At 57.0% G+C, this 57,671-nt stretch carries 46 protein-coding genes, 2 tRNA genes, 3 rRNA genes and 1 pseudogene (2 of these 52 running past the window's edge); 21 read left to right on the plus strand and 31 right to left on the minus strand.

The window, feature by feature from the left end; translation table 11 throughout:
* Positions 1–1,079, minus strand: partial view of a CoA-acylating methylmalonate-semialdehyde dehydrogenase gene (locus tag QOL84_RS15700; RefSeq protein WP_283437788.1) — the 5' portion only. 448 nt of this gene lie to the left of the window's left edge; the window shows 1,079 of its 1,527 coding nt (coding positions 1–1,079); the start codon lies at positions 1,077–1,079; the stop codon falls past the left edge of the window.
* A gap of 149 nt (positions 1,080–1,228) precedes the next feature.
* Between QOL84_RS15700 and QOL84_RS15705 the strand changes: the two genes are divergently transcribed.
* Entirely contained in the window at positions 1,229–2,176 is a 948-nt protein-coding gene (locus tag QOL84_RS15705) for a LysR family transcriptional regulator (RefSeq protein WP_283437789.1), read from the plus strand.
* A gap of 257 nt (positions 2,177–2,433) precedes the next feature.
* Here the strand turns inward: QOL84_RS15705 and QOL84_RS15710 are convergent, their stop codons facing one another.
* Together QOL84_RS15710 and QOL84_RS29530 are read right to left on the minus strand one after the other, a co-directional pair.
* Entirely contained in the window at positions 2,434–3,375 is a 942-nt protein-coding gene (locus tag QOL84_RS15710; RefSeq protein ID WP_283437790.1) for an abortive infection family protein, read from the minus strand.
* Between the two features lie 93 nt (positions 3,376–3,468).
* The gene (locus QOL84_RS29530; RefSeq protein ID WP_430458719.1) at positions 3,469–3,642 is read right to left on the minus strand and encodes a gp19.5 family protein; all 174 of its coding nucleotides are present in this window, start codon (positions 3,640–3,642) and stop codon (positions 3,469–3,471) included.
* A gap of 467 nt (positions 3,643–4,109) precedes the next feature.
* Between QOL84_RS29530 and QOL84_RS15715 the strand changes: the two genes are divergently transcribed.
* The gene (locus QOL84_RS15715; protein WP_283437791.1) at positions 4,110–5,246 is read left to right on the plus strand and encodes a polymorphic toxin type 44 domain-containing protein; all 1,137 of its coding nucleotides are present in this window, start codon (positions 4,110–4,112) and stop codon (positions 5,244–5,246) included.
* 7 nt (positions 5,247–5,253) lie between these two features.
* Positions 5,254–5,634, plus strand: coding sequence for a hypothetical protein (locus QOL84_RS15720; RefSeq protein WP_283438660.1), 381 nt, complete (start codon positions 5,254–5,256; stop codon positions 5,632–5,634).
* Between the two features lie 26 nt (positions 5,635–5,660).
* On the opposite strand, the gene QOL84_RS29535 is transcribed toward QOL84_RS15720, so the two are convergent.
* Entirely contained in the window at positions 5,661–5,834 is a 174-nt protein-coding gene (locus QOL84_RS29535) for a gp19.5 family protein (protein WP_430458720.1), read from the minus strand.
* 425 nt (positions 5,835–6,259) lie between these two features.
* On the opposite strand from QOL84_RS29535, the gene QOL84_RS15725 reads away from it, so the two are divergent.
* Positions 6,260–8,044 carry an ATP-dependent nuclease gene (locus QOL84_RS15725; protein ID WP_283437792.1) on the plus strand — a complete coding sequence of 595 codons (1,785 nt, stop codon included), beginning with the start codon at positions 6,260–6,262 and terminating at the stop codon, positions 8,042–8,044.
* Between the two features lie 61 nt (positions 8,045–8,105).
* Here QOL84_RS15725 and QOL84_RS15730 read toward each other — a convergent pair whose 3' ends face one another.
* The 8 genes from QOL84_RS15730 to QOL84_RS15765 form a co-directional block, all read right to left on the minus strand.
* Positions 8,106–8,654, minus strand: coding sequence for a Rha family transcriptional regulator (locus QOL84_RS15730; RefSeq protein WP_283437793.1), 549 nt, complete (start codon positions 8,652–8,654; stop codon positions 8,106–8,108).
* Positions 8,655–8,995: 341 nt separating this feature from the next.
* Entirely contained in the window at positions 8,996–9,574 is a 579-nt protein-coding gene (locus QOL84_RS15735; RefSeq protein ID WP_283437794.1) for a virion core protein, T7 gp14 family, read from the minus strand.
* A gap of 12 nt (positions 9,575–9,586) precedes the next feature.
* Positions 9,587–10,033 (minus strand): phage protein Gp13 family protein, encoded by a 447-nt coding sequence (locus QOL84_RS15740; RefSeq protein ID WP_283437795.1) that lies wholly within the window; start codon positions 10,031–10,033, stop codon positions 9,587–9,589.
* Between the two features lie 511 nt (positions 10,034–10,544).
* Positions 10,545–11,660 (minus strand): AlbA family DNA-binding domain-containing protein, encoded by a 1,116-nt coding sequence (locus QOL84_RS15745; protein WP_283437796.1) that lies wholly within the window; start codon positions 11,658–11,660, stop codon positions 10,545–10,547.
* Between the two features lie 51 nt (positions 11,661–11,711).
* Positions 11,712–12,041 (minus strand): hypothetical protein, encoded by a 330-nt coding sequence (locus tag QOL84_RS15750; protein WP_283437797.1) that lies wholly within the window; start codon positions 12,039–12,041, stop codon positions 11,712–11,714.
* Between the two features lie 104 nt (positions 12,042–12,145).
* The gene (locus QOL84_RS15755) at positions 12,146–12,475 is read right to left on the minus strand and encodes a hypothetical protein (RefSeq protein ID WP_283437798.1); all 330 of its coding nucleotides are present in this window, start codon (positions 12,473–12,475) and stop codon (positions 12,146–12,148) included.
* A 118-nt stretch (positions 12,476–12,593) separates the two neighbouring features.
* Positions 12,594–13,541: a hypothetical protein gene (locus tag QOL84_RS15760; RefSeq protein ID WP_283437799.1), complete on the minus strand. Its 948-nt coding sequence runs from the start codon at positions 13,539–13,541 to the stop codon at positions 12,594–12,596.
* On the minus strand, positions 13,538–14,881 hold the full coding sequence (locus tag QOL84_RS15765; protein WP_283437800.1) for a tyrosine-type recombinase/integrase: 1,344 nt from the start codon (positions 14,879–14,881) through the stop codon (positions 13,538–13,540). Before QOL84_RS15765 ends, QOL84_RS15760 begins: the two co-directional genes overlap by 4 nt.
* Before the next feature lie 43 nt (positions 14,882–14,924).
* Between QOL84_RS15765 and QOL84_RS15770 the strand changes: the two are divergent.
* Positions 14,925–15,062 (plus strand): annotated as a pseudogene (locus QOL84_RS15770) (LysR family transcriptional regulator); the annotation flags it as partial.
* Here QOL84_RS15770 and yfiB read toward each other — a convergent pair.
* The 13 genes from yfiB to aptA form a co-directional block, all read right to left on the minus strand.
* Positions 15,059–15,553 (minus strand): outer membrane lipoprotein YfiB, encoded by a 495-nt coding sequence (gene yfiB, locus QOL84_RS15775; RefSeq protein ID WP_488168964.1) that lies wholly within the window; start codon positions 15,551–15,553, stop codon positions 15,059–15,061. The pseudogene QOL84_RS15770 and the gene yfiB sit on opposite strands and share 4 nt — an antisense overlap.
* A gap of 4 nt (positions 15,554–15,557) precedes the next feature.
* Positions 15,558–16,826: a diguanylate cyclase DgcN/YfiN gene (dgcN, locus tag QOL84_RS15780; RefSeq protein WP_129388724.1), complete on the minus strand. Its 1,269-nt coding sequence runs from the start codon at positions 16,824–16,826 to the stop codon at positions 15,558–15,560.
* Complete coding sequence (gene yfiR / locus QOL84_RS15785) at positions 16,823–17,398, minus strand: regulatory sequestration protein YfiR (RefSeq protein WP_283437801.1); 576 nt, start codon at positions 17,396–17,398, stop codon at positions 16,823–16,825. The genes dgcN and yfiR overlap by 4 nt, the downstream gene beginning before the upstream one ends.
* A gap of 119 nt (positions 17,399–17,517) precedes the next feature.
* Positions 17,518–19,635 carry an exodeoxyribonuclease V subunit alpha gene (gene recD, locus QOL84_RS15790; RefSeq protein WP_283437802.1) on the minus strand — a complete coding sequence of 706 codons (2,118 nt, stop codon included), beginning with the start codon at positions 19,633–19,635 and terminating at the stop codon, positions 17,518–17,520.
* Complete coding sequence (gene recB, locus QOL84_RS15795; RefSeq protein WP_283437803.1) at positions 19,632–23,321, minus strand: exodeoxyribonuclease V subunit beta; 3,690 nt, start codon at positions 23,319–23,321, stop codon at positions 19,632–19,634. The genes recD and recB overlap by 4 nt, the downstream gene beginning before the upstream one ends.
* The gene (gene recC / locus QOL84_RS15800) at positions 23,318–26,770 is read right to left on the minus strand and encodes an exodeoxyribonuclease V subunit gamma (protein WP_283437804.1); all 3,453 of its coding nucleotides are present in this window, start codon (positions 26,768–26,770) and stop codon (positions 23,318–23,320) included. The genes recB and recC overlap by 4 nt, the downstream gene beginning before the upstream one ends.
* A gap of 154 nt (positions 26,771–26,924) precedes the next feature.
* Positions 26,925–27,040 (minus strand): 5S ribosomal RNA (rrf, locus tag QOL84_RS15805).
* A gap of 168 nt (positions 27,041–27,208) precedes the next feature.
* A 23S ribosomal RNA gene (locus QOL84_RS15810) occupies positions 27,209–30,102 on the minus strand.
* Positions 30,103–30,336: 234 nt separating this feature from the next.
* Positions 30,337–30,412, minus strand: a tRNA-Ala gene (locus tag QOL84_RS15815).
* 10 nt (positions 30,413–30,422) lie between these two features.
* A tRNA-Ile gene (locus tag QOL84_RS15820) sits at positions 30,423–30,499 on the minus strand.
* Between the two features lie 123 nt (positions 30,500–30,622).
* A 16S ribosomal RNA gene (locus QOL84_RS15825) occupies positions 30,623–32,159 on the minus strand.
* Together the 16S, 23S and 5S rRNA genes with 2 tRNA genes alongside form the textbook arrangement of a ribosomal RNA operon.
* Positions 32,160–32,733: 574 nt before the next feature.
* Complete coding sequence (locus QOL84_RS15830) at positions 32,734–34,227, minus strand: CoA-acylating methylmalonate-semialdehyde dehydrogenase (RefSeq protein WP_053116963.1); 1,494 nt, start codon at positions 34,225–34,227, stop codon at positions 32,734–32,736.
* A 77-nt stretch (positions 34,228–34,304) separates the two neighbouring features.
* Complete coding sequence (gene aptA, locus QOL84_RS15835) at positions 34,305–35,654, minus strand: omega-aminotransferase AptA (RefSeq protein WP_283437805.1); 1,350 nt, start codon at positions 35,652–35,654, stop codon at positions 34,305–34,307.
* Between the two features lie 138 nt (positions 35,655–35,792).
* Here aptA and QOL84_RS15840 point away from each other — a divergent pair, with 138 nt between their 5' ends.
* From QOL84_RS15840 to QOL84_RS15870, 7 genes are all read left to right on the plus strand, one after another.
* On the plus strand, positions 35,793–36,713 hold the full coding sequence (locus QOL84_RS15840) for a LysR family transcriptional regulator (protein ID WP_053116962.1): 921 nt from the start codon (positions 35,793–35,795) through the stop codon (positions 36,711–36,713).
* 143 nt (positions 36,714–36,856) lie between these two features.
* Entirely contained in the window at positions 36,857–38,245 is a 1,389-nt protein-coding gene (locus QOL84_RS15845; RefSeq protein ID WP_283437806.1) for a uracil-xanthine permease family protein, read from the plus strand.
* An 88-nt stretch (positions 38,246–38,333) separates the two neighbouring features.
* Positions 38,334–38,984, plus strand: a complete 651-nt coding sequence (locus QOL84_RS15850) for a TetR/AcrR family transcriptional regulator (protein ID WP_283437807.1) — start codon at positions 38,334–38,336, stop codon at positions 38,982–38,984.
* A 7-nt stretch (positions 38,985–38,991) separates the two neighbouring features.
* Entirely contained in the window at positions 38,992–39,573 is a 582-nt protein-coding gene (locus tag QOL84_RS15855) for an IMPACT family protein (RefSeq protein ID WP_283437808.1), read from the plus strand.
* Positions 39,574–40,150: 577 nt separating this feature from the next.
* A complete protein-coding gene (locus QOL84_RS15860) occupies positions 40,151–41,698 on the plus strand; it encodes an ABC transporter ATP-binding protein (RefSeq protein ID WP_283437809.1) in 1,548 nt (515 codons plus the stop codon).
* Between the two features lie 13 nt (positions 41,699–41,711).
* Entirely contained in the window at positions 41,712–42,818 is a 1,107-nt protein-coding gene (locus QOL84_RS15865) for an ABC transporter permease (RefSeq protein WP_283437810.1), read from the plus strand.
* Positions 42,818–43,744, plus strand: coding sequence for an ABC transporter permease (locus tag QOL84_RS15870; protein ID WP_283437811.1), 927 nt, complete (start codon positions 42,818–42,820; stop codon positions 43,742–43,744). Before QOL84_RS15865 ends, QOL84_RS15870 begins: the two co-directional genes overlap by 1 nt.
* Here QOL84_RS15870 and QOL84_RS15875 read toward each other — a convergent pair.
* Positions 43,741–44,211, minus strand: coding sequence for a hypothetical protein (locus QOL84_RS15875; protein WP_283437812.1), 471 nt, complete (start codon positions 44,209–44,211; stop codon positions 43,741–43,743). The genes QOL84_RS15870 and QOL84_RS15875 overlap by 4 nt on opposite strands.
* 83 nt (positions 44,212–44,294) lie before the next feature.
* Here QOL84_RS15875 and QOL84_RS15880 point away from each other — a divergent pair, with 83 nt between their 5' ends.
* The 3 genes from QOL84_RS15880 to QOL84_RS15890 all read left to right on the plus strand — a co-directional run bounded on the left by QOL84_RS15880 (position 44,295) and on the right by QOL84_RS15890 (position 47,000).
* Positions 44,295–44,645, plus strand: coding sequence for a MerR family transcriptional regulator (locus QOL84_RS15880; protein WP_150795725.1), 351 nt, complete (start codon positions 44,295–44,297; stop codon positions 44,643–44,645).
* 22 nt (positions 44,646–44,667) lie between these two features.
* Positions 44,668–45,354: an SDR family oxidoreductase gene (locus tag QOL84_RS15885; protein ID WP_129388683.1), complete on the plus strand. Its 687-nt coding sequence runs from the start codon at positions 44,668–44,670 to the stop codon at positions 45,352–45,354.
* 287 nt (positions 45,355–45,641) lie between these two features.
* Positions 45,642–47,000 carry an 8-oxoguanine deaminase gene (locus QOL84_RS15890; RefSeq protein ID WP_283437813.1) on the plus strand — a complete coding sequence of 453 codons (1,359 nt, stop codon included), beginning with the start codon at positions 45,642–45,644 and terminating at the stop codon, positions 46,998–47,000.
* A gap of 118 nt (positions 47,001–47,118) precedes the next feature.
* On the opposite strand, the gene QOL84_RS15895 is transcribed toward QOL84_RS15890, so the two are convergent.
* Positions 47,119–48,210 (minus strand): calcium:cation antiporter, encoded by a 1,092-nt coding sequence (locus QOL84_RS15895; RefSeq protein ID WP_283437814.1) that lies wholly within the window; start codon positions 48,208–48,210, stop codon positions 47,119–47,121.
* A 275-nt stretch (positions 48,211–48,485) separates the two neighbouring features.
* On the opposite strand from QOL84_RS15895, the gene QOL84_RS15900 reads away from it, so the two are divergent.
* The 3 genes from QOL84_RS15900 to QOL84_RS15910 all read left to right on the plus strand — a co-directional run bounded on the left by QOL84_RS15900 (position 48,486) and on the right by QOL84_RS15910 (position 51,707).
* The gene (locus tag QOL84_RS15900; RefSeq protein WP_283437815.1) at positions 48,486–49,559 is read left to right on the plus strand and encodes a BMP family ABC transporter substrate-binding protein; all 1,074 of its coding nucleotides are present in this window, start codon (positions 48,486–48,488) and stop codon (positions 49,557–49,559) included.
* A 148-nt stretch (positions 49,560–49,707) separates the two neighbouring features.
* Positions 49,708–50,673, plus strand: a complete 966-nt coding sequence (locus QOL84_RS15905) for a 2-oxoglutarate and iron-dependent oxygenase domain-containing protein (RefSeq protein WP_283437816.1) — start codon at positions 49,708–49,710, stop codon at positions 50,671–50,673.
* A gap of 80 nt (positions 50,674–50,753) precedes the next feature.
* Positions 50,754–51,707 (plus strand): adenosine deaminase, encoded by a 954-nt coding sequence (locus tag QOL84_RS15910; RefSeq protein WP_283437817.1) that lies wholly within the window; start codon positions 50,754–50,756, stop codon positions 51,705–51,707.
* Positions 51,708–51,786: 79 nt separating this feature from the next.
* Here the strand turns inward: QOL84_RS15910 and QOL84_RS15915 are convergent, their stop codons facing one another.
* From QOL84_RS15915 to QOL84_RS15925, 3 genes are all read right to left on the minus strand, one after another.
* Positions 51,787–53,160: an MFS transporter gene (locus QOL84_RS15915; RefSeq protein WP_283437818.1), complete on the minus strand. Its 1,374-nt coding sequence runs from the start codon at positions 53,158–53,160 to the stop codon at positions 51,787–51,789.
* A gap of 142 nt (positions 53,161–53,302) precedes the next feature.
* A complete protein-coding gene (locus tag QOL84_RS15920) occupies positions 53,303–54,034 on the minus strand; it encodes an ArsR/SmtB family transcription factor (RefSeq protein ID WP_129388668.1) in 732 nt (243 codons plus the stop codon).
* Positions 54,035–54,350: 316 nt separating this feature from the next.
* Entirely contained in the window at positions 54,351–55,280 is a 930-nt protein-coding gene (locus tag QOL84_RS15925) for a LysR family transcriptional regulator (protein WP_283437819.1), read from the minus strand.
* Between the two features lie 119 nt (positions 55,281–55,399).
* Here QOL84_RS15925 and QOL84_RS15930 point away from each other — a divergent pair, with 119 nt between their 5' ends.
* The 3 genes from QOL84_RS15930 (at position 55,400) to QOL84_RS15940 (ending at position 57,110) form a co-directional block, all read left to right on the plus strand.
* Positions 55,400–55,693: a putative quinol monooxygenase gene (locus QOL84_RS15930; protein WP_283437820.1), complete on the plus strand. Its 294-nt coding sequence runs from the start codon at positions 55,400–55,402 to the stop codon at positions 55,691–55,693.
* A 32-nt stretch (positions 55,694–55,725) separates the two neighbouring features.
* A complete protein-coding gene (locus QOL84_RS15935; protein ID WP_283437821.1) occupies positions 55,726–56,739 on the plus strand; it encodes a zinc-binding alcohol dehydrogenase family protein in 1,014 nt (337 codons plus the stop codon).
* A gap of 197 nt (positions 56,740–56,936) precedes the next feature.
* Positions 56,937–57,110 (plus strand): hypothetical protein, encoded by a 174-nt coding sequence (locus QOL84_RS15940; protein ID WP_007914687.1) that lies wholly within the window; start codon positions 56,937–56,939, stop codon positions 57,108–57,110.
* Positions 57,111–57,115: 5 nt separating this feature from the next.
* Here the strand turns inward: QOL84_RS15940 and QOL84_RS15945 are convergent, their stop codons facing one another.
* Positions 57,116–57,671, minus strand: the final stretch of a protein-coding gene (locus tag QOL84_RS15945) for a multidrug effflux MFS transporter (protein WP_129388656.1). Its footprint extends 647 nt past the window's final position; 556 of the gene's 1,203 nt are visible here — the last part of the coding sequence; its start codon lies beyond the right edge, outside the window; the stop codon is at positions 57,116–57,118.

Raw genomic sequence — 57,671 nt, forward strand, 5'->3', positions numbered from 1 at the left:
CCATCCAGTTCCAGCTTGGCGCCTTCCTTGATGCCGCTTTCGATCAGATCGAGAATTCGCGCCTTGGCTTTCTTCGAAATCACCGGGCCAACATCGGTGCCCGGCTCGCTGCCGGCGTTGACGGTGAGTTTCTGTGCCAGCGCTTTCAGGTCCGGCAACCATTGTTTCGCCGCGCCCACCAGCACCACCACCGAGGTGGCCATGCAACGTTGCCCGGCCGCACCGAAACCGGCGCCGACCAGCGCATTCAGCGTTTGCTCACGATTGGCGTCGGCCAAGACAACGGCATGGTTCTTCGCGCCCATCATCGATTGCACGCGTTTGCCGTGCTTGCCGGCCAGGTCGTAAACGTGGGTGCCGACCGCCGTCGAACCGACGAACGACACTGCTTTGATGTCCTTGTGCGTGCACAAGCCATCGACCACGTCTTTGCCGCCGTGAACCACGTTCAACACGCCGGCCGGAACGCCCGCCTCGACTGCCAGTTCCACCAGCAACATGGTCGACAGCGGATCCTGTTCCGAAGGTTTCAAGACGAAGGTGTTGCCGCAGGCGATGGCCATCGGGAACATCCACAGCGGAATCATCGCCGGGAAGTTGAACGGGGTGATGCCGGCGCACACACCGATTGGCTGGCGCAGCGTGTAAGTATCAACACCGCCGGCGACGTTCTCGGCGAACTCGCCCATTTGCAGAGTGCCGATCGAGCAAGCGTGTTCGACCACTTCCAGGCCACGGAAAATATCGCCCTCGGCGTCGGCAATGGTTTTGCCCTGCTCGGCGCTCAGGACGACGGCGATGCGTTTGGAGTGTTCGCGGATCAGCGCTTGCAGCTTGAGCATGATGCGCATGCGCGCGCCGATCGGGGTCAGTTTCCAGGTCTGGAACGCACGCTGGGCGGCGCTGACGGCGGCATCGACTTCAGCGGCGGTGGCAAACGGTACTCTCGCCAGCACTTGCTGAGTCGCCGGGTTGACGATGTCGTGCCATTCGGTGGTCTGCGATTCGACCCATTCGCCGTCGATCAGCAGCTTGACCTTCTGCAGCGTGGTTTCGTTGGGCGTAAGCGATGCGTTCATGCTGGTCTCCGAAACTTGTTTTTATCGTAGGAGCCAAGGCGAAGGGTTCGCCTTGAGATGAGGCGTGTGTCACGAATTGGTGGTCGGACTGTTTTTGGAGTATAGATGTGCAAACTTCTAATAAGAACGCACATATAAGCCAGTCCATCATGCAAAAAAACATCACCTCTTTAGGCTCGCTGAACTGGGACGACCTCAAGTTTTTCCTCGAAGTCGCCCGTACCCGCAAGGCCAGCACTGCCGCCAAACGCCTGGCCGTCGACTACACCACGGTGTCGCGACGGATCAGTTCGCTGGAAGCGGCGCTCGGCACTTTGCTGTTCGAAAAGTCGCGCACCAGCGGCTTTGTCCTGACCACCGAAGGTCAGCGCTTGCTCGGTTACGCCGAGTCAATCGAAAGCACCCTGCACATGGCCTGCGAGCAGGTCTCCGGTTCCGGCGTGGCGCTGTCCGGGCATGTGCGCATGGGCTGCACCGAAGGTTTCGGCAGTTTTTTCATCACGCCGCAGTTGAGCCATTTCGTCGACGCCTACCCGGCCATCTCGGTGGACATCCTGCCGCTGCCGCATTTCATCAGCCTGTCCAAGCGCGAGGCCGACATCGTCATTGCGCTGGAGCGGCCGGAGCATGGGCCGTACGTCTGCTGCAAGCTCTGCGACTATCGGTTGCAGCTCTACGCGACCCAGGACTATCTCGACAAACACCCACCGATCCGCCGCCCGGCAGACTTGGGCAAGCATCAATTCATCAGTTATGTGGATGATCTGGCGTTCAGCTCGGAGCTGCTTTATCTGGCCAACGTGCTGCCCGGCGCCAGCGCGAATTTGCGCAGCACCAGCGTGATCGCGCAATTCGTCGCGGCGCAGCAAGGGCGCTCGCTGGCGATTCTGCCGTGCTTCCTCGCCGCGCAGGATCCGCGCCTGCTGCCAGTGTTGCCGGAGGAGATCGACATCACCCGACAGTTCTGGATGTACTGCCGGGAGGATCTGCGCAAGCTCAAGCGGATTACCCTGTTGTGGGATTACATCCGCGAGGTGACCGAACGCAATCAGGCGCTGCTGATGGGGCAGACCGGCGAAATGCAGTTCGCTGACTGACAGAGTTTCAAGGAATCAGGTGGCCGCATCGTAACGAGGTCAGCAGGCCTTTGCCAAGGTTTTGTGTCAGGGGTTGATACGTGACTTGTAACACCTGAGAGAGCCTCAAAGTCCCCCATCCAGAGGCGCGCATGGGCACGCGATAAGGACCCACGCAGGCGCGATAAGGCTCAGGCGAGGGCACCCACGGGGGGATGCGCGGGCACGCTCGTAGTGAGGTGGTCATTCAGATTTTTCTGTCAGATTCTCAAAGGCGTTCATCTTCGTTTCGATTCAAGTCCTGCCAGCATCACAACTGCGGAGGCTGTCAGATGTAGCCCGTAAGCGACGATTTCAGGCTCGACGGTTCTAACCGCTTCCCCTTGGCCGTGTCCTCCATTTTTATTCCTAATGGTCGGAATCCCGCTGGTTAGCACGTTGACCAATGCCGATAGTTGCGCCTCGTTATAAGCAGGCATCAACCCTGCATCTTTACAGGCCACTATGAGTTTCGAAGCGGTATCGCCCGGTCCGTAGACTTTTTTATTGGCGGTTAAAATGACCTTCATGGTGCTTTCGAAAGCTTTGAGAGCATCGACAAGTGCTTCCTCGTGATTCCCATGACGATAATGCTCATACGCACCTAAAAACTCATCACGAGCCCCTTCAAAGCCCGCTGAATTAAGGAATCCAATGGCCGGCTTTACGACGTCTGAATGGAGAAGCTGAGAGTCTACTCGGATAATTTTCCCGTCAATCAACTCATAGCCTCGGCCCGCTTCTCTGAACCGTATGTTGAGTTCCTTTATGCAATCGTCAACGTGGTCATTCGCATCGCTACGGTGCATGTACGACGGCGATCTGCCCATTGTGTCGCCTACCGCGTAGCAAAGCTCAACTGCGTCGAGACACTTTTCAACGTTGAGCTCTCTAAGAAGAAAGTTATGCAAATCCAGATATTCATTTCCGGTATAAATCGACGCAGCCCCGACGCACAGCGTTTGTCGTCCATACTCCTTTCTTAGGATCTTTACGATGTCGTTGTAAGCCCTTTTGGGTTGAGGCATCCCGTAGTAGTGGGATTCGTCACCTATCAAGTCCTTAATCATGTACCCCAATTGGACCCGTAATTCGCTTGTGAAAGTGTCATAAACGTAGACATCACTGACCTCCCCGCGCAGTCGCTGCTGACGCTTAGAGTACAAGTCAAAAACCGGCATATCGTGGCCCGCCTACGTGAAGAAACTGGGATCATTCATCCGATCTTAGCCGATAGCGCTGGAAAGTTTAATTGCACTACGGTTTTCCAAACCTCACTCAGCACAGCCACCAAGCAGAACACAGACGACATATCCAGAGGCTTCGCCAAACGGACCACCTTGAGCAACTCCAAAAGCGACAAGGAGTAGACCAAGAAATCGGTAGGTGACACGGTGGGTAGCCAGATTGCGGATTGCTGCTATAGAGGTCTTCCACCGAGTAGTCATCGCTTAGCCCTCCCGTATGGGTGAGGTGGTTATTGGTCAATTGATATTCATCACCAGAGAGGAAGCCAGTGAGAGGTCTAAAGGAGCAAGGGCTGTTTGAGTAACCTTAAGTCCCCTCTGGTTATAGTGAGGGGTTTTGGCTTGACCATTGAGTACTCGGATGGATACCGAGAGAGATACCTTTAAGTCCCCCCCTGCTTATAGTGGGTGTTTTTAAATGAGTGCTGGCAGTGACCAGACACCCTGTCCAGTCACATCCATACCAGCGCAGATAGAAGACGTAGTAGCTACCGTGAACCCCATTACGGTTTCAACTATGGCCTCGCTCAATGAGATTTTTTGCGGCTCCCACTGTTAAAGATTGAGACTTTTCCTACAGACCCTCCTCCGTGTTTCCGGTAGCCTCCCACGCGCCCGTCTGAGGACTGGTTATTGGCTATGGACGAAAGACGCAAGGACGATGCTCGATGATTTCTTCTGCTCGACTGGGTGACAAACACGTCTGCCCTTTACCCGGACACGGGACTACCCCAATTGCTTCAGCCAGCGGCGACGTCAATATCAACTTGATGGGCTCCGCCCGTGTTGGTGATACCTGTGGGTGTGGGGCGGTAATCACTACAGGCTTTCCTTCTATACAAGTGAATGGCCGTCCCATGGCCCACTTAGGGAGCCCTACCAGTCACGGCGGGACAATCATTACGGGCTCAGGCGATGTCGGTGGTGGCTTCTTCATGGGTGACGCTGGTGGTGCAACCATTATTAACTTCATGGCGCTGGGAGCCTTCCGACCAGACGGTTCTGTGGACGATGAGAAGATGGCGACCTTGTTGGCCGACCCGAATCTCAAGGAGAAAGCCTTAGCGGCGAACGCTTTGGTAGATCCTAAGACAGCCGCTGGGAAGCCTGAAGAGAAAGCGGCACCTGCCGTCTGCAAAGACCCTGACATGATGGAAGAACTGGCGAGTTACATTGCTGGCGAGATAAACACCAACATCAGCCACCCCTCCGTCCTTAAGATGAAAGAACTGCTCAGCTATGACGTTGCGGAAAAAACTCGTAAGCAAATGGAGCTGCCTTGGTATGCCCAAGTAGGTACGACCAGCCCGCAAGCGATTGGCGCTGCAAACGTTGCGGCTGCTATGGCGCTTTGGACTGAACGGGTTGGTCAGGGCCGTAAATGGGACCACAAAGTGGCACTGGCAGAGATGTACGACGGCGTCGTTTACCACAAGCAGGGTGACTACGATTACTTCTATGACATTTGGTCGAACATTCACTACGGTTACGTGGGGCGAGCTGGTGGCCTTTCAGAAAGCGCCCTTGCCGACGGCGCAGGTCTTGAGCAGATAGCTTCTGAATCTGTCAGAAAAGTATTTAATTGGAAGAAACGGCAATGGCCTGACGCGGCTGAAGGCATCGATGGCTTGCGGGCTTACGACGACGATCAGGATCGGATATCTATCGATATCGGGATTAAACTATTCGCCGAGCATCCTAACGGTGGCATCACCGCCCAGATGGTAATGGACAAAGTTCTTGCAGTTAAACCGAAGGATTGGGGGGATGGCGTTCGTGCACACGTTTGCAAGAAAACTGAGTAAAGGAAAAATGATAACTCTGCTCCTGCTCGCCACGTTCTTGTTTTGGTACTTGACGCTGCCACGAGTAGTCGTCAATTACCCCAAGACTGGAAAGGATGAGCTGCGATATATCTGGAACACCCAGCACCGTATTGACAAAGGAGGCATCCTCCCCGGTGAAGGGACAGCAGACATTGGACACATCTTCCCCGATGGGAAGTTCTTCATGATGTTCGATTGGTGGTCCAAAAATGGCCTTCGGAGATGCATTTCCATAACGCCAAAATGGGGGGCAACCACAGAAATCAACCTTGATGAAACAGGTAGGATCGACACTGTTAATACTTCCATTGACGTTATTTCTCGTTTGAAACCATGCAAGGGGGAGCTTGATCCTTTCCGGCCTTGAACTGCCCTTTCAGCAACACAGCAAGGTCACCCGTCACAGCCAACGAGTAGAACGCAGACGACATATCCAAAGGCTTCGCCAAACGGACCACCTTGAGCAACTCCAAAAGCGACAAGGAGTAGACCAAGAAATCGGTAGGTGACACGGTGGGTAGCCAGATTGCGGATTGCTGCTACAAAGGCTATCCACCGAGTAGTCATCGCTCAGCCCTCCCGTGTGTTAGGTGGTGGCTGCTGGTCATGGATATTCATCCGATATAGAAAGTAAGAGAAATCTACGGCATAGGGTAGCTCTGCCGGCTAACCTGTAGAGTCCTCGTTCTTTTAATGGGAGTTCTTGAAAACCTTGTAGGTCGGGCTCCATGACATCTTAGCCATCTCTTAACCTACGCAGCGACAATATCTTTACCGCCGACAAAGGGTCTTGCCTTTAAACCTCACCTCAGTGACTACATAAACGATGCATGTGGTCATAGGCAAGCGGCACCCAAAAAAATGGGAAAACGCCTGATGTTAAGCAACGCCCTCTAAGGTTTCTGCTACGCTAAATTTTTCACGCGCCAAATTCAGAAACCCTAAAAACAAAAGTATAAGCACACCACTAAAAATCAGAATTCGGAACCTCTATGAAATTAGTCGAAAGAGTGGAAGTTGCATACTTTAGATCAATATATAAAGAAAGCCTTAACGGTTGCAACGACACGAACATTATCTTCGGCAGAAATGACTCTGGAAAAAGCAACATTCTACGAGCACTAAATCTTTTCTTTAATAACAATACAAGCCCTGATTTAGACTTCAACTTCCTCCAAGACTTTAATCACTCACGCAGGGCCGAAGCAGGTGGCGAGGGGGATATACGGAAATTTGTTTACGTGAAAATATGGTTTAACACCCCAACTACTTGGAGGCCGTCATTAGGGGATCAATTCTGGGTCAAAAAACAATGGAGCATATCATTCGACTCAGACGCTCAAATCACAACAAACGTTTTGGAAAACAAACGTCACTACCTAACTCGATTCTTAAACAAAATAAGGCTTTATTACATACCAGCGATAAAGGACCGCAAAATATTCGAAAGCCTACAGGCAAACATTTACAAAGTTATCGCTCTTAATGCGGAATTCTCAGGCTCACTTATCAATTTCACCAATGCACTACGCGAAAGAACTCAAGATCTAAGCTTACAACTACTCAACGATTTAAAAGTTGCAAGCGTAGTAACCACACCAAAAGACCTAACAGACCTCTTCCGCTCCCTTGACTTCGAGACTACATCTGAGGCGGGAGACTCATATAGCCTTACATTGCAACGCGGAGATGGCGTACAAGTCCGACATATTGCCCCGATACTTTCATTTCTCGCAAACCATAGCTCCGAGGACTTTCATATCTGGGCATTCGAGGAGCCTGAGAACTCTTTAGAATTAGCAAATGCAATTGATGAAGCGGAAAGATTTCGGTCTTATGGTCAGCAATCCAACAAACAAGTTTTTTTGACAAGCCACAGCCCAGCCTTCTTTTCTCTGGATCATGAAGACATATCCCGTTACTTTGTTTCCCGTTCTCAAAAAATCCAAGACCGAATTAACTCTTCAATTGTTAAGATTGGCGCCTCACCTGAACTATTACCGAGCGAACTTATGGGTGAGACACCGCACCTCCCAGTTATTAGTGCGTACCTCAGAGACGCACATAATAAAATCACACAACAGAATGAGGATCAACGTGCTCTACTTGAGATATTGGACGCGCACAACCAATCCATAGTATTCGTCGAAGGTGCTTCTGATGCCCTTATTTTCACCAAAGCATGGCAGATTCTAATCGGCGGAGTAATGCCACTGAGGTTCGAAGCAGCGGGAGGAACATCGAAAATGGAAGCGCTCACGAGAGACGGTAAGATATTGACTGGAGTTGCTCCTGGAAGAAATATATTTGCTCTTGTTGATAACGACTCCGCTGGTAGAGCGCTATATTCTCATGGCCGTTTGAACAAAGGCAAATGGGTCCAGCACAACTCAAATAAAGTGTATTGGTGCAGGCTTCCTTACAACCAAGAATTTGAGCATTTTATGCTGGAGATTGCATTACCAAAGGATTGCTGGCCGGGATCTTTAGAAAACTTTTTCTCTCCAGCGTTACGACGACGTGCGCAAGATGCCGGCGCGCTACAGCTAACAGAATTTCCACACTCCGAAATCGTAACTTCTGAAAACCTACGTAAGTTTCAGGCATATCTGACACCCCGAGAAGACCTCAAACACTTTCATATCCTTACCACTCACGAGGACTTCAAAATCTCATTCGCAGAATGGATTATAAATATGGCAGACGCAGAGCCAGATATATTTGAACCTCTTAGACCAATTTTTGTACAGATAGTTGAGCTTTTAACCCCAAACTGAGTCCAATGCATCCCTCGTTTGACCCATTACGAGGGCGTACGCACCCTATGGGAGTTTTTGGTTAACGCATGGGATTCATCTTTTCGTATCTCTGAGCTGCCCGATAGAGACGCTGCAATTCCTTTTCCTGCGCGGTGAGCTGCGGGGAGGGTTTACCTCGATTGACTACCCTTAAGGCCGCTTGCCGATTGACCTTCTCGCGCTCGACCAAATGGACGACCGCGTCCTGAATCGACACACGCTTAAAGCCAGATCCCTCCAGTTCAAGCCAGCGTCGATTGACGAGCAAGCGTAAAGTTGCGTTGTAACCAGTCAGAACTGTAAAGGTCAGTTCCTTGTCGAGGATGATTATTGGCTGAAGACGGCCATAGCCATCGGGGGCGAGAGTCTTGATGTACTGACATTGGCCCAAAAGTGGACCGATCTCTTTAATCATCTTCGTGATGTCGCGGAGAACATGCTTATGGCTCTTGCCAGTGGCTTGCGCGATCTCCAAAGAAGACATTCCGGGGAGGCCATTTAAAGTCGATGGTGCGACTGACCCAGCGTTAGCAATCTTCTCGAACACAGAGATTGGTGTGTTTGGATTGGTGATATTGGTCAAATGCATTGTCATGGTTCCTTTTGATTGCTCCCTGAGTTCGCTCCCACGGACCAGTACAGAGACCCATGACAAGGGTTCTGGCACATGGCACAGGGAGCAATCAGAAAGACTCTGTTGGTTTGGCTTGTCGGCCCAGCGACGGGCAAGAGGGGTGGCGACGGGGAGGAATATATGAACCGGGCTAAGCGTGGATGGCATTGAAATCCATCACCTGACAGGAAGCCGCTGAGATGTCTTAAAGAGGAAGGGCTGCTTGAGTAACCTTAAGCCCCCTCTGCTTATAGTGGGTGTTTTTAACCAAGCCCAGAATGTGAGCACATGTCCATACCCAGTCACGCGGTTCTCTTTCACCCGGCAGGAGTACCGCTTGGCGTATTGTTCTTAGCGTTACGTGATGCCGTCATGCTTTCACCCTGCGCATAACCAGCTCCGCCCGCTGAAACAATGTTCAGGGCATTGGCGATGTTGTTGACCTTGTACTTGTTGCCGCCCAGACCACGGACAGCGGCCTTAGCGTTCTCAGAGCTGCCCACACGATTCGCGAAGATCGCTTGATAATCACGGGTGTAGTTGTCTGTGATGTTCATTCGTTGGGCGCTCGCGTCATTGGCGACGGAGTTCTTCAAGCGATCCATGGATCTGCCCGAAAGGCCGGACTCCCCGATTGCCGCGTTGATGGTCCCTTGATTGCGGATGGCTTGAAGGTTCACCTCAGTGAGCTGCCTACGGGCTTCGTCCTGTTTGTCCACGGTGGCAAGCTTTTGGTCGTTCTCTGCGAAGTTGGCTTGCTTGACCACTTCGTTTTGCTGCTTGCGCTCGTTGTCGGTCATTTGGCCTTTGGCCTTGGCGCCTTCCGATGCGCTCATAGCGGCTGAAGAGGCAGCAAGACCTGCCATTGCGATGGATATGGATACTGGTTCACACATACTGATTCCTCCTTAAAATGAAAATTGCTTGAGAAGCATACCCGAGGGTGACTTAAAGAGACCCTCACTCAGAACGGCCCCGAGCTTTGTCAGCAAGCGAACGTGCGCATGATTTTGTACCGCTACGTAATTCGTCAGAGCCACATTACCGGGCGTCAGGCTTTTGATCTGGGCTAAATGGGCTTTGAGAATCCGATAGAACTTGAACCGTTCTGCTGTGGATAACTCAGCGACCTGCGTTGTGGTAATTAGCCAGACTCCCCCTTCAGAATGCCCTCCAGCAGCCAAGACCTTCCCTCCTCCAGACTTAATAACATGAGTGGTTTCGTCGAGGGCCTTCGTGAAGACTTCAGCAGGGTTTCGACCTGCCTGCATACCGTTGAAGTCGGCGAGGTCGCTCGGGGAAAGTTTTTCCGAAGCTTCTAAAAGATCACCAAGAGTTGCTTTGGTCTTTTGCATATTGATTTACCTCCCTTCAGATGAGTGAAAGCAGGACCCGAGGTGGCATCCTGCTTTTAGTGAGGGCTTTTATCGAATCTCTACGCCTTCGGATCCCATGAGAATCAGCAAGAAACTCTGACTTACAGGATCGTACGGTACGAGTCCATGCAGGCCCTTGAAATCGCCTGACTGTCCTCTATCGCCATGAAGCCACTGAAGGCCATTCCTATCGAAAGTACGGCCTACATGGCTTGGTCGATCTGCCGACCTTCCGCTGAGGCCTCAAGTCGAACGGATAAGTCGGTGGCGTTATAGTGGGTAGTTTTAATCGACAACGCGCAGAATCAATATGGTTCGCAGAGGTGTTTGCATTGACGCAAATCAGCAAGCGGGCACTGAGTGGGTGTACTGAGGGGTAGAAGCTACCGCCTTATTAGGAGCGAGGGCTTCACGAACACCTCCCTCTAATAATTTCAGAAAACAGATTATCAACCCTACGAAAGTTAACGCAAAGTCATTCAAAATTATACTATGCCATATTCCTTAAACGCTCAGTGGTTAATTCCTCGCCCTCAAACTCTATATCAACGGGTATCGATATTTTCACCGAGGACCGTAATTGATCAGAAAACACTGAGACACTAAAACCCTTAAGAACCGGAAGCGCGTTTAACAGATAGACTTTTGGCGTACGCCGTGTCTCTCCCGATTGAAGTTTCCCCAATGAAAAAGTCAAAATATGCTCACCTGCAACTGTCTTTATTGTAAATCCAGGTAACGCCCTACGACCCACCGCTTTCCCAGTTTCATTTGGATCGACTTTACGTTTAGGTCGCGAAAGCAAATCAAAACCCTCTTTAAAATAAGCACCGGTTTCGACAGGCACAGCTATTCTGAGTTTGACATCTTCGGCGTAGGAACTTCCGCTATTATTAACCTCAAAAGACAGATGAAACTTCCCGCAAGACTCCTGCAAATATGCAGCCATCTGCTTATTAAACTGCGCATTTAGATATCTATCACTATAATTATTGGGACCAGATATCATTGGATATTTTTCAGCCGGAAGTAACGTCCATCCTTTATATGAATGAGTTAATCTTTCATGACCTAAATCGTCCGAACCGACTACTTTCACAGAAAATTCAGGGAGTAGAACTTCTTCGACTTTCGCTTGAGAAGCAGCAGCACCCATTTGAGCAATTTCTGAAGGGGCTGCGATTACTGTTGCCGACCCTCGCCGTACATAGACCGTGTTAGGCATTACCCTACCAAACTGCTTTCTCACGTAAACCGGACGATCTTGCACAGGAATAACATAGAGCCCGAGCTTAGTACCGTTGTAATCCAAAGATCTGTATGCGAAATTTACAGGATGATTTGTCTTTGAGTTAATAAACTCTTGCAAACGGGAGTCATCAATGTCTTCGTCGAGCTCGACAAGCTCTAATGTATCGTTCTTTACTCCGACAAGAATATAAGCTGTTTCAGAACGCCAGGCATTTGCAAATGCCAGAATATCTTTCAGCAACTCTGCCTTTTGAGCTTCCTCAGCACCAGCAAAAGGGTATTGCTTAACTTTGTAATCTAAAGTACTGCTTTCCCCTCGAAATAGTAATTCTTGAATTAACGCTTTATCTTCCATGGATACTCCAGCTTTTGCTGTTTTGCGTAGACTTTCTAAAAATATTTATGATTAAGCTCTTTGTATACAACCAACCAGTGCGGCTCGATCGCCAGCATGTCTTGCTCGCAAAACCACTCCCAGAACAGCATCGCGAGTCAACTGAGTGAGGACAAATTTCCGCTTGAACGTATCCTCATAGAATGCTTCTTGGGCGACTACGGGACCGTCTACCAACCTCCAAATGGTCAAGCCTTCGGCGCCTTTCTCGACCTCAAAAAGCCCCAACTCAACGAACTCATTTAGAGCAGCAGTGAGGCTCACTTTCAGGTCTACGTGGCGTCTCTTGGGCGTAGCCTTTGCGATGGAGAGACTGTCGGTCACAAAGTGCAAAGCAGGCATAAAAATAATCCTTAGGTAGCATGAAGCCTCATAAGGTATACGATCCTTGCTCACAGATATAAGAATTTCCTTCGTAGCCAGTAGCACCAGTCAACTCAATAATCCTATTCGACTCGAATCGCTACATACCTTGGCTCCTCATCCGCCCGAGAAATCATATATTTTGCACCAGTCCCATCAGGGGTACGGGTCAGGGCCTGTATCACACTGATGACATCTTCTTTTTCCGCATCTTCGGCATCATGAGGAATCTCAAACATTTCAGTACGGGTAGAACCGTGCGACGTCCAAGAACGTTTCGCGACCCATTTCCAAGTCCCTTTACCGCACATGTCATAGTCATCGCTGAACTCCATAGACACGTAAATAGGCGGCTCAGAGGTGTGTGTCGCGATTACAGCAGGAACAATCGGAACGTCGCGGGAAGGAGCCATGGTGTATATCTCGGATCATTGTGGAGGCGCGAAATATACGAACACAAATCACACATGTCAACGAGCAGCATTCACACACCTAACCCCACTGGAAGTAAACCTATTCAAGCTGGTTCAATCATGGACTCACGTACACGTAGCTTCCCTCCACAGTTTCGTCTTTCCAAACGTCTTCACTTCTGGATTCGATCAGTTTTATCAGCATTACGGAATCCAGATGGAGCTTCATAGATGCGCCTGCCACATTGGTCCAGCCGTAAGGAAACATGGAAAAGCGCACCTTCAAAACCGAGCCGCCAGCGATGGCCGGAACGTTCGCGATGGATGTCCCTTTGGAGTCCACCACTTTTAAAGGCAGCGGCTTGGCCTCTCGGGTGTTTTGGTCCACATACGAGGCGTAACGCTTGAATTTGAAAGTCACGGTGCCGTCACCATTCTCGAAGAATGGCAAGTCGCCCTCATAGGGTTCCAGAACTTTCTTACCATGTCGTACGGGCGGTGGGCTCTTCTTGAACTCTGCGACCAGTGCCCTGTAGTTGGCTTCATGAACCTCAACGATTTGTTTGATGAGGGGCCGAGCAGCACGCGGAGGTATGGTCAGGTAGACAACGTATTCACCGCGTGGGTTGCTGAACCCTTTTTCAGGATTACCGTAATCGGGAATTTGGAGAACACAGCCAGGCTCGGCAACGCCTTGAGGAGTGATATAGAACGCTTTTTTGAGAGGCGCCTGACTGACGCCGTTCGCGCCACGAAGTTTAGAACGACCAGCCCCGTAAGCTGCGAGCGACGGGGCGCCGTGAGCATTGACCAAACAACCTTGGGCAATGTCATGCAGATTTTCCTTGAGTCGCTTCCATGTCGCGGAGGGTTCTCCAAGGTGGAATTCCTCAAGTCGCTTCAAGATGTCAGCAGTGATTTTCGTAGCTACCGCTTTATCGAAAGTGCGCAACGAAATAGTGGTGCTATCTGACGCTACTCCCCGAGTCCGCAATCGGAGGTAAAAGACTTCTTTCCGTCTGTACAGGTAGGGAACCGCCAGAACAGTCGTCAACAATCCAGTCATTGCCCATCACCCACGAACAACCCAACAAGCATCTCCGCAACTGTCTCCACAGGCACTCCAGAACCGTAAACGTCAAAAGTAATCGTACCCGATGCATGGCCCATTACGGCCTGTGCATAAGCCGTAGGAACGCCCTTGGCCTGCATCAAGGACGCCAACGAGTGCCGCAGTGAGTGGAATGTTAAGCCGGGTCCAAATGACTCTTTTAGAGCAGCTGGGATTGCTTGCTGGTTCACCCACTCACCGGCTGTCTTGTAGCCGATCTGAGCTAAAGGGCCTGTCCTACACTCATCGACGTACCGCAAGAACGCTGCGAGGTCGAATCCGTAGGCACCGTCAGTCAGAGGCACCAGACGCTCACTGCGCTTGTTCTTGATTGACTTCCCTTCACCCAACTCGTTGATATGAATGACCGTGATGCCAGATGAGAGGGTCTGAATATCACCTACCGTCAATTGAGAGATTTCGTTTAGACGCCCGCCTGTGATTGCGCCAAGGCTAAGCAGCCAGCGCTTCCACGAGGTTTCAGGAAGAGTGTTGGAGTAAGCAACGAGCTTGCACACCTGATCCTGAGTGAACGCCCTACGGCTCGACTCAGTGCCCTTTGTGAGCTTCAGTTTCTTATCGTATGACTTGGATATGTGACCGTTTTCAACTGCCCATGCAAGGACTGCTGAAAGCTTAACGAGCAGCTTGTTGACCGTTGAAGGCATACGACCATCTGCAAGACGATCACGCAGCGCAACGAGGTCAGCCCGTGAATGAGTTCGCATGTCCAGCGCCCCAAGAGCCGTAGAGATCGTCCCATGGCAAATCTTGGTTTCCTTCAAGGTAGAGGCTTTCTGGTCCTGCCCTCTGTCAACCAAATAGAGCGCTGAAAGGGCCTCAAAGGTCACTGCTGGAGCGATTACAGATAGGGATACCGAAGCGCCCTTTGCAGATTTGAAAGGACTGAACGAGCTGCCCACGGAATCAGAGTGGCTATCGTGCAATGCTCCCCACACCTGCGTAACGCCTTCACGTCCAGACTCAAACACCTCCTCTGAGACCAAGCGGAAATATTCCTTCAACTTGCTCCAAGAAGCGTCCGGGTTCTCCAAATGAAACGCCCTGACAAGCCCTGTTAGCTGCTCTGAAGCGTCCAGTGCATCACGCCTGTTGCTGGTCTGAAGAGAAACCGCAGCAGCCTCAGTGGTGCTACCCGTAGCCCTGAGACGCATGTAGTAAATACCGTTGCGTCGGTAGTGATAGGGCTTAGCGAGCCTTGTGGTCGGCTTCGAGGGAAAAGCGAGGGTTGTAACGGTGCTTGTAACAGCAGGTCGAACTTCAAGGATACTCATGGCGGTTAGCCCCCGTAATCATTGGGTTAACCTGAATTCCTTGAAGTTCTGGATGTACTGCCGGGAGGATCTGCGCAAGCTCAAGCGGATTACCCTGTTGTGGGATTACATCCGCGAGGTGACCGAACGCAATCAGGCGCTGCTGATGGGCACAACTGGCGAGATGCAGTTTGCCGATTAGTCGTTGCTGACCACGATCGCCACCCGGCGGTTCTCGGTGCGGCCCGCTGCCGTGCTGTTGGAGGCCACCGGTTCCTTGCTGCCGAGGCCCTGCAACTGGATGTTTTCCTGCTTCATGCCCACCGTGCCGAGTACGTTGGCAACGCTCTTGGCCCGGCGCAGGGACAGTTGCTGGTTGTAGGTTTCCTTGCCCGAGGCGTCGGTGTGGCCATCGACCCGCACGCGCTCGATGCCGACACCGAGCAACGCTTTGCCGATACGTTCGACGATCTCGGTACTTTCCTTGTTCAGGCTTTCGACATCGCTGCCAAACAGCACCTTGCCCGACAGGCCAAATTCCCAGCCCTCGTCGGTCAGTTCGAAACCTTGTTGTTTGAGCACCGCGACTTGCGCCGGGGTCAGGCCTTTTTGCGGCGCAGTCTGGCAACCGGTCAGGGTCAGTGCGGCCATCAGCAGCAGCGCGAAAAACAGTCGGATAGGCAGTGTGAACACGGGATTAGCTCCTGGTTTGAACGGGATCGACCGGGTGCTCCGCCCCAGCCGTGAATTGAGCGCCGCGCGACAAACGCTTGGCTTGGTACATCGCCGCATCGGCGGCATTGAGCAGCGCACCGGGGGTGGCACCATGATCGGGAAAAACCGCGATGCCGATACTGAGCGAGGTCACGACACTGGTGTCGCCCGGCAGCGCGATGGGCATGTCCATGCTGGCGAGGATCTTGTCGGCAATGCGCTCGGCGTCTTCGACCTTGTGCAGGGGCGTAAGCAACACGGCGAACTCATCGCCGCCCAGGCGTGCCACCAGATCTTCTTCGCGCAACTGCGCGCGAACACGATTGGCGATGGCCACCAACACCGCGTCGCCGGCAGCATGGCCGAAGTTGTCGTTGATGCCCTTGAAGCGATCGCTGTCGAGAAACAGCACGGCAACGCGCTCATTGAGTTTGCCGCCGTTGCGCAAGGCACGAATCAAGCGGCCCTCGAAAAAGGCCCGATTCGGCAAACCGGTGAGGCTGTCATGGCTGGCCTGGTGCGCGAGGGTTTCGTTTTCGCTTTGCAGGTGGCTTTGCCACGACTCCAGTTCGTCAAGCAAAGCATTGAAGTCGTTGCCGAGGTTGTCGAGTTCGGCGATCTGCGCCGGCGGCACCCGGCGATCCAGTGCGCGCTCGCTGCGGGCGGCGTGGGCCACGGTCGCAAGGCTGCGTAGCGGGCCGATGATTTCGCGTAATTGCCGGCGCGCCAGGTAGATTGCCACGCAGGCGCTGATCGCCGTGCAGAGGATGATCCCGGCCAGACCGCTGAGCAGAAACCGCATCAGGCTGCCGCCATGACCGGTGAGCAGGATATGACCGATCTGACGATCCTGATGCACGATCGGCAGGCTGATCGGTTTCTCCAGAACGGCGCGGGTGATCTGCATCTCCAGGTCGGAAAACAAGCCATTTTCCGGGCGTTGCCAGCGTGCGAGCAGCTGACCTTGGGCATCGAACACCTGCGCATCCGCGACTTCTTCGGTGGAGGCGATCAGCGCCAGGGCTTCGGTGGCGGCGGTCTTGTCGTTGAACACCACCGCCGCTTCCACGGTGTAGCTGATCGAACGGGCAATCAGGTGCAGGTTGTGATCGGCGTACACCCGCAGCGCCAGAACGCCGAGCAAAGTCAGCGAGATACTGGCCATCGACACCGCCACCAGAGCAACCGTCAAATGCCCACGGCCAAGAACCGAGCCCAGCGTTGGGCGGGTATTGGATCTGAACAGTTTCATGGTGCCGCCGGTTTGCGACGCGACAATTGCAGCACGCTTGGATGAATGCGTACGCCGCTGCGGGCCACGGAGTCGAGGTTGACCTCGAAGGACACCTGCTCATCGCCGACGCGCAGGCAGAACAGACTGCCCACCGTGCACTGATCGCCACCTTCACTGATGCTCAGTACCGGATGACCCATCAACGATTCGAAAAGCCGGCTGCGCTCATCCGCTGTCAGTTTGCCGATATAGACCGCATCGCATTCATTGACGATGGCTGGGTTATCGGCCAGCAAGCGCCGCACCAAGACTGGCCGGCCGGTGGCCTGCGTGGTGCCTTTGACCAGATCGTCGGTGTATTCGGTGGGGCCGACGATGCACAGGCGCAACTGCGCAGGTTCTACCGGCCAGCGTGCGTAACTGAGGATGCCGAGAACCACTTGGGTGACCGATTGCGCGCGATGCTCAGCCATGCCCGTCGGCGGTTGCGCTTGCGCGACGGCCACGCCCGTCAATAGCCAGAGCAGACCGACAAGCAACGCGAGTTTGCCGCCAACCGCGCGCGCTGTCGCCCAGACAGACACCTTCATGCAGGGATTCTCTTGGATCGTAGCGAAATGATGCCGCAACGATAGCACAGCGGTGAAACACCAGCGAGGCGGCGCCCTCTGACCGGTTGGTCAGTAAACGCCGTTCAACGCCTGGATTTTCACCCGCGAGGCGCGCTGCCCTCTTCCAGTTCCAGCATCAGTCCGCTGAGACGCTTGACCTTGCGCTGTACGGCTTCTTCAAACACCTCGGTACGCGATTCGATCAGGGTGAACCAGTGTTTGGCGCGGGTAATGCCGGTGTAGATCAGCTCCTTGGTCAGCACCGGGTTCAAGGCATCCGGAAGGATCAGCGCGGTGTGGGCGAACTCCGAGCCCTGCGACTTGTGCACCGTCATCGCGTAGACGGTTTCCACGTCGTTGAGCCGGCTCGGTAATACGAAACGCACACCGCCCTGGCCATCGTTACGCGGAAAGGCCACGCGCAGCAGCGGTTTGCCGGCATCCGGCCCTTCACGCTCGGGCAGCTTGAGGGCGATGCCGATGTCGCCGTTCATCAGACCCAGACCGTAGTCATTGCGGGTCATCAGTACCGGGCGACCTTCGTACCATTGCTGATCGTTGTCGATCAGACGTGCCTTGAGCAACGCGGCGGTGATGCGCAGGTTCAGGCCTTCAACACCCCACGGCCCTTTGCGCACGGCACACAATAGCTGGAAGGTATCGAAGGCCTGCAAGACGTCACGCGCCCAGTGGGTCCAGTCTGGATGTTCCAGCGGTCTGTCGGGCGACGGACGCTGATTGCGCAGCACGCTCAGATAGTGCCGATAGCCTTGCGGTCCGTTGCCATCGCCGTGGCCGTCAAGCGCCAGTCGTTCGAGCTTGGGATCGTGTTCAGCCTTGGGCAGTTTTAACGAAAACACATCTTCATAGTGGCCGCTGTCCAGTAACTGACGCGCCTCTAGCGGTAGCTGCTGATTGACCCGCCGCGCGAGCTGACCGATGCCGCTGCCCTCGCCGAAACGTCGGGAGTGGCGCAGCATCACCACTTGTTGCGCCAGTGGATGGCCGCCGTCGACATCCTCGTGCAGGCCACTGCCTTGCAACGATTCACCGCTGACAGATTCCAGCCAGTGCCGGGTTTGCGGGTTGTACCAACCCTGTTCGGCGTCACGACACAGATCACCAAGTACCGCGCCGGCCTCCACGGAAGCGAGTTGATCCTTGTCTCCGAGCAGCACCAGTCGCGCATGGGCCGGTAACGCGTCGAGCAGGTTGGCCATCATTTCCAGGTCGATCATCGAAGCTTCGTCGACCACCAGCACGTCCAGCGGCAAGCGGTTGCCGGCGTGGTGACGGAAGTGTCGCGTCCCGGGACGACTGCCGAGCAAACGGTGCACGGTGGTCACGTCGCAGGGGATTTTCGCGCGCACCTCTTCGGCGACTTTCAGCGATTGCACTTGCTGACTGATGGACTCGGTCAGTCGCGCCGCCGCTTTGCCTGTCGGCGCCGCGAGACGAATGCGCAGCGGGTGACCGGCCTCCACTGCCGGCGCTTGAAGCAGCGCGAGGAGGCGTACCACCGTCGTCGTTTTACCGGTGCCCGGGCCGCCAGTAACAATGCTGAAAGCGCTGCGGGTGGCAAGGGCGCAGGCGAGTTTCTGCCAGTCGATCACTTCAGCGGAGCCGGCCGATCCGAACAATTCGTCCAACCGCTGCGGCAGATCCTCCGGGGTTGCCTCGGTTTGGGCCAGACGCTGGCGCAACGCCGCATCGATGCGCCGTTCGTAAGCCCAGTAACGTCGCAGGTACAGACGTTTCCCGGCCAACACCAACGGCCGCTGTTGCGCCACTTCACGGGTATCGGCCGCCAACGCGACCAGACCACTGGCGGCCAGCGCCTTGCACCAATGCACGCCGTCGAGCGCCTCAAGCAATTGCGAGGGCAGCAGCAACACGCCGCCTTGCACGTCGCCTTCGGGCGGCAACGACAGGGCAAAATCCGGGGCTTTGAGCGTTTCGAACAGATCCAGGCACACGTGGCCGTGACCCAGCTGGTGACTGGTCAGTGCGGCGGCGAGCAACACCAACGGATCGGTGCCCGGCTCAAGCTCGTGCAAAAATGCGACGAATGCCTTGTCCAGTGCACGCAGCCAGCCCCGCTCGACCCAGCGGGTGAGCAACAGCAGCAAATCGTCGGCGCTGGTCAGCGGCGCAAGTCTCGACAGGCTGTCGGCCGCCAACGGTGTCGGCAACAGATCAGCAAAAGTGCGGCTCATAGCAGGACTCCCTGTTCCCATGCGGGTTCGGCCTTGGGTTCGGGTTTGCCCTGGAACATCCGGTCCAGCCGTTCGATCAACTCGCGCGGCGGGCGGGCAAAATAAACGCCGCGACTGTCTGCACGGGTGCCCCGCAGGAACATATACAGCGCGCCACCGATGTGCCGGTCGTAATCATAATCCGGCAATCGTGCCTTGAGCTGGCGATGCAATGCCAACAGATACAACACGTATTGCAGGTCGTAGCGATTGTCGAGGATCGACTGTTCCATGGCTTGCTCGGTGTACGCCAGATCATCCACGCCCAGCCAGTTGGATTTATAGTCGGCCACGTAATAACGGCCGTTGTGTTCAAAGGTCAGGTCGATGAAACCTTTGAACATACCGTTGAGTTGCACCGGTTCTGCCGCCACCCGAGCGACGCCATTGTGCGTGTATTGGCGCACCAGTTCGTCGAGTTTGAGTACATCGACTTTATGGCTGGCGAACCAGAATTCCATCTCGACGCGGTATTGCTTGAGCTGCTCGAGAATCACCGGCGGCTGCCCGCCAGCAATCGGCAATGGCGACTTGAGCAGATGCTGCAGCCAGTCACTGAGGGTGACGATCCAGCCTTCCCAGCCACGCAAATTGCAGCGGCGACCAATCGCATCTTCCAGCGCCGCGCGAGAAACCGCGAAGCCATCGTCGCCGGCCCACTCCAGTAAACCGTGGAGAAACGTGCCCGGATTGGGGCCTCGGGGGAAGCGGTGGATATCGGCGCCACCGGCAATGATTTCCCGTGGCGCGTCCGGGTCAAGGCGCTCGTCATCGAACAGCTTTTGCGCTTGCGGACTGTCCGGTGCTTCATCGCTGCCAACACTCAACACATCGCTGATGCGCAGCGCGCTGTAGGACGCGATCCACCAGTTTTCGCTGGCCTTGCGCTTGGGCAATAGCGTGGCGCTGAGGATGGCTTCGTTACGCGGCGGCTGGTAATGCTCAGCCGTGGGCTGCGGCATTTCTGCGATGCTGATTGCCGGGCAGTCCTGCTGCAGGTCTCGCAGCCAACGGTCGAGCCCGCTGGATTCGCCCAGAGACGCACCACCGCCGAGCAAATAACCCAGCGCAGCAAGGTGCAGCACCGAGCTGTTATTATTGCCGCGCTTGAGATCCGTCACGCCCAACCAGCAGGCATGTTGCGCGCGGGTCAGGGCGACATACAGCAAGCGCAGATCCTCGGCGAGGCGCTCTTCATCCGCTTGCGCAATCAATTCGGCGGTTGGCTTGAGGCTCACCTGGGCCTTGCCCGAAGCGTCGTGGTAATGCAGCGGCAACCGGCTGCCATCGACCGGTTTTGCCGAGCAGATGAATGGCAGGAACACCAGTGGATACTCAAGCCCTTTCGACTTGTGGATGGTCACCACCTTGACCAGTTGCTCGTCGCTTTCCAGGCGCAGGATCTGCTCCTCACCCGCCTGCCCCGACAATGCCAGAAGCTCGGCCAGGTGGCGGATCAGCGCTTGTTCGCCATCGAGTTCCGCGGCGGCTTGCTGCATCAGTTCCGAGAGGTGCAAAAGATTGGTCAGCACCCGCTCGCCATCGCTGCGCGTCATCAAGGTCTGCGGCAAATGGAAGTCGTGCAACAGACGTCGGAGCATCGGCAACACGCCTTGCTTGCGCCACAGTTCGCGATAGCCGCGAAATTGCATGACGCGGGTTTCCCAGACCAGTTCGTCCTGGTTCAGCCGCTCCAGTTCAACCAGTGGCAGGTTCAGGGTGATGCAGGCCAGCGCGGCTTTCAGCGAACGTTCGACATCCGGTTCGGCGCAGGCCTTTAGCCACGCCAACAGGTCATGGGCCTCCTGAGCGGCGAACACCGAGTCCTTGTCCGACAGATACACGCTGCGCACACCACGACTGGCGAGTTCACCGCGCACGGCCTGGGCTTCTTTACCGTCGCGCACGAGGATCGCGATGTCCGAGGGGCGCAGGCCTCTGAAGTCCTTACCGTCCTGAGTGAATCCCGCACTGGCGCTTTGTCCGCCATTGAGCAGCGCAGTGATTTCGCTGGCACAGGCCGCCGCCAATTGTTGGCGATAGACTGCGCCTGACAAAGGCTGATCACTGGGCAATAACCAGACATTCAGTGCTGCGACGTCTTGCCCGGCAACCTGCAGTTTCTCCTTGCGGCCCTGAGACTCGACAGGGAGAAACGGCACCGGGTTATCACCATTTTTTTCCCGGAACAAAAACGCGCCGCGTCCCTGCTCGCGGGATTCGGCGCGTTCGAATACATGGTTGACCGCATTGACCATGCCGTGACTGGAGCGGAAGTTGGTGCCGAGCGTATGCAAGCGGCCGCTGGTGGCCTGACGCGCGCGCAAATAGGTGTAAATGTCCGCACCGCGAAAGGCATAGATCGCCTGTTTGGGATCGCCGATCAGAAACAGCCCGGTGTCTGGATTGTTGTCTTCGATCCGATAGATCGTCTCGAAAATCCGGTACTGCACCGGATCGGTGTCCTGGAATTCGTCGATCAGCGCGACCGGGAATTGCTCGCGAATCAGAATCGCAAGACGCTCGCCCCCCTCCGATTGCAGGGCAGCATCCAGCCGCAAAAGCATGTCGTCGAAGCCCATTTCGGCGCGCCGGCGTTTTTCTTCTTCAAAGCGCGCACCGACCCATTTGGCGGCATGTTGCAAGACCGCGGCGTCGGGGGTCGGCAATGCATCGAGACTGGATTTCAGCCCGGGCATGGCGTCCAGCCCGGGATGACTCGGCGCCTGGCCCTTCCAGGCTTCAGCCATGCCGTCGGGAGTCAGTCGAGTGAAGCCGGTGCCGATGTCCAGTTGCTCCATGGCCTCGTCTTCGGCCCAGGCCTTGAGCTTCTCGAACCACGGTTCAAAGTAGCGGGCCTGCATCTTGCGACCATCGACGCTTTTGCTGGCAACTCCTTGATGACAGATGACGAGCAACTCGTCTGCCCACTGGCGCCACGGCATTTTCAGTTCGATCAATGCCGCGCGGCGCTCTTGCAGGCACTCTTCGATGAGCTCAGCGGGCGCCTTGCCTTCATCGCTGTCGCGCTCACTGGCGAACAAGCCGCGGACACGCGGCAACAATGCTGCTGGACCGCCCCAGTTGCTGCGCACCCAATTGAGCGCATCACCCTGCATCGGGTAGCAGAACAGCCGCCAGTAATCGCGTAACACTTCGCCAAGCAGATCGCTGTGATCGGTTTCCAGCGATTGGGTGAACAGGCTGCCGCTGTCGAACGCATGCTCGCGCAGCATGCGCTGACACCAACTGTGGATAGTCGAAACGGCCGCTTCGTCCATCCATTGCGCGGCGATATCGAGACGGTTGGCGCAACCGGGCCATTGCTGCGGATCGAATTGATCGCGCAGTTCGGCGATCAGCCCGTCAGGGGCCGGCATCTCGTCACGAAAGAATCGCGCGGCCTCGGCCAGTCGCGTACGAATCCGCTCGCGCAGCTCTTTGGTCGCAGCGTCGGTGAACGTCACCACGAGAATTTGCGGCGGCAAAAGCTCGCGACCGAAGCTGCTGGCTTCACCGCCGTGCCCAAGAATCAGGCGCAGATAAAGTGCAGAAATAGTAAAGGTCTTGCCGGTACCGGCACTGGCTTCGATCAACTGGCTGCCACGTAGCGGGAATGCCAGGGCGAGGGGTGTTTTCGTACTCATGCGCGCGCCCCTTCACTGGATAATGAGCGCCACGGGGCTTCCTGCAATGGTCGGTACAAGGCGTCGCACCAACCGGAGAATGTTTCGTCCTCGAGCAATGCATCGAAGTCGGCATATTGTCGGGACAACGCCGGACTTTCGCGGCGCTCGCCCTCACTGGTCTGGCCATCACCTTCATAGGCTTTACGTGCGGCCGCTTCGGCCTTGAGCGGGTCGGTCTGCGACAGCCAGGCGAAGGCGGTTTTGACGGCGATCGGTAACGGCTGGCGCATGCCGGCCTGCCAGGCGAGCAGCAGATCGCCAAGGAAACGCAACGCTCGGTCCTGCTCCATCGGTTCAAGCAGCAAGGTGTCGTCACTGGCGACCAACGCTGTGGTCAGTGACAACCCGCTGGCGCAGGCAACAAGATGATTGACCCAGGGTTTGCTCAGTCGATGCCATTTGCGGCTTTTGATCGAGCCGATGCTGTTGGGAATGGTCGTGACCGACAACACCCCACCATCGCTGCGCTGATGCAGACCCGAGAGCCAGCCTTCCAGGCGCAAACCCTGCAAATCGAGGCTGATCGGGATCGCACTGGTCAGCGGTGTCGGCCACAACGTCAGGAGTTGTTGATAACGCTGCAACAGGTCCGGCAGCGGTTCGATCAGTTCTCGCTGCAAACATTCGCCGAAGCCAGCCATCGGCAACAGTCCACTGTTTTGCAGACGGCGGGCTTGAACCTCGAGGGCTTGATCGATGTTGTCCGGTTGCCTCAGCGCAGCTTCGAGCAGGCTGTCGCTGAGCATGTAACGCTGCAACGCGTCGAGCACGAAAGGCTCTTCATCGGCCAACGGCGCTTCGGCGGCTTCGAAATACACCTTGAGTCGCTGCGTGAAGAAGTGCCGCACCGGGTTACGCAGAAAGTCCTGCAGGAGAGCGAGGCTCAGCGGTTCTTCCTGAATGAAAGGCGGGAGCAATTGCGCGCTGTTTGGTGGCGCAGGATGTTGATGCAGCACCTGCCATTCACTGGCGTAGCTGAACAGTTGATCGCCTTCATGGAAATAGCGCGCACTGAACGGCTGCAACGGATGCTCCTCGGTCATGGCGCTCAACAAATCCTGAGTTTCATCGAGCAGCCGCCAGCCGCTGGCAAGGTGATCGCGCAACTGGCCGATCAACACCGACGCAGGGCGCTCGCTGTTGTCACGAATGCTGCGGCCGACCCAACTGATATAGAGCTGATGGCGCGCAGACAGTAGCGCCTCGAGCAGCAGATAACGGTCATCTTCACGCCGGGAACGGTCGCCCGGTCGGTAATCGCTGCCCATCAGATCGAAGTCCAATGGTGGTTGCGCACGGGGGTAGTCGCCGTCATTCATACCCAGCAGGCACACCAGTTTGAAAGGGATGGCGCGCATCGGCATCAACGTGCAGAAGTTCACCGCCCCGGCGAGAAAGCGTTGCGACAAACGGCCCTGATCGAGGCCCGCGAGCCAGGCTTCACGCACCACAGTCAGTGGCAGCTCATCGACCAGAGCCACTGCATCGCAGGTCTCCAGCCAGGTTTCGCGAAGCTCTTCCAGTTGGGTCAGCAAATAATCGTCGTGTTCATTGCTGGCCTTGAAGAACAGCTGCATGAGCGCTTGCAATCGCCGGCCCCACTCTTTCGGTTGCGCCGATTGCATGAGCTCCTGATGGGCGAGTTCCAGTGCATCAAGCAAGGCCACCAGCGGCCCGATCAATACGGCATCCAGGCCACCGATTTCATCATACGGTTCGATACCCGCGCAGGCATTTGCGCTGCCAACGGCGTAACCGAGCAACATCCGCCGCAAACCGAAATGCCAGCTGTTCTGCTCCAGCTCATCAGGCAAGCCGAGCCCTGCGCGTTGCTCGGCGTTCATGCCCCAACGGACACCTGCGCCTTCGATCCAGCGGTGCAGTGTCGGCAAGTCGCGTTCTTCGACGCCGAAGCGCGCACGCAAAGCAGGAACATCGAGCAGGTCGAGAATCTCACTGACCGGAAAACGGCTGTCCGGCAGTTTCAGCAGATGCTCGACCGCGATCAGCAGCGGATCGCGGCCACGTTGGCCCTGGTCTGCCAAAGTGAAGGGAATGAAACGCGGATCATACCGGTCGAGTTGGCCGAATACTGCGCGGATATGCGGCGCATAGCTGTCGATGTCCGGCACCATCACGATGACATCACGAGGACGCAAATCGGGGTTGGCACTGAAGCGGGCCAAGAGCTGGTCGTGAAGGATTTCAACTTCACGCTGAGCGCTGTGGGCAATGTGAAAACGGATCGAATCATCTTTTGTCAGATCAACCGCAGGCCAGTGCTCGCGAGTTTCGTTGAGCGGGCGCAGTTCGAGGATGTCGTCCTGTAGTTGATTGAGCAGATTGTGCGGACGGGTTTCGCTGAACAGGTCGATGCGACCGTCGCGGAACGCTGCACGGTAGCTGTTGGGATCGTCGTAGCTGTCGAGCAGGTTGATGTAGTCGCGACCTTGTTTACCCCATGCAGCCAATAGCGGGTGGGCATGTTGGTGCAATGTGTCAGGGTCGAGGACAACAGGCATTCCGCTCTTGCGCGACTGCCGCTTGTATTGGTGACGCAGCAAGTCCTTGTCGGCGACGATATCGGCCCAGTGGTGACGGCAAGGGTTGTGCACGCAAAGCAGAACCTGGCTGAAACGTGCGAGCCCGGCCAGCGCTTCAAGGACTTGGGCCGGCAACGAAGAAATCCCGAAAACGATCACTCGCGAGGGAAGCCCGGTCGGAGCCTCTGTGAGATTGTTGATGCGCTCGATAAACCGTTGATGAACACCGGCGCGACTCTGTGCCATGCCTTGTTCACCCACGTCCTCCAACAATGCACGCCACAATTCGGCTTGCCAGCAACTGGTGGCTGGCAGAGGTTTTACTTCACCCCTGACATTGCGCAACTGGTGCCGCCCTTCAGCCCAATCCTCAAGCCAGTCAGCCCGATACACCTGATATTGGTCGAAGAGATCCGCCAGGCGCTCGGAGAGTTGGTAGCGCTTGCGCAAGTCGGTGTCGTGGGTGAGGAACCGTTGCAGCGGCTCGAAATGCTCGCGGTCGATGACCTGTGGCAGCAGGCGCATGAGACGCCAGGTCAGTGGAGCTTTATCGAGTAGGGATTTGGCCGGGATTTGTTCTCGGCCCAGAACCATTCGGTAGAGTTGCCACATAAAGCTGCCGGGCAGTTGCACATCAATCGCCGCAGCAATACCGCAGCCGCCGAGGTCGTCCTCCTCGGGGTCTTCCGCCAAAGCCAATTTAAGCCATTGGGCGATTCCGTTGCTTTGCACCAGGGCAATTTCGTTTTCCAGAGGCGCCAGTGGATAGCGTCGCATGATGCTGATCACAAGGCTGCGCAGTTCGTCCAGGCTGTTGCTCTGAACCACCATGAATGCAGCGTTGAGGGACTGGGCGTCCGGCATAAAGGCTTCCTTGGAAAAATACAAAAGCTAGGGCAGAACCTTAGCATTGTCGGCAGGTTGTGACAGCCGGACGACGTCCGTGAATGCTGTAAGAACTTTCCGACGGGCAAAACAAAACCCCAACTGCTTTCGCAATTGGGGTTTCGGAATTTAATCTTGACGATGACCTACTCTCACATGGGGAAACCCCACACTACCATCGGCGATGCATCGTTTCACTGCTGAGTTCGGGATGGGATCAGGTGGTTCCAACGCTCTATGGTCGTCAAGAAATTCGGGTACCGAATCGTGGCCAGATGGCCTCGCTTCAGCAAATTGGGTATGTGATAGCTTTCGGTGTTTGTGAACATCGAACTTTCGGTTCGTTTCGTCTTCACACACCGCAATCTGGTCTCTTTCGCTTTTCAGCTCGGAGCATGCAAATTGCTTGGGTGTTATATGGTCAAGCCTCACGGGCAATTAGTATTGGTTAGCTCAACGCCTCACAGCGCTTACACACCCAACCTATCAACGTCGTAGTCTTCGACGGCCCTTCAGGGAACTCAAGGTTCCAGTGAGATCTCATCTTGAGGCAAGTTTCCCGCTTAGATGCTTTCAGCGGTTATCTTTCCCGAACATAGCTACCCGGCAATGCCACTGGCGTGACAACCGGAACACCAGAGGTTCGTCCACTCCGGTCCTCTCGTACTAGGAGCAGCCCCTCTCAAATCTCAAACGTCCACGGCAGATAGGGACCGAACTGTCTCACGACGTTCTAAACCCAGCTCGCGTACCACTTTAAATGGCGAACAGCCATACCCTTGGGACCGGCTTCAGCCCCAGGATGTGATGAGCCGACATCGAGGTGCCAAACACCGCCGTCGATATGAACTCTTGGGCGGTATCAGCCTGTTATCCCCGGAGTACCTTTTATCCGTTGAGCGATGGCCCTTCCATACAGAACCACCGGATCACTAAGACCTACTTTCGTACCTGCTCGACGTGTCTGTCTCGCAGTCAAGCGCGCTTTTGCCTTTATACTCTACGACCGATTTCCGACCGGTCTGAGCGCACCTTCGTACTCCTCCGTTACTCTTTAGGAGGAGACCGCCCCAGTCAAACTACCCACCATACACTGTCCTCGATCCGGATAACGGACCTGAGTTAGAACCTCAAAGTTGCCAGGGTGGTATTTCAAGGTTGGCTCCACGCGAACTGGCGTCCACGCTTCAAAGCCTCCCACCTATCCTACACAAGCAAATTCAAAGTCCAGTGCAAAGCTATAGTAAAGGTTCACGGGGTCTTTCCGTCTAGCCGCGGATACACTGCATCTTCACAGCGATTTCAATTTCACTGAGTCTCGGGTGGAGACAGCGCCGCCATCGTTACGCCATTCGTGCAGGTCGGAACTTACCCGACAAGGAATTTCGCTACCTTAGGACCGTTATAGTTACGGCCGCCGTTTACCGGGGCTTCGATCAAGAGCTTCGCGTTAGCTAACCCCATCAATTAACCTTCCGGCACCGGGCAGGCGTCACACCCTATACGTCCACTTTCGTGTTTGCAGAGTGCTGTGTTTTTAATAAACAGTCGCAGCGGCCTGGTATCTTCGACCGGCATGAGCTTACGGAGCAAGTCCTTCACCCTCACCGGCGCACCTTCTCCCGAAGTTACGGTGCCATTTTGCCTAGTTCCTTCACCCGAGTTCTCTCAAGCGCCTTGGTATTCTCTACCCAACCACCTGTGTCGGTTTGGGGTACGGTTCCTGGTTACCTGAAGCTTAGAAGCTTTTCTTGGAAGCATGGCATCAACCACTTCGTGTTCTAAAAGAACACTCGTCATCAGCTCTCGGCCTTAGAATCCCGGATTTACCTAAGATTCCAGCCTACCACCTTAAACTTGGACAACCAACGCCAAGCTGGCCTAGCCTTCTCCGTCCCTCCATCGCAATAACCAGAAGTACAGGAATATTAACCTGTTTTCCATCGACTACGCTTTTCAGCCTCGCCTTAGGGACCGACTAACCCTGCGTCGATTAACGTTGCGCAGGAAACCTTGGTCTTTCGGCGTGGGTGTTTTTCACACCCATTGTCGTTACTCATGTCAGCATTCGCACTTCTGATACCTCCAGCAAGCTTCTCAACTCACCTTCACAGGCTTACAGAACGCTCCTCTACCGCATCATCCGAAGATGATACCCGTAGCTTCGGTGTATGGTTTGAGCCCCGTTACATCTTCCGCGCAGGCCGACTCGACTAGTGAGCTATTACGCTTTCTTTAAAGGGTGGCTGCTTCTAAGCCAACCTCCTAGCTGTCTAAGCCTTCCCACATCGTTTCCCACTTAACCATAACTTTGGGACCTTAGCTGACGGTCTGGGTTGTTTCCCTTTTCACGACGGACGTTAGCACCCGCCGTGTGTCTCCCATGCTCGGCACTTGTAGGTATTCGGAGTTTGCATCGGTTTGGTAAGTCGGGATGACCCCCTAGCCGAAACAGTGCTCTACCCCCTACAGTGATACATGAGGCGCTACCTAAATAGCTTTCGAGGAGAACCAGCTATCTCCGAGCTTGATTAGCCTTTCACTCCGATCCACAGGTCATCCGCTAACTTTTCAACGGTAGTCGGTTCGGTCCTCCAGTTAGTGTTACCCAACCTTCAACCTGCCCATGGATAGATCGCCCGGTTTCGGGTCTATTCCCAGCGACTAGACGCCCTATTAAGACTCGCTTTCGCTACGCCTCCCCTATTCGGTTAAGCTCGCCACTGAAAATAAGTCGCTGACCCATTATACAAAAGGTACGCAGTCACCCAACAAAGTGGGCTCCCACTGCTTGTACGCATACGGTTTCAGGATCTATTTCACTCCCCTCTCCGGGGTTCTTTTCGCCTTTCCCTCACGGTACTAGTTCACTATCGGTCAGTCAGTAGTATTTAGCCTTGGAGGATGGTCCCCCCATATTCAGACAAAGTTTCTCGTGCTCCGTCCTACTCGATTTCATGACTAAGAGATTTTCGCGTACAGGGCTATCACCCACTATGGCCGCACTTTCCAGAGCGTTCCGCTAATCTCAAAGCCACTTAAGGGCTAGTCCCCGTTCGCTCGCCACTACTAAGGGAATCTCGGTTGATTTCTTTTCCTCAGGGTACTTAGATGTTTCAGTTCCCCTGGTTCGCCTCTTGCACCTATGTATTCAGTACAAGATAACCATCTTATGATGGCTGGGTTCCCCCATTCAGACATCTCCGGATCAAAGTCTGTTTGCCGACTCCCCGAAGCTTTTCGCAGGCTACCACGTCTTTCATCGCCTCTGACTGCCAAGGCATCCACCGTATGCGCTTCTTCACTTGACCATATAACCCCAAGCAATCTGGTTATACTGTGAAGACGACATTCGCCGAAAATTCGAATTTCTCAATTAAGAGAACTCACAAATTTTACCTTAGCCTGATCCGTTACCAGTGAAAGTAACGTTCAGTCTATCTTTCTATCACATACCCAAATTTTTAAAGAACGATCTAATCAAAAGACTAGAAATCAATATTCTCAAGGGAATACTCATTTCTAAACTTTCAGAAGCAGTTATATGGTGGAGCCAAACGGGATCGAACCGTTGACCTCCTGCGTGCAAGGCAGGCGCTCTCCCAGCTGAGCTATGGCCCCATAACAAAATTGGTGGGTCTGGGCAGATTCGAACTGCCGACCTCACCCTTATCAGGGGTGCGCTCTAACCAACTGAGCTACAGACCCAATTTCGAGCGCGTAACTGTTAGCTTGGAGCTATCAGCTTGGAGCTTAAAGCTGCTTCTATCGTCTTCTTCAATGAATCAAGCAATTCGTGTGGGAACTTATGGAGCAGCTGATGTCGTCGATTAAGGAGGTGATCCAGCCGCAGGTTCCCCTACGGCTACCTTGTTACGACTTCACCCCAGTCATGAATCACACCGTGGTAACCGTCCTCCCGAAGGTTAGACTAGCTACTTCTGGTGCAACCCACTCCCATGGTGTGACGGGCGGTGTGTACAAGGCCCGGGAACGTATTCACCGTGACATTCTGATTCACGATTACTAGCGATTCCGACTTCACGCAGTCGAGTTGCAGACTGCGATCCGGACTACGATCGGTTTTATGGGATTAGCTCCACCTCGCGGCTTGGCAACCCTTTGTACCGACCATTGTAGCACGTGTGTAGCCCAGGCCGTAAGGGCCATGATGACTTGACGTCATCCCCACCTTCCTCCGGTTTGTCACCGGCAGTCTCCTTAGAGTGCCCACCATAACGTGCTGGTAACTAAGGACAAGGGTTGCGCTCGTTACGGGACTTAACCCAACATCTCACGACACGAGCTGACGACAGCCATGCAGCACCTGTCTCAATGTTCCCGAAGGCACCAATCCATCTCTGGAAAGTTCATTGGATGTCAAGGCCTGGTAAGGTTCTTCGCGTTGCTTCGAATTAAACCACATGCTCCACCGCTTGTGCGGGCCCCCGTCAATTCATTTGAGTTTTAACCTTGCGGCCGTACTCCCCAGGCGGTCAACTTAATGCGTTAGCTGCGCCACTAAGAGCTCAAGGCTCCCAACGGCTAGTTGACATCGTTTACGGCGTGGACTACCAGGGTATCTAATCCTGTTTGCTCCCCACGCTTTCGCACCTCAGTGTCAGTATCAGTCCAGGTGGTCGCCTTCGCCACTGGTGTTCCTTCCTATATCTACGCATTTCACCGCTACACAGGAAATTCCACCACCCTCTACCATACTCTAGCTCGACAGTTTTGAATGCAGTTCCCAGGTTGAGCCCGGGGATTTCACATCCAACTTAACGAACCACCTACGCGCGCTTTACGCCCAGTAATTCCGATTAACGCTTGCACCCTCTGTATTACCGCGGCTGCTGGCACAGAGTTAGCCGGTGCTTATTCTGTCGGTAACGTCAAAACAGCAACGTATTAAGTTACTGCCCTTCCTCCCAACTTAAAGTGCTTTACAATCCGAAGACCTTCTTCACACACGCGGCATGGCTGGATCAGGCTTTCGCCCATTGTCCAATATTCCCCACTGCTGCCTCCCGTAGGAGTCTGGACCGTGTCTCAGTTCCAGTGTGACTGATCATCCTCTCAGACCAGTTACGGATCGTCGCCTTGGTGAGCCATTACCTCACCAACTAGCTAATCCGACCTAGGCTCATCTGATAGCGCAAGGCCCGAAGGTCCCCTGCTTTCTCCCGTAGGACGTATGCGGTATTAGCGTTCCTTTCGAAACGTTGCCCCCCACTACCAGGCAGATTCCTAGGCATTACTCACCCGTCCGCCGCTGAATCCAGGAGCAAGCTCCTCTCATCCGCTCGACTTGCATGTGTTAGGCCTGCCGCCAGCGTTCAATCTGAGCCATGATCAAACTCTTCAGTTCAAACATCTTTGGGTTTTTAAGAAACCCTAAACTTGGCTCAGCAATCGTTGGTTACATCTTTGATTTCTCGCGGAGTAACTTGTGATGCTGATAATCTTGTTGACTATCAGTCTGACTCCACAAGCACCCACACGAATTGCTTGATTCAGTTGTTAAAGAGCGGTTGGTTAAGATCTTTCGTCTCAACCGAGGCGCGCATTCTACAGCAGCCTCATTTGCTGTCAAGTGATTATTTTCAGAAGCTTTCGAAGAATTCTTCAACAACTTCAACCACTTGCGCTTCCGATCTCTCGTCAGCGGGAGGCGAATTCTACAGCGTTACACGCTGCTGTCAACACCTCTTTTTCAACTTCTTTCTGGCTTCGATGAACTGAAGCACCTGCTGCCGAAACCTGCATAACTCATTGAATCTCAAGGAGTTTTCCGTTTCGACTGCGCCGGAAGTGGGGCGAATTATAGACGTCCAGAATCTGCCGTCAACCCCTATTTTCATAATTCTGTCACATCGGTCAAAAAACCCCGAAAACACGAAGGCCGACCCAAGGGGTCGGCCTTCGTTGCACTGCCCTTCTACTTATAAGCTAGGGAAGGCGAACTGCGAAGCCTCATGGCTGGCACGTTGCGGCCAACGCTGAGTGATCGCCTTGCGACGGGTATAGAAGCGCACGCCGTCCGGACCATAAGCGTGCAAGTCGCCAAACAGCGAACGCTTCCAGCCGCCGAAGCTGTGGTAAGCCACCGGTACCGGCAGCGGCACGTTAACGCCAACCATACCAACCTCGATCTCGTCGCAGAACAGACGCGCCGCTTCACCGTCACGGGTAAAGATGCAGGTGCCGTTGCCGTATTCGTGATCGTTGATCAGCTGCATCGCCTCTTCCAGGCTGTTGACGCGAACGATGCACAGTACCGGCCCGAAGATTTCTTCTTTATAGATGCGCATCTCCGGGGTGACATTGTCGAACAGACAGCCACCGAGGAAGAAGCCTTCTTCATGACCGGCCACGCTGAAACCGCGACCGTCGACCACCAGGGTCGCGCCCGCTGCGACGCCATCATCCACGTAGCCGCTGACCTTGTCGCGCGCCTGACCGGTTACCAGTGGGCCCATGTCCAGGCCGCACGAAGTGCCGGCACCGATTTTCAGCGCCTGAATCTGTGGAACCAGTTTCGCTACCAACGCATCCGCCACCTGGTCGCCCACACACACGGCAACCGAGATCGCCATGCAGCGCTCGCCGCACGAACCGTACGCCGCGCCCATCAGTGCGCTGACCGCGTTATCCAGATCGGCATCCGGCATCAGCACCGCGTGGTTCTTCGCGCCGCCCAGTGCCTGAACGCGTTTGCCGCGCTTGGTACCTTCGGCGTAGATGTATTCGGCAATCGGCGTCGAGCCAACGAAGCTCAGCGCTTTGACTTCCGGCGCTTCGATCAACGCGTCCACCGCAGTCTTGTCACCGTGGACCACGCTCATCACACCTTTCGGCAGGCCGGCTTCCAACAGCAGCTGAGCGATCAGCAGTGTCGAGCTTGGATCACGCTCGGATGGCTTGAGGATGAAGCAGTTGCCGCAGACGATCGCCAGTGGGTACATCCACAGCGGCACCATGGCCGGGAAGTTGAACGGGGTGATACCGGCGACGATGCCCAGCGGCTGGAAGTCCGACCATGCGTCGATATTCGGGCCGACGTTACGGCTGTACTCGCCTTTGAGGATTTCCGGGGCGGCGCAGGCGAACTCGACGTTCTCGATGCCGCGCTTCAATTCACCGGCAGCGTCTTCGAGGGTCTTGCCGTGTTCTTCGCTGATCAGTTGCGAGATGCGTGCTTCGTTCTGCTCGAGCAGTTGCTTGAAGCGGAACATCACCTGGGCACGTTTGGCCGGTGGCGTGTTGCGCCAGGCCGGGAACGCAGCCTTGGCGGCATCGATGGCTTTCTGGATGGTTTCGCGGGTGGCCAATGGCAGCTTGTGGATAGCCTGACCGGTAGACGGGTTGAACACATCAACCGCGCGACCGTTCTCGGTCACCAGTTCGCCATTGATCAAATGCGGGATAACGCTCATCGAAAACTCCTGAATTCTTGTCCACGGGCACCCGGTCAAGGAGTGCCCGTTTTTGTAGGTATATATAGAAGGAAAAATCAGTCGAGCTTGTTCAGCACTTCGCCGACCGCGTCGAACAGACGATCGAGGTCTTGCGGCTTGCTGTTGAAGGTTGGGCCGAACTGCAGGGTGTCGCCGCCGAAACGTACGTAGAACCCGGCTTTCCAAAGGGCCATGCCCGCTTCGAACGGACGCACGATGGCGTCGCCGTCACGACCGGCAATCTGGATCGCACCGGCCAGGCCGAAGTTACGGATGTCGATGACGTGCTTGGAGCCTTTCAGACCATGCAGCGCGTTTTCGAAATGCGGCGCGACTTCAGCGACGCTCTGCACCAGGTTTTCTTTTTGCAGCAGGTCGAGTGCTGCCAGGCCAGCGGCGCAAGCCACCGGGTGCGCCGAGTAGGTGTAGCCGTGCGGGAATTCCACGGCGTACTCCGGGGTCGGCTGATTCATGAAGGTCTGATAGATCTCGGAGCTGGCAATCACCGCGCCCATCGGGATCGCGCCGTTGGTGACTTGCTTGGCGATACACATCAGGTCCGGTGTGACGCCAAAGGTGTCGGCGCCGAACATATTGCCGGTACGACCGAAACCAGTGATCACTTCGTCGAACACCAGCAGGATGTTGTGCTGATCGCAGATTTCGCGCAGGCGCTTCAGGTAACCCTGCGGCGGAACCAATACGCCAGCGGAACCAGCCATAGGCTCAACGAATACCGCGGCGATGTTCGAAGCATCGTGCAACTCGATCAGCTTCAACAGCTCATCGGCCAAAGCGATACCGCCCTGCTCCGGCATGCCACGGGAGAACGCATTGCTCGCCAGCAGCGTGTGCGGCAGGTGATCGACGTCCATCATCGACTGACCGAACAGCTTGCGGTTGCCATTGACGCCGCCGAGGCTGGTGCCGGCGATGTTCACGCCGTGGTAACCACGGGCACGGCCGATCATTTTGGTTTTGGTCGCCTGACCCTTCAGGCGCCAGTAGGCACGGACCATTTTCACGGCGGTATCGGCGCACTCGGAACCCGAGTCAGTGAAGAACACGTGGTTGAGGTTGCCCGGGGTCAGCTCGGTGATCTTCTCGGCCAGCTGGAACGACAACGGGTGGCCGTACTGGAAGCCCGGCGAGTAATCGAGGGTGCCCAACTGCTTGGAGACCGCTTCCTGAATTTCCTTGCGGGTGTGGCCAGCGCCGCAAGTCCACAGACCGGACAGCGAGTCATATACCTTGCGGCCCTTGTCGTCGATCAGCCAACTGCCTTCGGCGCCAACGATCAGACGCGGATCGCGCTGGAAGTTACGGTTGGCGGTGTACGGCATCCAGTGCGCGTCCAGCTTCAGTTGGCTGGCCAGTGGCGACTGAGCGTTTTCAGGCATGTTCATCGGGCAAAACCTCGCAGGGCATAAGCGTCAGGGAGATAAAAAGCGTTGTTGCAGCTAAATTGCCACGGCGATAAAGTCGGTGAAATTCAACTCTTCTAACCTTCAGTTAGAACTCCGCTAAACAATGAGAACAATAAGATGAGCAGCCGCCGCCCCGATCCGCTGGCCCAGGTCAGTGATTTTGATATTCGCCTGCTGCGGATTTTCCGCAGTGTGGTCGAGTGTGGCGGCTTCTCGGCAGCGGAAACCGTGCTCGGCATCGGTCGTTCGGCGATCAGTCAGCAGATGAGCGATCTGGAGCAGCGTCTCGGTTTACGTTTGTGTCAGCGCGGCCGCGCCGGGTTTTCGCTGACGGAAGAAGGTCGCGAGGTGTATCAATCGGCGCTGCAACTATTAAGTGCGCTGGAAAGCTTCCGCACCGAGGTCAACGGCCTGCACCAGCATTTGCGCGGGGAGTTGATCATCGGCTTGACCGACAACCTCGTCACCCTCCCCCACATGCGCATCACCCACGCCCTCGCGCAGTTGAAGGAACGCGGGCCGGATGTGCAGATCCAGATCCGCATGATTGCGCCCAATGAAGTCGAGCAAGGCGTGCTCGATGGGCGTTTGCATGTCGGCGTGGTGCCGCAGGCCAGTGCTTTGTCGGGCCTGGAGTATCAGCCGCTGTATAGCGAACGTTCGCTGCTTTATTGCGCGGTCGGTCATCCGTTGTTTTATGTCGATGACAAGCAACTGGATGACGAGCGCCTGAACAGTCAGGACGCGATTGCGCCGACGTTTCGTTTGCCGGCGGATATTCAGGCGCATTACCAGGCGCTCAATTGCACGGCCAGTGCTTCTGACCGTGAGGGCATGGCGTTTTTGATTTTGACAGGGCGTTACATTGGTTATCTGCCGGATCATTACGCCAGTCTTTGGGTGCAGCAGGGGCGGTTGCGTGCTTTAAAAGCAGGAACGCGATTTTACGATTTAAGTCTGGCATCGGTCACGCGCAAGGGGCGGCGCCCTCATTTGGTGCTGGAGAGCTTTTTGGAGAGTCTGGCGGCGACGCGTTGATGAGGGATGCGACGTTGGTGAAGTACAGCAAGAACAAGGGATCGCGGCCTTCGGCAGCTCCTGCAGGGGGGATAAGTTGAGCAAGTGGACAGGTTTTTGCAGAGGGGGAATTACTTCGTTCCTTTGATAAGAAGCCTTTAGCCATGCAGCCAGATTCCGCACCGTCCAGTGATCTGATCTACGGCCTCAACGACCGGCCCAAACCACTCGCCGCGACGCTCGCGGCGCTGCAACACGTGCTTGCCAGTTTCGTCGGCATCATCACCCCGCCGCTGGTGATTGGTTCGGCGCTGGGGCTGACCGCGTACTTACCGTATCTGATCAGCATGGCCTTGATGGTTTCGGGCGTCGGCACGTTTATTCAGGCGCGGCGGCCGTTCGGCATTGGCGCCGGGATGATCTGTCTGCAAGGCACCAGTTTCGCCTTCCTGGGCGCGGTGCTGTCGGCCGGGTTTCTGGTCAAGCAACGTGGCGGCAGCCCGGAAGACATTCTCGCAATGATCTTCGGTGTGTGTTTCTTCGGCGCAATGGTGCAGATCGTCCTGAGCCGTTTCATCGGTCAATTGCGCAGAGTCATCACGCCGCTGGTGACCGGGATCGTCATCACCCTGATCGGCATCAGCCTGATCAAGGTCGGCATCACTGATCTCGGTGGCGGTTTCAATGCACCGGACTTCGGTGCGCCGGGCAATCTGGCGCTCGGTGTATTCGTGTTGCTGACGATCATTCTGCTCAACCGTTCGAACACGCCGTGGGTGAGGCTGTCGGCGATCATCATTGGTTTGCTGTTGGGCAGTCTGGCGGCGTGGTTCAGTGGGAAACTGCTGCCACAGCCGTTGCCTGACTTGCCGCTGGTGAGTTTTCCTACGCCGTTCAAGTTCGGATTCAGCTTCGACTGGACGGCATTCCTGCCCGTCGCGTTGATTTATCTGATCAGCACCATCGAAACCGTCGGCGACCTCACCGCCAACTGCATGCTCGCCCGCCAGCCAATCAGCGGCCCTTCTTATATAAGCCGATTGCGCGGTGGCGTACTCGGCGATGGCGTGAGCTGCATGATCGCCGCGACTTTCAGCGCCTTTCCCAACACCACATTCGCGCAGAACAACGGTGTGATCCAGTTGACCGGCGTCGCCAGCCGCTACGTAGGGCTGTACATCGGCGCGATCCTGTTTTGTCTCGGCCTGTTTCCAACGATTGGCGCGGTGTTGCAACAGATTCCAAAACCGGTGCTCGGCGGCGCCACCCTGGTGATGTTCGGCGCGGTGGCTGCTGCCGGCGTACGCATCCTCGCGCAGTCGCCGCTGGATCGCCGCAGCATGTTGATCATCGCCACTTCGTTCGGTGTCGGCCTGGGCATCGCCGCGCAACCGACCCTACTGCACTTGCTGCCGAAACTGGTGCAGAACCTGTTCGACTCGGCGATCACCAGCGGCGGTCTGACGGCAATCGTCCTCTGCCTGTTGCTGCCGGAGTCGAAAACCAAGAGCGCTGAAGTGCACGCGGCGCTGAACAAGATCGAACAGGCGTAACGGTTTTATCGTTTCAGGACTTGTCGGATGCCTGTGGGTGCGCTATCAACGCAACTGGTTGCACCCACAGACAAACCCGGAAGTGCCTATGACCTTTGAAGTCCCTGCCCATGGCGGCAAACCCGCCAGCCGCATTCGTCAAAAGAACGAAGAGACCATCCTCAAAGCTGCCGAAGACGAGTTCGCCCGCCACGGGTACAAAGGCACCAGCATGAATACCATCGCGCAGAATGCCGGGTTGCCCAAGGCGAACCTGCATTACTACTTCACCAACAAACTCGGTTTGTACGTGGCGGTGCTGAGCAACATCATCGAGCTGTGGGACAGCACCTTCAACACGCTCACCGCCGAGGACGATCCGGCCGAAGCGCTGACCCGCTACATCCGCGCCAAGATGGAATTCTCCCGTCGTCAGCCGCAAGCCTCGCGGATCTTCGCGATGGAAGTGATCAGCGGCGGCGAATGCCTGAGCGAATATTTCAATCAGGATTACCGCGCCTGGTTCAACGGCCGCGCGGCGGTGTTTCAAGCGTGGATCGATGCGGGCAAAATGGACGCGGTTGATCCGGTGCACCTGATCTTCCTGTTGTGGGGCAGCACCCAGCATTACGCCGACTTCGCCACGCAGATCTGTCGTGTCAGCGGTCGCAGCAAGTTGACCAAACAGGACATGGAAGACGCCGGCAACAACCTGATCCGCATTATTCTCAAAGGCTGCGGCCTCACTCCTCCTCTATAAGACATTTATGCCTTTCACCCTCAGCGGTTTTTGCGAGTTCCGCGAAGAAATTCGCAAAAGCCGCTTTATCACCTTCGCCACGCCGATCAGCAGCCCTGCCGATGCGCAGGCGTTCTTCGAACAGCACAGCGACTTCAACGCCTCGCACAATTGCTGGGCGTGGAAACTCGGCGATCAATACCGCAGCAATGACGACGGCGAACCGGGCGGCACCGCTGGGCGACCGATATTGGCGGCGATTGAAGCGCAGGATTGTGATCAGGTCGCGGTGCTGGTGATTCGTTGGTACGGCGGGATTCAACTGGGCACCGGCGGGTTGGCTCGGGCGTATGGCGGTGGGGCGAACAAGTGTTTGCAGACGGCGGCGAAGGTTGAGTTGATCAGCCGGGTGCCGGTGAGTTGCGCTTGCGGGTTTGCCGAGTTGGCGTTGGTGAAGTTGCGGGTGGCGGACCTGGGTGGGTTGGTCGTGGAGGAGAATTTTACGGCGAATGGCGTTGAGTTGAAGTTGGCGGTGGGTGAGGCGCAGATTGCGGTGTTGCAGGGGCAGTTGGCGGATTTGAGTCGGGGGCGGATTTTGTTGCAGCGGTGAAGCAAGGTCCAAAGATCGCAGCGTTCCGCAGCTCCTACACAGGGGTGCGATGTTTTGGGGCGGATGCGAATTTGCTTATTCCACAGACTTGCCCACATCTGCTGTGCACCCGACTGTGGATAACCTGAGTACAATCCGCTGTAACCCTTCTGTCACGTGGCTTTGCGCGGTTTGCTCATTTTTCGTTCAATTCATCCGACGAACTGAAAATATCAAACATAAACAACTAGTTAGATCCGTTTATCACCATTGGAAGAAAGCACCGCAGTGCTTATGCCCGTGCTTGCGGCTTGCGCACAAAAACTGTGGAGCAACCTGTGGATAACCCGTTCATGACCGGCTCAGTCGCAGGTGCTGCCTAGCCCCCACGCAGTTGCTCGTTTTTTGATCAGTTAATCACGGGCAAAACTGGAGCCCGATCAACGGCTTTGCGCTGATTTGGTGCCATGGTTGCAGGTGAAACGCACGCCGATGCTCTGCACCAAGCGCTCGCAAGCGCCGTGCGTGCTGGTTCCTGACTCAATGGCCAGGAAATTGCTTTATCCACAGGCACAACTCCAAGCAAGTCGAGCCTGTCATGCCCATCGCTCCTCCTATCCCGCGCCTGCAACTGCGCCAGATCAGCAAACGCTACCCCGGTTGTCTGGCCAACGACGCCATCGACCTGAGCATCGCGCCCGGAGAAATCCACGCCCTGCTCGGTGAAAACGGCGCGGGCAAAAGTACCTTGATGAAGATCATCTACGGCGTCACCCAGGCCGATTCGGGCGAGATGCTCTGGCAAGGTCAACGGGTCAATATGCGCAATCCAGCGCAAGCGCGGCAGTTGGGCATCGGCATGGTATTCCAGCATTTCTCGCTGTTCGAAACCCTCAGCGTCGCGCAGAACATTGCGCTGGCGATGGGTGCGGCGGCCGGCACACCGAAACAACTGGAGCCGAAGATTCGTGAAGTGTCGCGCCGTTATGGCATGGCGCTGGAGCCGGAGCGACTTGTCCACAGCCTGTCGATCGGCGAGCGGCAACGGGTCGAGATCATTCGCTGCCTGATGCAGGACATTCGCCTGTTGATCCTCGATGAGCCAACTTCGGTGCTGACACCGCAGGAGGCCGACGAATTGTTCATCACCCTGCGCCGTCTCGCAGCCGAGGGCTGCAGCATTTTGTTCATCAGCCACAAGCTCGGCGAGGTTCGGGCGCTGTGTCATAGCGCGACAGTTCTGCGCGGAGGACGGGTGGCCGGACATTGCCTGCCGGCCGAGTGCTCGGATCAGCAACTGGCGCAAATGATGGTCGGCGAAGCGGCAACGTTGATCGGTGATTATCCGAAGGTCCGCGGCGGCGCGGCGTTTTTGCAGGTAACGGGATTGAGCTGGCACAACCCGGATCCGTTCGGCTGCTCGCTGACTGACCTCAATGTGCAGGTGCGCAGCGGTGAAATCGTCGGCATTGCCGGCGTCGCGGGCAACGGTCAGGATGAGTTGCTCGCGCTGCTCAGTGGTGAACAAACCTTGCCTGAGGCCGAAGCGGCAACCCTTCGATTCGCTGAGCAGAATGTTGCCGATTTGCGCCCGGACGCGCGGCGCAAACTGGGTTTGGCGTTCGTGCCTGCCGAACGCCTCGGCCACGGCGCGGTACCGGAATTGAGTCTGGCCGATAACGCCCTGCTTACCGCTTTCCAACAAGGCCTGGTCCGCCACGGTTTGATCGAACGCGGCAAAGTCGAAGCCCTCGCCCAACAGATCATTCAGCGCTTCGGCGTGAAAACCCCGGACATGTACACCGCTGCGCGCAGCCTCTCCGGAGGCAACCTGCAGAAATTCATCCTCGGTCGGGAAATCCTCCAGCAACCGAAACTGCTGATCGCCGCGCACCCGACCTGGGGTGTTGACGTCGGCGCCGCCGCGACCATCCACCGCGCGCTCATCGCGTTGCGCGATGCCGGTGCGGCGATTCTGGTGATTTCCGAAGACCTCGACGAACTGTTCCAGATCAGCGACCGCCTCGGCGCGTTGTGTGGTGGACGCCTGTCAGCGCTGCACAACACCACCGATACGCAGCTCAGCGACGTCGGCGGCTGGATGGCCGGTCAGTTCAACAACCCACCTTCTGCCGCCACGGTTTAACGGAGTTTCAAACATGCTGCTTTCCCTCGAACCCCGTGGCCAGCAATCGCGCCTGATGCTGTGGTGCTCGCCGTTATTGGCGGCGGTACTGACGCTTGGCTGCGGTTCGCTGTTGTTTATCGCCCTTGGGCATGACCCGCTGCAAACCTTGCGTACGCTGCTGATCGCGCCGGTCAGCGATTTGTATGGTGTCTCCGAGTTGCTGGTCAAAGCGTTGCCGATTCTGCTTTGCGCACTGGGCTTAGCCGTGGCGTATCAGGCGCGAATCTGGAACATCGGCGCCGAAGGTCAATTGCTCCTCGGCGCGCTCGCCGGCAGTGCCCTCGCGGTGAACATCATCGACATGCAGAGCCGTTGGGCGCTGGTGTTGATTCTGCTCACCGGCACCCTCGCCGGCGCGGCGTGGGCCGGGCTGACGGCGTGGTTGCGCACGCGCTTCAACGCCAACGAAATCCTCACCAGCATCATGCTCAATTACATCGCTCTGAACCTGCTGCTGTTCTGCGTGCACGGGCCGCTGAAGGATCCGGCCGGCTTCAACTTTCCCGAGTCGGCGATGTTCGGCGATGCCAGCCGTTTGCCGTTGTTGATGGAGGACGGCCGCGTGCACGCCGGGGTGTATTTCGCCCTGCTCGCACTGGTCGCTGTGTGGGTGTTGCTGCAAAAAAGCTTTGTCGGTTTCCAGATCAAAGTGCTCGGGCTGGACAAGCGTGCGGCGGGGTTTGTCGGCTTTCGCGAGAAGCGTTTGATCTGGCTGGCGCTATTGATCAGCGGCGGCTTGGCGGGGCTTGCGGGTGTCTGCGAAGTGACCGGGCCGATCGGTCAATTGGTGCCGCAGGTTTCGCCGGGTTACGGCTATGCGGCGATCACCGTGGCGTTTCTTGGGCGACTCAATCCGATCGGGATTCTGTTTTCTAGCCTGCTGATGGCGCTGCTGTACATCGGCGGCGAGAGTGCACAAATGACCCTGAATCTGCCGCAGGCGATCACCCAGTTATTCCAGGGAATGATGCTGTTTTTCCTGCTCGCCTGTGACGTGCTGATCCTCTATCGGCCACGCCTGAATTTGCGGTGGGTGAAGCGTACTTCGACTACCGCCGTAACCGCCGGAGCGCTGTGATGGATATCGATCTGTTGAGCAATATTTTCTACGCCATGGTGCGTTGCGGCACGCCGTTGTTGCTGGTGGCGCTGGGTGAACTGATCTGCGAGAAGAGCGGCGTGCTCAACCTCGGGCAGGAAGGGATGATGCTGTTTGGCGCGGTGATCGGTTTTATCGTTGCGTTCAACAGCGACAACCTCTGGCTTGGCGTGTTGCTGGCGATGCTCGCCGGGATGTTGTTGTCGTCGCTGTTTGCCTTGGTGGCGCTGGTGTTCAACGCCAATCAGGTCGCGACCGGGCTGGCCCTGACGATTTTTGGTGTCGGCCTGTCGACCTTTGTCGGCGCGGCTTGGGTGGGGAAACCGTTGACGGGTTTTGAGCCGGTGGCGATTCCTTATCTGAGTGAGATTCCAATGATCGGGCGGATGCTGTTTGCTCAGGATCTGCTGGTGTACCTGTCGTTCGCGCTGTTTGCGCTGGTGGCGTGGGTGATCGTCAAAAGTCGTGTCGGGTTGATCATTCAGGCGGTGGGCGAGAACCCGGATGCGGCCAGTGCGATGGGGCTGCCGGTGTTGACTGTGCGCACATTGGCGGTGCTGTTCGGCGGTGCGATGGCCGGGTTGGCCGGGGCGTATCTGTCGCTGGCGTACACGCCGATGTGGGCGGAAAACATGACCGCTGGACGCGGCTGGATCGCGTTGGCGCTGGTGGTGTTTGCCAGTTGGCGGGTGTGGCGGTTGTTGCTTGGGGCGTATCTGTTTGGACTCGCCAGCATCCTGCATCTGGTGGCGCAGGGGTTGGGGCTGGCGATTCCATCGAGTTTGCTGGCGATGCTGCCGTATGTGGCGACGATTGTGGTGCTGGTGTTGTTGTCGCGGGATGCGCTGCGTACGCGGTTGTATGCGCCGGTGTCGTTGGGGCAGCCTTGGCAGGCGGGGCATTAATTGTTGTTTGGGCGGGCCTCTTCGCGAGCAAGCCCGCTCCCACAGTTGACCGCATTCCCCTGTGGGAGCGAGCCTGCTCGCGATAGCTTTCGAACAGGCAACACCTGAGCAACGCCCCACGCCAGTTCGAAGACCAGGAAAACCAGCAGGATCGAACTGGCGCCATGGGCCAATGCGTACGCTTGCCATGCCGCAAACAAAAACCGCGCCACCGCGTCATACCGTCCATAAAGCGCCTGCGGATCACGAATCCGCAGCACCGCCCACACGCACACCAGCGAACCCAACAGATTCGCCATCAACATATGCACAGGTTGAAACGCCGGTAGCTCACCCGGCAAGTTCAGTGCGCTCAACAACCCGTGCACAAAAGCAAAACTCCACGGCGTGGCAAACGCTGCCGTCACGATCAGGTCATACCAGGCGCTGCCGCGCACCACGTGGCGATACTGCGTTGAAGTCCACATCATCCATGCTCCAGAAATTCAGGGAGCAACCACGGTAAAGCCTGGAGTATGCTCCAGGGTCAACAGCTGTTTTGAGAGCCACTATGCGCATCGGTGAATTAGCCCAGGCCAGCGCCGTCAGTCGTGACACCCTGCGTTTCTATGAGCAGCGCGGGTTGATCGCGGCGCAACGCAGTGCCAACGGTTATCGCGACTATCCGCCGGAGATGGTGCAACTGGTGCTCTATATCAAAACGGCGCAGCGCCTGGGATTTACCCTCGGCGAGATCGGCGATAGCGTCGCGGCATTGTGGAACGCGCCCGATCCGGACAACGCCGTGGCGCAATTGCTGCGCGACAAACTGCAACTGATCGAAACCCGCATGCGCGAACTCGACGTACTGCGTCAGGAGTTGCAACTTCGGCTCGGTCAGGCCTGTCCATTGAATCCATGATCCTCATTCATCAAGGAAGCCCATCATGTCTGCAAAAAACGCACTGATCATCGGCGCCTCCCGGGGCCTGGGCCTCGGTCTGGTGCAAACCCTGCTGGCCGACGGCTGGCAGGTCACCGCCACCGTGCGCAATCCGCAAAACGCCGAGGCGCTGCAAGCACTGGGCAAGGTGCGGATCGAGAAGCTCGACATGGACGACCAGCAGGCGGTGATCGCCCTGAGTCAGCAACTCAAGGGCGAAACGTTTGATCTGCTGTTCGTCAACGCCGGGGTCAAAGGCCCGGCGGATCAGACCCCGGGCGGCGCGACACTGGCTGAGGTCGGTCAGCTGTTTTTCACCAACGCGGTGGCGCCGATCAACCTGGCACAGCGTTTTGTCGGGCAGATTCGTGACGGCAGCGGCGTGCTGGCATTCATGAGTTCCGGACTGGGCAGCGTGACAGTGGCGGACGCGCCGGAGCTGGCGCTGTACAAGGCCAGCAAAGCTGCGCTGAACTCGATGACCAACAGTTTTGTCACGCAGTTGGGTGAGCAGAAGATGACGGTGTTGTCGCTGCATCCGGGTTGGGTGAAGACCGATATGGGCGGCGAAGGGGCTGACCTTGACGTTGAAACCAGCACCCGTGGGTTAATCGATCAGGTGAATGCGTATACCGGCAAGGGCGGGCATCATTTCATCAACTACAAGGGCGAAACGATTCCCTGGTAAGCCGCAAAATCAAAATCCCCTGAATACCTGCATGACTGGCTAACTGTAGGAGCCGCCGAAGGCTGCGATCTTTTGATCCTGTTTTTTACAATCAAAAGATCGCAGCCTTCGGCAGCTCCTACAGGGTTTGTGCATTTTGGTTGTGTGTTGTCTGGTCGGGTTGGGCTTGCCCGACGCGGCGTTTTGTTTGAAACTGCGCACCTCGTCCCTTGCGGCGACCCTGGATCAGCAGACAGGGCATCACTGAGCTGGCAACCCTGAACCCAATTTTCAGAGGAGCCGGCAACATGCCCGCGACCCGTACCTGGTTAAAAAACCCCCTCGCCATTTTCACCTCCAACGAACTCGATGCCCGTGGCGGTCTTGTCGTGCAAGACGGTGTCATCGTCGAAGTCCTCGCGGCCGGCCAACAGCCGTCGGCGCCGTGCAATGCAGTGTTCGATGCCCGCGAGCATGTGATCCTGCCGGGCCTGATCAACACCCACCACCACTTCTATCAAACCCTCACCCGCGCTTGGGCCCCAGTGGTCAATCAGCCGTTGTTTCCGTGGCTGAAAACCCTGTACCCGGTGTGGGCGCGCCTGACACCGGAGAAACTCGCCCTCGCGACCAAAGTTGCCTTGGCCGAACTGCTGCTGTCGGGTTGCACCACCGCTGCCGACCATCACTATCTGTTCCCGGACGGTCTGGAAAACGCCATCGACGTGCAAGTCGAAACCGTGCGTGAACTGGGCATGCGCGCCATGCTCACCCGCGGTTCGATGAGCCTCGGCGAGAAGGACGGCGGCCTGCCGCCGCAGCAGACCGTGCAGGAAGGTCAGGTGATTCTCGACGACAGTCAGCGCCTGATTCACGAGTACCACGAACGCGGTGACGGCGCGCAGATCCAGATCGCGCTGGCGCCGTGCTCGCCGTTCTCGGTGACTCCGGAAATCATGTCGGCCAGTGCTGAACTGGCGAACAAGCTCGACGTGCGCCTGCACACGCACCTGGCGGAAACCCTCGACGAAGAAGACTTCTGCCTGCAGCGTTTTGGCCTGCGCACCGTCGATTATCTCGACAGCGTCGGCTGGCTCGGCCCACGCACCTGGCTGGCGCACGGCATCCACTTCAACCCGGACGAAATCGCTCGCTTGGGTCAGGCTGGCACCGGCATTTGCCATTGCCCGAGTTCGAATATGCGTCTGGCCTCCGGCATTTGCCCAAGTATCGACCTGACCGATGCCGGTGCCTTGTTTGGTCTGGGCGTCGACGGTTCGGCGTCCAACGATGCGTCGAACATGATTCTCGAAGCGCGTCAGGCGCTGTACATCCAGCGTCTGCGTTACGGCGCCGAGAAGATCACCCCGGAGCGTGTGCTGGGCTGGGCGACCAAGGGTTCGGCGAGTCTGTTGGGCCGCACCGACATTGGTGAGATTGCCGTGGGCAAGCAGGCGGATCTGGCGTTGTTCAAGCTCGATGAGCTGCGCTTCTCGGGCAGCCATGATCCGATTTCGGCGCTGCTGTTGTGCGGCGCGGATCGTGCGGATCGGGTGATGATTGGCGGCAAGTGGCGCGTGGTTGAAGGACAGGTTGAAGGCCTTGACCTCAAAGGCCTGATCGCCGATCACAGCCAGGCGGCACGCCAGCTGATCGCCGGTACCTGATCCCCGGATCATCCCCATGTAGGAGCTGCCGAAGGCTGCGATCTTTTGATCTGTTTTTCTAGAAGCAAGATCAAAAGATCGCAGCCTTCGGCAGCTCCTACAGGGGGCTCGGCTGGGCTTAAAGGCCGAGCAGGGACAACATGATGAACGTCGCGAACAGCACAAAGTGCGTCATGCCTTCGATGGCATTGGTCTCGCCGTCATTCAGGTTGATCGCACTGACGATCAACGTCAGGAAAATCATCACCGTCTGCACTGGCGTCATCGCCATCTGAAACGGCTGGCCGGTGTACAGCGCCATCGCTTCCATCACCGGCACCGTCAGAATCACCGTCGACAGTGACGCCCCCATCGCAATGTTCACCACCGACTGCATGCGGTTGGCCAATGCCGCGCGCAACGCGGTCAAAATCTCCGGCGCCGCGGAAATCGCCGCCACCAGAATCGCCGTGATCACCGGCGGTGCGCCCGTGCCTTCCAGACCCAGATCGAGGGTCTTCGACATCACCTCGGCGAGTGCGCCAATCACCACCACGCCAAACACCAGAATACCGATCGACAACGCCAGGCTGACCGGTTTCGGTTCCTCCTCGACAGGTTCTTTCTTGCGGCGTTTGTCCGGGTAGCTGTAGCTGAAAAAGTAGCTGTGCGGGCCGACCTGCATGCGCAGAAACAGCGCGTAAAGCACCACCATCGCGCCGATGGTGAACGCCGAATAAATCTTCCAGTTGGCCTCGGGAATAAATTCCGGCACCACCATCGACACGCCCATGGCGGTGAGAATCATCACGCTGTAGCTGCGTGCCGAATCGTCGTTGTAGGACTGCTCGCCGTGCTTGATCCCGCCCATCAATGCGGCGAGGCCGAGGATGCCGTTGATGTCGAGCATCACTGCGGAATAGATCGTGTCGCGCACCAACGTCGGCGAGGCTTCGTTGCTCATCATGATCGCCAGGATCACCACTTCGACCAAGACGGCAGCGAGGGTCAGGATCATCGTGCCGTAGGGGTCGCCGACTTTTTCCGCGAGCAATTCGGCCTGATGGGCGACGCGCATCGAGGCGGCGACGATGAAGGCGATGATGACCAGACCGCCGACCAGCGCGACGATCTGACCACTGTGCAACAGCCAGTGTTCCAGCGGATAGGCGACGCACGCGGCGATGACGGCCAATAGCAGAAAGCTTTCTTGCTTGAGGATCGAGAGCATGGCGGGCCTTTTTGCCGAAGAGTCCGAATGAGCTACTGACTGCGGGGCGGCGCTAACGTTTCGTTACACCTTAGCGCACCAAGCGATAGCGTGAATCCGTTGAGTTGCACTGCGTTGGTTCTGGCGCTGAAAAGATCGCAGCCTTCGGCAGCTCCTACAGGTTGTGCATTCCCATGTAGGAGCTGCCGAAGGCTGCGATCTTTTTTGTTTGTTGTCCTGTTGGTCAGCAATTTGCATTAGCCCTGACCACACACAACAAAATGGAGTTCGAATTCATGCAACTACGTCCGCTGCACAAACTGCTGTGCGCCGCCCTCGGTCTGGGGATCAGTCTGAGCGCCAGCGCTGCCGATCCGCTGAAGGTCGGTTTCGTTTACATCGGCCCGATCGGTGACCACGGCTGGACGTATCAGCATGAACAGGGGCGCAAGGCTCTCGCCGAGAAATTCGGCAATCAGATCACCACTAACTACGTCGAGAACGTCGCTGAAGGTGCTGATGCCGAGCGGGTGATCCGCAACATGGCCAAGGATAAGTACGACCTGATCTTCACCACCTCTTTCGGCTACATGAACCCGACGCTGAAAGTCGCCAAGCAATTTCCCAAGGTGACCTTCGAACACGCCACCGGCTATAAACAGGACAAAAACCTCGGCACCTATCTGGCGCGCACCTATGAGGGTCGCTACGTCGGCGGTTTCCTCGCGGCGAAGATGACCAAGACCAAGAAGATCGGTTATGTCGCTTCGTTCCCGATCCCCGAGGTAATCCGCGACATCAACGCGATTCAACTGGCCTTGAACAAATACAACCCGGGCACCGAGATCAAAGTGGTGTGGGTCAACTCCTGGTTCGACCCGGGCAAGGAAGCCGACGCGGCCAACGCGCTGATCGATCAGGGTGTCGACGTGGTGTTCCAGCACACCGACAGCCCGGCGCCGATTCAGGCCGCCGAACGTCGTGGCGTGTACGCGGTGGGTTACGCCTCGGACATGGCGCACTTCGGCCCGAAAGCGGTGCTGACCTCGATCGTCAACGACTGGGCGCCGCACTATATTCAGGCGACGCAAAGCGTGATCGATCACAACTGGAAATCGCAGGATTACTGGGGCGGGCTGAAGGAAGGCACGGTTGAACTGCCAATCAGCGACCTGGTGCCGGCACCGGTGAAAGCCGAGGCCGAGCAGATTATTGCCGACATCAAAAGCGGTGCCTTCCAACCGTTCACCGGGCCGATCAAGGATCAGGCCGGGGTCGAGAAAATCCCCGCAGGCGTGAGTGCGACGAATGCGGAACTGGCGTCGATGAACTACTACGTTGAAGGCATGAAGGCCGAGATGCCGAAGTAATCTACCTGACCCCGATCGTTCCCACGCTCTGCGTGGGAATGCCGCCCGGGACGCTCCGCGTCCCTGCTGAAAGCGGACGCAGAGCGTCCATTGAGGCATTCCCACGCGGAGCGTGGGAACGATCTCCCGTACTTTTCAAGGATTGTGTATGGATCAGCTTCCGATCATCGATATCAGCCCGCTCTACTCCGACGACGAAAACGCCTGGCCTGCCGTGGCCGCGCAGATCGACCTGGCCTGCCGCGAATGGGGTTTCTTCTACATCAAGGGTCATCCGATCTCGCCGCAACGCATCGACGCCGTGCTTGATCACACCCAGCGTTTCTTCGCCCTCCCCGCCGCCGAAAAACTCAAGATCGACATCACCCAGACCCGCCACCATCGCGGCTATGGCGCCATCGCCACCGAGCAACTCGACCCGAGCAAACCCAGCGACCTCAAAGAAACCTTCGACATGGGCCTGCACTTGCCGGCCAACCATCCCGACGTGCTCACCGAAAAACCGTTGCGCGGGCCGAACCGGCATCCGGCGCAACCGGGCTGGGAAGCGCTGATGGAGCAGCATTACCTCGACATGCAGGCCCTCGCGCAAACCCTGTTGCGGGCGATGACCATTGCACTGGACATCAAGCGCGATTTCTTCGACAGCCGCTTCGTTGACCCGGTCAGCGTCCTGCGCATGATCCATTACCCACCGCGCCACACCGCCAGCTCCGCCGAGCAACAAGGCGCCGGCGCGCACACCGATTACGGCTGCATCACCCTGCTCTATCAGGACAGCGCCGGCGGCCTGCAAGTGAAAAACGTCAAAGGTGAATGGATCGACGCGCCACCGATTGACGGCACCTTCGTGGTCAACCTCGGCGACATGATGGCGCGCTGGAGCAACGATCGTTATCGCTCGACTCCGCACCGGGTGATCAGCCCGCGCGGCGTTGACCGTTATTCGATGCCGTTCTTCGCCGAACCGCACCCGGACACGCGCATCGAATGCTTGCCCGGTTGTCAGGACCCACAGCATCCGGCGAAATATCCGACCACCACCTGCGCCGAATTCCTGCTGTCGCGCTTCGCCGATACCTACGCTTATCGGCGCGAGCAGGAAGCCGTTTGATGGATCGCTTGGTCAGGTTTTGCCAATTGTTTCAGCGCGCATCTGTAGAATGCCGTCATTGCACCTGATGAGAAAAGAATATGTACGACTGGCTCAACGCCTTGCCCAAGGCTGAACTGCACCTGCATCTGGAAGGCTCGCTGGAGCCCGAGCTGCTGTTCGCCCTGGCCGAACGCAACAAGATCGCCCTGCCGTGGAACGACGTGGAAACCCTGCGCAAGGCTTACGCCTTCAACAACCTGCAGGAATTCCTCGACCTGTATTACCAGGGCGCCGATGTGCTGCGCACCTCGCAGGATTTCTATGACCTGACCTGGGCGTACCTGCTGCGCTGCAAGGCACAGAACGTGATTCACACTGAACCGTTCTTCGACCCGCAGACCCACACCGACCGGGGCATCCCGTTTGAAGTGGTGCTCAACGGCATCGCGGCGGCACTGAAGGATGGCGAGCAGCAACTGGGCATCACCAGCGGTTTGATCCTCAGTTTCCTGCGCCACTTGAGCGAAGAAGAAGCCGAGAAAACCCTCGATCAGGCGCTGCCGTTCCGTGACGCGTTTGTCGCTGTCGGTCTCGACAGTTCCGAGATGGGCCACCCGCCGAGCAAGTTCCAGCGGGTATTCGACCGAGCCCGCCACGAAGGTTTCCTGACCGTTGCCCACGCCGGCGAAGAAGGCCCGCCGGAGTACATCTGGGAAGCCATCGACCTGCTGAAAATCCAGCGCATCGACCATGGCGTACGCGCCATCGAAGACGAGCGCCTGATGCAGCGGATCATCGACGAGCAGATCCCGCTGACCGTGTGCCCGCTGTCGAACACCAAGCTTTGCGTGTTCGATCACATGTCGCAGCACAACATCCTCGACATGCTCGAGCGTGGCGTGAAGGTCACGGTGAACTCCGATGACCCGGCGTACTTCGGTGGTTATGTGACCGAGAACTTCTACGCGCTGCATGAGCATTTGGGCATGACCCAGGATCAGGCCAAGCGCCTGGCGCAAAACAGCCTCGATGCGCGCCTGGCAAAACCCTAAAAGCAAAAGATCGCAGCCTTCGGCAGCTCCTACAGGAGTACACATAATCCTGTAGGAGCTGCCGCAGGCTGCGATCTTTTCAGACCACCTCGGTCAACTCTTCGAGGGTTTTCCCCCGCGTCTCCATCCCGAACAACCACACCACCCCCGCCGCAATCGCAAAGCACGCCGCGCCCAGCGCAAACACCCCGCCCTGCCCGGTTATCGGGAACACCAGCCCGGTCACCAATGGCCCGAGCAACGAGCCCACACGGCCAATCGCCGAGGCGAACCCCGAGCCCGTCGCGCGCGCCGAAGTCGGATACAACTCCGGCGTGTAGGTGTAGAGCACGGCCCACATGCCGAACAGGAAAAACTGCATCAACAACCCGGTGCTGATCAGCAGCGCCACGTTGCCGCCGAACACCGCGCTCTGCCCATACAGAAACGCCATCACCCCGCCGCCGAGCAAGGTGACGATGCACACCGGTTTACGGCCCCAGCGCTCGACCAGCCACGCCGCCATCAAAAATCCAGGAATCCCGCCCAGCGAAATCAGCACCGTGTAATACACCGACTGCGTCACGGCAAAACCCGACTGTTGCAGCAACGCACTCAGCCATGACGTCAGCCCATAAAAACCGAGCAGCGCGAAAAACCACAGACTCCAGATCATCGTTGTGCGCTGACGATACTGCGGCGACCAGATCTGCTTGAGCGCCGAAAAGAAATGACCCGGCGGCGTTACCGTACGCGGCAAGCGAATCGGTTCCGGCAGCACCGCACCGCCCATCGACGCACGCACCCGCGCTTCGATGCCGCTCAACACCTTGTCCGCCGCGTCATCTCTCCCGGCCTGCTCCAGCCAGCGCGGTGATTCGGGAATGAAGAAACGGATCGCCAGGACAAACACCGCCGGCACCGCCAATACGAGAAAGATGTCACGCCAGCCAATCAGCGGCAGCAGGAAATACGACAGCACCCCCGCCGCGACAAAACCCAACGGCCAGAAGCCATCCATCAAGGCGATGTAGCGCCCGCGTCGCCGGGCGGGAATCAACTCGGACAGCATCGACTGCGCGATGGGAAACTCCATGCCCATGCCGATCCCCAACAGAATGCGGAACAGTGTCAGAGCCTCGACCGTTTGCGCCGTCGAGCACAGGTAACTGGCCACGCCCCACAGGACGATGCTCCACTGGAACACCGGTTTGCGCCCGAAACGGTCGGCGAGCATGCCGGACAACGAAGCCCCCAGCACCATGCCGAAAAAACTCGAGCTGGCGAGCAGCCCAGCCTGGGCGCTGCTCAGGCCGAACTCGGCTTTGATCGAGCCGAGCAGGAACGTCATCATCGCCAGGTCCATGGAGTCGAAGAAAAACGCCAAGGCAATGATGATGAAAATGATCCGGTGATAACCGCTGATCGGCAGTCGTTCCAAGCGTTCTGCCGCGCTGAAGCCGTGAGTGTCCATGCCGCCTCCCCCATCCGAAAAGTCCCCGGATCGAGTGTGCGCGATAGCGACCCTGCGTTCGTGCTGGATGCGACCTGTTCGCAGCCGTAGACGACGTCAGCAACATTGAGCCAGCCCCGAACGTTAATGACGCGCGGCTCTACTACGCCATTTGCAGCGCGGTTTCCTTGGCGAAGCGCAGCAATTCGCGTTCGCCAGTGGCCGACAATTGCAGCGCTCTGGAATCATTCGGCAAGGTCAGCCAGCCGGACTGCATGAACAACTGCAACAGCGCCGCCCCAAGTGAACCGCCCATGTGCGGTCGGCGTTCGCTCCAGTCGGGGCACGCGCAGGCCACTTGCACATTGCGATGGGCCAGCGCCTGGATGAACACCCCGCGTCCGGCCAATTGCTTCGCGCCTTTGTGAGTCACAACCACGCGCTGGTCAAACTGTTCGATCCAGCCGGCATCGAGCAGTCGCTGATAAAGATCGGCAGCCAGCGTTCCGCCCAGATGGTCGTCGCAAAAGCGCGCGCGCAACAACGACGAAGGCGCGGCCTGCGGTTTCGCCATGGGCGTGGAGCGTTTGAACACCTCGGGTATTTCTCGTGGAGTGCTGGCGATGGTCGCGCTGGCCAGCGCTTCTATCGCCGCACCGACCTCCGGTGCCGAGAGACGGAAAAAACGCTTGCGACCACGGACTTCGACCTTCAACAGACCGCCTGTGGACAGCCGCGCCAGATGCGCGCTGGCCGACGACGGTGACAGCCCTGCCAGTAGCGCAAGTTCCTCGGTTTGCCGGGCCGAACCATCCATCAACGCCCACATCATCGCGCTGCGCTTGGGGTCGGCCAGCAACGTGGCGATCTGGCTGATGCAAGGTGCATGTTCCATGTATTCACTCCCTGTGGAATCGTATCGTCTACTGCTCGCAGACATCTTGACCAGTAATGGGTCGGCGGCCAAGACGCGAAAAACGCCACGTGCCGGGGCAATGCAGACCCTTGGCACAACACCTCCCGGCATAGACGTCGCGGCCTTGCGCTGCCCTGATTTGAACAGGACCCGCTTGGTCTGACGGTGTCCGCACCGGGGTTTCGGTACTGGCATGAGGCAGGCGCTAGTATAAGCGGGATGCAAGCTCCGTCCCGCGCCGGAGCCTGCGCGGGTGGTGATTGTTCCTGACAGAAATTTCTCTATTTAACTGCGACTAATGATCAAGTTTCGAGAAATCGGGAAATTGACTACTCAATTCAGCGCATCGGCTGGCAAGCATTTCCCTCAACAGGTTCACTGGCTTACTCAATTGTGCGCGATGTGCGCACAGCAAATTCAGCGGAGCGCGCTCGCACAGCAGCTCCGGCATCAACACCTTGAGCCGGCCCGCCAGCACATCGGCGCCCACGTCGAGCCAGGATTTATAGGCAATCCCGGCGCCGGCCACCGCCCATAAGCGCACGACGTCGGCGTCATCACTGAAGCGGTCGCCGCTTACGGTCAGACCGACTTCCCGTTTGCCGTCATGAAAACTCCAATGGTCGTGCACCCGACTGCCGAGCATGTACAACAGGCAATTGTGCTGGGCCAGTTGCTCGAGCTGGTGCGGTTCGCCGTGCCGGGCCAGGTAGGCCGGGGCGGCGCAGAGCACGCGGCGGTTGTCCGGGGCGATCGGCAGGGCGACCAGGCTTGAGTCTTCCGGCTCGCCATAGCGCAAGGCGATATCCACCGGCTGGCGAAACAGATCGGCGATGCGGTCACCGAGCAGCAGGCGCACCGTCAGTTTCGGATGTTCGCGCTGAAACTCGTCGAGCCACGGCAGCAACAGATTGCGCCCGAAATCCGAAGGCGCCGACAGCTGCAAGACCCCACTGACCTGATCCTGCCCGCTGGCGAGCAGGCGCCGGCCTTCATCGAGACTGCTCAATGCCGCCCGCGCGTATTCGAGAAAACCTTCACCCTCGGCCGTCAGGCGCAGGCTGCGCGTCGAACGGGCGAGCAAGCGTGCGCCGAGTTGCTGCTCGATACGTTTGAGCGCCGCGCTGGCCACGGCGGCGGACATGTCCATTACCCGCGCAGCAGCCGACAGGCTGCCCAGATCCGCTGCCCGGACAAACAACTGCAAGTCATCGAAACGCAGCATTCCCAGCCTCGATTATCAAAAAAACATTGAAAGAGAGTGCTCTTTTAGCCGGTTTTATCTTGCAGAGAAATAGCCAATCATCTGTCCATCGAATTCATCCCGCTGCTCTGGAGCCGAACATGTCTCAGCCGTTCACCGCTATCGCTACCCTGATTGCCAAACCCGGCCAGCAGGATCTTCTCGAACAAAGCCTGCGCGCACTGGTTGCACCAAGCCGTGCCGAGGACGGTTGCAGCCAGTACGACCTGCATCGCGATCTCACCGATCCGCAGGTTTTCTACGTGATCGAACACTGGGCCAGTGAGGAGATCCTCCAGGCGCACAACGCCAGCGCGCACTTTTTGCACTTCCAGGCCACTGCCGGCCAGACCATCGAACACTTCCAGCTCAAGCGCCTCGGCGCGATTGCCTGATTCCTTCTTCCATTACCTGTACGGAGCCCTTCATGAAAGCCATCGCCTATTACGCATCCCTGCCAATCAGCGACGCCAAAGCCCTGCAAGATATCGAGTTGCCAGAGCCGGTCCCTGGCCCGCGCGACCTGCTGGTGGAAGTCAAAGCGATTTCGGTCAACCCGGTCGACACCAAAGTGCGGCAGAACGTGGCGCCGGAAAATGGTGCCGCGAATGTGCTGGGCTGGGATGTTGCCGGTGTGGTCAAGGCAGTCGGCAGCGAAGTGACATTGTTCAAGGCCGGCGACAAAGTCTTCTACGCCGGCTCCATCGCCCGCGCTGGCGGCAACAGTGAACTGCACACGGTTGATGAGCGCATCGTCGGCCATATGCCGAAATCCCTCGGTTTCGCCGAAGCCGCCGCCCTGCCGCTGACCGCGATCACGGCCTGGGAGTTGTTGTTCGAGCGCCTGCAAATCCGCGAAGGCAAAACCGCTGAAGGCCAGAGCCTGTTGATCGTTGGCGCGGCCGGCGGGGTGGGTTCGATCCTCACGCAATTGGCCAAGCAGTTGACCGGGCTGAAGGTGATCGGCACCGCGTCCCGCGAGCAGACCCGCGATTGGGTCAAGGAACTGGGCGCGGATCTGGTGATCGATCACAGCCAGCCATTGAGTGAAGAGCTCAAGCGCGCCGGCATCGACCAGGTGACTCACGTCGCCAGCCTGACCCAGACCGATCAGCATCTGGATCAACTGGTCGAGGCGCTCGCGCCGCAAGGCAAACTGGCGTTGATCGACGATCCGAAGTCGCTCGACGTGAGCAAGCTCAAGCGCAAGAGCCTGTCGTTGCACTGGGAGTTCATGTACACCCGCTCGCTGTTCGAGACGCCGGACATGATCGAGCAGCACAAGCTGCTTAATCGTGTCGCGGAGCTGATTGATGCGGAGACGTTGAAGACCACGGTGGGTGAGCATTTCGGTGTGATCAATGCGGCCAATCTGCGTCGCGCGCATGAGTTGCTGGAGAGTGGCAAGGCCAAGGGGAAAATTGTTTTAGAAAGTTTCTAAAGTCAAAAGATCGCAGCCTTCGGCAGCTCCTACAGGGGGTGACGAGCCACGGTTTATTGCGCGCGGCCGTGTAGGAGCTGCCGCAGGCTGCGATCTTTGTCTTCAGTCAGATGGCTGATCCTTGTCACAATTGCGATCGTATTCAGGACTACAATCGAAGCCTCTGCGATACATCTTTTACGCAAGGGAGGTCAGCAATGAAGATCCTGATAAAAGAAGTGGCAAAGTCTCAATGGCAGGTTCGTCTCGACCAGCACGCCGTGACATTCCGCAGTGAAGCCGAAGCACTGGCCTTCACCCGCACCCTCGAAGCGCGACTCTGCGCGCCCCATCAGATTCCCGACCGCAGCCAGCAACGCGCTGCCGGCTGAGTTTTCTAGACCTCAGCTTGCGCCTGCGCCAGCGCCCGGGCATTTTGCAAACGCCGGGTGAGCAACGCGACGCTCACCACCAGCACACCACACAAGCTGATGACGATGGCCATCGGCACCGCCGTGCCGTCGTGCAACACGCCGACCAGCGCTGAAGCGCCGGCGGCGACGCTGAACTGCATGCAGCCGAGCAACGCCGAAGCACTGCCGGCACGCCCGCCCTGCCCGTTCATTGCGCAGGCCGCCGCATTCGGGCTGATGCAGCCCAGGCTGGAAACACAGATGAACAACGGGATCAGCAACGGCCACAAGGATTCCGTGTGCAAGGCGCTGACGGCCAGCAAGGTCAGCCCCGCCGCCAGATAAACCCAGACCGCCCGCGACAGCAGGAACGCCGGGCCACGCTTGGCCAGCAACCGCGCATTGACCTGCGCGACCAGAATGAAACCCGCCGCGTTGGTGCCGAACAGCCAGCCGAAGTGCTCGGCCGGAACGCCGTACAGTTTGATGAAGATGAACGGCGAGCCGGCGATGTAGGCGAACATCCCGGCGATGGCGATG

This window comes from Pseudomonas helmanticensis, assembly GCF_900182985.1.
Lineage (GTDB): Bacteria > Pseudomonadota > Gammaproteobacteria > Pseudomonadales > Pseudomonadaceae > Aquipseudomonas > Aquipseudomonas helmanticensis.

Bases quoted from the DNA above. Each gene is read 5' to 3' on its own strand.
- QOL84_RS15705 (WP_283437789.1), top strand. From the start codon at position 1,229: ATGCAAAAAAACATCACCTCTTTAGGCTCGCTGAACTGGGACGACCTC.
- QOL84_RS15710 (WP_283437790.1), bottom strand. From the start codon at position 3,375: ATGCCGGTTTTTGACTTGTACTCTAAGCGTCAGCAGCGACTGCGCGGG.
- QOL84_RS29530 (WP_430458719.1), bottom strand. From the start codon at position 3,642: ATGACTACTCGGTGGAAGACCTCTATAGCAGCAATCCGCAATCTGGCT.
- QOL84_RS15715 (WP_283437791.1), top strand. From the start codon at position 4,110: ATGATTTCTTCTGCTCGACTGGGTGACAAACACGTCTGCCCTTTACCC.
- QOL84_RS15720 (WP_283438660.1), top strand. From the start codon at position 5,254: ATGATAACTCTGCTCCTGCTCGCCACGTTCTTGTTTTGGTACTTGACG.
- QOL84_RS29535 (WP_430458720.1), bottom strand. From the start codon at position 5,834: ATGACTACTCGGTGGATAGCCTTTGTAGCAGCAATCCGCAATCTGGCT.
- QOL84_RS15725 (WP_283437792.1), top strand. From the start codon at position 6,260: ATGAAATTAGTCGAAAGAGTGGAAGTTGCATACTTTAGATCAATATAT.
- QOL84_RS15730 (WP_283437793.1), bottom strand. From the start codon at position 8,654: ATGCATTTGACCAATATCACCAATCCAAACACACCAATCTCTGTGTTC.
- QOL84_RS15735 (WP_283437794.1), bottom strand. From the start codon at position 9,574: ATGTGTGAACCAGTATCCATATCCATCGCAATGGCAGGTCTTGCTGCC.
- QOL84_RS15740 (WP_283437795.1), bottom strand. From the start codon at position 10,033: ATGCAAAAGACCAAAGCAACTCTTGGTGATCTTTTAGAAGCTTCGGAA.
- QOL84_RS15745 (WP_283437796.1), bottom strand. From the start codon at position 11,660: ATGGAAGATAAAGCGTTAATTCAAGAATTACTATTTCGAGGGGAAAGC.
- QOL84_RS15750 (WP_283437797.1), bottom strand. From the start codon at position 12,041: ATGCCTGCTTTGCACTTTGTGACCGACAGTCTCTCCATCGCAAAGGCT.
- QOL84_RS15755 (WP_283437798.1), bottom strand. From the start codon at position 12,475: ATGGCTCCTTCCCGCGACGTTCCGATTGTTCCTGCTGTAATCGCGACA.
- QOL84_RS15760 (WP_283437799.1), bottom strand. From the start codon at position 13,541: ATGACTGGATTGTTGACGACTGTTCTGGCGGTTCCCTACCTGTACAGA.
- QOL84_RS15765 (WP_283437800.1), bottom strand. From the start codon at position 14,881: ATGAGTATCCTTGAAGTTCGACCTGCTGTTACAAGCACCGTTACAACC.
- dgcN (WP_129388724.1), bottom strand. From the start codon at position 16,826: ATGAAACTGTTCAGATCCAATACCCGCCCAACGCTGGGCTCGGTTCTT.
- yfiR (WP_283437801.1), bottom strand. From the start codon at position 17,398: ATGAAGGTGTCTGTCTGGGCGACAGCGCGCGCGGTTGGCGGCAAACTC.
- recD (WP_283437802.1), bottom strand. From the start codon at position 19,635: ATGAGCCGCACTTTTGCTGATCTGTTGCCGACACCGTTGGCGGCCGAC.
- recB (WP_283437803.1), bottom strand. From the start codon at position 23,321: ATGAGTACGAAAACACCCCTCGCCCTGGCATTCCCGCTACGTGGCAGC.
- recC (WP_283437804.1), bottom strand. From the start codon at position 26,770: ATGCCGGACGCCCAGTCCCTCAACGCTGCATTCATGGTGGTTCAGAGC.
- QOL84_RS15830 (WP_053116963.1), bottom strand. From the start codon at position 34,227: ATGAGCGTTATCCCGCATTTGATCAATGGCGAACTGGTGACCGAGAAC.
- aptA (WP_283437805.1), bottom strand. From the start codon at position 35,654: ATGAACATGCCTGAAAACGCTCAGTCGCCACTGGCCAGCCAACTGAAG.
- QOL84_RS15840 (WP_053116962.1), top strand. From the start codon at position 35,793: ATGAGCAGCCGCCGCCCCGATCCGCTGGCCCAGGTCAGTGATTTTGAT.
- QOL84_RS15845 (WP_283437806.1), top strand. From the start codon at position 36,857: ATGCAGCCAGATTCCGCACCGTCCAGTGATCTGATCTACGGCCTCAAC.
- QOL84_RS15850 (WP_283437807.1), top strand. From the start codon at position 38,334: ATGACCTTTGAAGTCCCTGCCCATGGCGGCAAACCCGCCAGCCGCATT.
- QOL84_RS15855 (WP_283437808.1), top strand. From the start codon at position 38,992: ATGCCTTTCACCCTCAGCGGTTTTTGCGAGTTCCGCGAAGAAATTCGC.
- QOL84_RS15860 (WP_283437809.1), top strand. From the start codon at position 40,151: ATGCCCATCGCTCCTCCTATCCCGCGCCTGCAACTGCGCCAGATCAGC.
- QOL84_RS15865 (WP_283437810.1), top strand. From the start codon at position 41,712: ATGCTGCTTTCCCTCGAACCCCGTGGCCAGCAATCGCGCCTGATGCTG.
- QOL84_RS15870 (WP_283437811.1), top strand. From the start codon at position 42,818: ATGGATATCGATCTGTTGAGCAATATTTTCTACGCCATGGTGCGTTGC.
- QOL84_RS15875 (WP_283437812.1), bottom strand. From the start codon at position 44,211: ATGTGGACTTCAACGCAGTATCGCCACGTGGTGCGCGGCAGCGCCTGG.
- QOL84_RS15880 (WP_150795725.1), top strand. From the start codon at position 44,295: ATGCGCATCGGTGAATTAGCCCAGGCCAGCGCCGTCAGTCGTGACACC.
- QOL84_RS15890 (WP_283437813.1), top strand. From the start codon at position 45,642: ATGCCCGCGACCCGTACCTGGTTAAAAAACCCCCTCGCCATTTTCACC.
- QOL84_RS15895 (WP_283437814.1), bottom strand. From the start codon at position 48,210: ATGCTCTCGATCCTCAAGCAAGAAAGCTTTCTGCTATTGGCCGTCATC.
- QOL84_RS15900 (WP_283437815.1), top strand. From the start codon at position 48,486: ATGCAACTACGTCCGCTGCACAAACTGCTGTGCGCCGCCCTCGGTCTG.
- QOL84_RS15905 (WP_283437816.1), top strand. From the start codon at position 49,708: ATGGATCAGCTTCCGATCATCGATATCAGCCCGCTCTACTCCGACGAC.
- QOL84_RS15910 (WP_283437817.1), top strand. From the start codon at position 50,754: ATGTACGACTGGCTCAACGCCTTGCCCAAGGCTGAACTGCACCTGCAT.
- QOL84_RS15915 (WP_283437818.1), bottom strand. From the start codon at position 53,160: ATGGACACTCACGGCTTCAGCGCGGCAGAACGCTTGGAACGACTGCCG.
- QOL84_RS15920 (WP_129388668.1), bottom strand. From the start codon at position 54,034: ATGGAACATGCACCTTGCATCAGCCAGATCGCCACGTTGCTGGCCGAC.
- QOL84_RS15925 (WP_283437819.1), bottom strand. From the start codon at position 55,280: ATGCTGCGTTTCGATGACTTGCAGTTGTTTGTCCGGGCAGCGGATCTG.
- QOL84_RS15930 (WP_283437820.1), top strand. From the start codon at position 55,400: ATGTCTCAGCCGTTCACCGCTATCGCTACCCTGATTGCCAAACCCGGC.
- QOL84_RS15935 (WP_283437821.1), top strand. From the start codon at position 55,726: ATGAAAGCCATCGCCTATTACGCATCCCTGCCAATCAGCGACGCCAAA.
- QOL84_RS15940 (WP_007914687.1), top strand. From the start codon at position 56,937: ATGAAGATCCTGATAAAAGAAGTGGCAAAGTCTCAATGGCAGGTTCGT.